Here is a 57,671-nt window from a genome sequence, read left to right as displayed (position 1 = left end):
TTGCAAAAATTTAGCGAAAAATTGCATGCTTTCAATCGTATCCGCTATTTAAAAAGCGATTTGGATTTATTGCACAAGCAAGCAAGCGCTTTAGGGATGGTTTTAGCCACGACTAGACCCTGCTTGAACGGGCGTTTTGAATTGCTGTATTACCACTTAGAGCGATCGGTTAGCATTTCTTATCATCGTTACGGGAATTTAGGCTCAAGGGTTTTAAGGCAACCCACTTGCCACAAATCATGCTGTGCTGAAAAATAAATATTGTATTAAATAAGGAGATCAAAATGGGACATGTTGTTTTAAGCACCCCTATTGTTACGATGTTTGTCGTTTATTCGCTATTAATGCTCTATATTGGTTTTTATTTTTACAAACAAAACGAAACGACTGAGGATTATTTCTTAGGCGATCGCTCCATGGGGCCTGTGATTAGCGCTTTGAGTGCGGGGGCGAGTGACATGAGCGGGTGGCTTTTAATGGGATTACCTGGAGCTTTATATGTGGGGGGGCTTATCAATTCACACATCGCCATAGGGCTGAGTTTAGGGGCATTGATTAACTGGGTTTTTGTGGCTAAACGCTTACGCGTTTATACGAGCGTGATCGCTAATTCCATCACCATTTCAGATTATTTTGAAACGCGCTTTAGCGATGACAAACACATCTTGCGCTTGATTTCGGCTTTTGTGATTTTAATCTTTTTTATTTTTTACATTTCTTCAGGGCTAGTGAGTGGGGCCAAACTCTTTGAAGCGACCTTTGGCATTCAATACAACTACGCTTTAAGCATTGGCACGCTGATCATTGTCTCTTACACCTTTTTAGGGGGGTATAAGGCGGTGTGCTGGACGGATCTGATTCAAGGGCTTTTGATGATGAGCGCTTTAATCGTGGTGCCGATCGTTATGATAATCCATCTTGGCGGGATTGGAGAGGGGATTAAAATCATTAGAGAAATCAAGCCTGAAAACCTTTCTTTCTTGCAAGGCTCTAGCGTAGTCGCCATTATTTCAAGCCTCGCTTGGGGCTTGGGCTATTTTGGGCAACCCCATATTTTAGTGCGCTTCATGTCTATCCGCTCCATTAAAGATGTGCCTAAAGCGACCACTATTGGGATTTCTTGGATGGTCATTTCTTTGATTGGGGCATGCGTTATGGGGCTTTTAGGCGTTGCGTATGTACATAAATTTGATTTGAGCTTAGAAGACCCTGAAAAGATTTTCATTGTGATGAGTCAATTGCTCTTTAACCCTTGGATCACAGGCATTTTATTGAGCGCGATTTTAGCGGCGGTGATGAGCACGGCCAGTTCGCAACTGCTTGTAAGCTCTTCTACCATTGCTGAAGATTTCTATGCGACGATTTTCAATAAAAACGCCCCCCAAAAATTAGTGATGGTTATTTCTAGGCTTTCGGTTTTAGGGGTGGCTTGCATCGCTTTTTTCATTTCAACGGATAAAAACGCTAGCATTCTCAGCATTGTGAGTTACGCATGGGCTGGCTTTGGCGCGAGTTTTGGCTCTGTGATTTTATTCTCGCTTTTTTGGTCAAGAATGACGCGCATTGGCACGATTGCTGGCATGCTCTCTGGGGCTAGCACGGTGATTTTATACGATAAATTTGGCAAAAGCTTTTTGGATATTTATGAAATCGTTCCGGGTTTTATTGTGGCGAGCATAGCCATTGTTGCGTTTAGTTTGTTTTCTAGCGTGCGAGCAGGCACTAAAGAGGCCTTTGAAACCATGCTTAAAGAAATTGAGAGCTTGAAGCGTTGAAGCGCTTCAAATGAGTTTGATCCAATCTTTAAAATCCCCCTTATGCTCTTTAATCAAACCTTAACCTATATTTCTTTATTTTCTGGGGCAGGAGTGGGGTGCTATGGGTTTTTAGGATATAGGAACTATGATAGATCAAAATTTGAATGGCGATTATAGGATCTATAATGAGATAATCAATTTTTAAAAAATGAAAGGTTATTGTTGCTTGTTTCTCGCTTTTTAAACGCCATTGATCCCTTTAATTTAGGGGTGTTGTTGAGCCGTTTTCAAATTAAAAATGGTTGTATTTATTTGAAAAAATAGTGAGCTTTAAAAACTTATTTTTTAATCAAAAACACTTCTTATCCTAAAATTGTTTTTAGAAATTTAAACAATATTTTTGTTACAATCCATGCAGTGAAACTATTTTCAAAAAGGTTAAATTGGTGAATTATTGGACAAAATTAAGCATAGAATACGCTAATCAACGCTCCTATTTAGATGACTTGTTTCAAGTATACCTACAATTCCAGAAGGTTTGAGAGAAATTGATTCAAAAATTTGGTCTAATATCGAATATCATTTTAAACAAAAAGACAATTTAGCCTTAATAACTGAGTTGCTTAATTTAGATTTATTTCCTATTAAAGATAGTTATATGGCCTATTTAAAACGGGATAAAAGCGCTTTAGAACGCAATCCAAGAACAATCAATCGCATTTGTGGCAGATTGTATGAAATAGGGCTTAATAAAATTTTTGAAAAATGCAGTGAGCCAAAAAAAACAAACCGCCAAATCGGTCCTATATTTAAAGATTGGCTCAATAATAAATCTTTAGGTGTTGAACCTGTAGATTTAAATGATTTTATAGCGAATGAAAACGACGCCATTTTAAAAGCAAGCGATAATGTCATGGCAGAATTTGCCAAATCTCATTTAAATTATCACCATCATAAAGGGCTAGACTTTGTGGCAAGATTTAACAAAAAATATATTATTGGCGAAGCTAAATTTTTAACTGATTTTGGAGGACACCAAAACGCTCAATTTAACGACACTATCAGCACAATTGAAACGCCCAACATCAAAGCGATTAAAGTAGCTATTTTAGATGGCGTATTATATATTGAAAGCAATAATAAAATGCGTAAATTGCTAGATACTACTTATAGAAACTATCATATTATGAGCGCGTTAGTGCTACGAGAATTTTTATACCAAATTTAAATAAGAGAAATGCAAAACTTATTGATACAAGCAGAAAATTCAATCGCTCTACTTTTTTTGTTAAATGACAAAAACCTAAAAGGAAAAATAGATTTGATATATATTGACCCTCCATTTGCTACAAACAATCATTTTACTATCACAAATGGTAGAGCAACCACAATTAGCAATTCTAAGAATGGCGATATTGCTTATAGCGACAAAGTAGTGGGTATGGATTTTATAGAATTTTTAAAGCAACGCCTAGTATTGCTTAAAGAATTGCTTTCAGAACAAGGCTCTATCTATGTGCATACAGATTATAAGATAGGACATTATGTTAAGGTAATGTTAGATGAAATATTTGGCATACAAAATTTTAGAAATGAAATCACACGTATAAAGTGCAATCCTAAAAATTTTAAAAGGATAGGCTATGGTAACATAAAAGATATGATTTTATTTTATTCTAAAGGAAAAAATCCCATTTTTAACGAGCCTAAGATTCCTTATACGCCACAAGATTTAGAAAAACGATTCCCTAAAATTGACAAGGATAAAAGGCGTTACACTACCGTTCCAATACATGCTCCAGGAGAAGTAGAAAGTGGCGAATGCTCTAAAGCATTTAAAGGTATGCTACCTCCAAAAGGGCGGCATTGGCGCACTGATATTGCCACACTTGAGCGTTGGGATAAAGAAGGTTTGATTGAGTATTCTAACAATAATAACCCTAGAAAAAAAATTTATGCCTTAGAACAAGCTGGCAAAAGAGTCCAAGACATCTGGGAATTTAAAGACCCACAATATCCAAGCTACCCCACAGAAAAAAACGCTCAATTATTAGATTTAATCATTAAAACCTCTTCTAATAAAGATAGCATTGTTTTAGATTGTTTTTGTGGTTCTGGAACAACCTTAAAATCTGCATTTTTATTGCAACGAAAATTTATAGGCATTGATAATTCCGGTTTAGCTATCAAAGCTTGCAAAAACAAGCTTGAAACAATAACAAAAGACTTGTTTGTTTCTCAAAATTTTTATGATTTCCTTGTTTTTTAAAATTGTATTGGGTCAAAGATAGCTCCAATAAAACTTGATACAAGTTTTCTTTTACGCTTAAACTCACGCTCTTTTTTAAATGGAGTCAAAAAACTCACCATGTTAATTGATATGATTGTATTCTTTTGCAAATCTATTTGTGAATGCTAAAGCCCTATGATGTGCTATAAGATTTAAATGACACTCTCATTAAGGTAGCTAAACTAATACAGCTCGCTAGCTCAAGCATTGTAACTATTTTGAAAAGTTCAATGCCATTAATTTTGTCCTAAAAATCCAATGATGCGTTCATTTAATATCGTAATCTTTTAACTTAAAAGCTCTTTGATGAGAGCTTGGATTAAGATTTTTAAACCATGCCTTGTTAGTAGCAGGATAAAACCTTTAAACAAAAACTAATGAGCGTTATTTTATAATCCTTTTAAAAAATGAAAGGTTATTGTTGCTTGTTTCTCGCTTTTTAAACGCCATTGATCCCTTTAATTTGGGGGTGTTGTTGAGCCGTTTTCAAATTAAAAATGGTTGTATTTATGGGGTGTGTTCTTATAAGGCTTCAAAATTTATCTCTGGATATGAAGAAAGCAAAGCGCAAGTTTTAAACGCTCTCAATATTTTAAGCAAGCATCAAATTTGGCAATCCAATCAAGAAAGCGTTACAAAAATCAAAGGAACTTTTGTTTTCATTTTAGAAAACGACTTGCATTTAGACGAAAACGCTTTTTACAAGAAACTTTTAAATCTGATTATAGACAACGACTTTTTTAACCGCTCCCATTTAGTAACTCCTAGCAATGACACCAACTCCCACCCTGAATTGCACCGCTCTATCACGCCCAGGGAAGCCGCTAGGATACAGAGTTTTAGCGATGATTATATCTTTTACGGCAATAAAACGAGCGTTTGTAAGCAAATCGGTAACGCCGTGCCTCCTCTTCTAGCCCTAGCCTTAGGCAAAGCGATCTTAAAAAGTGCAAGAAATGATACAAATCCATCACGCTGACGCCTTTGAAATCATCAAGGATTTTTACCAACAAAATTTAAAAGTGGATGCGATCATCACGGATCCTCCTTACAACATTTCGGTTAAAAACAATTTTTCCACCCTAAAGAGCGCTAAAAGACAGGGCATAGACTTTGGGGAATGGGATAAAAATTTCAAGATTTTAGAATGGATCGCACGCTACGCCCCCTTAGTCAATCCAAACGGCTGCATGGTGATTTTTTGCTCTTACAGGTTTATAAGCTATATCGCTGATTTTTTAGAAGAAAACGGCTTTGTGGTCAAAGACTTTATCCAATGGGTTAAAAATAATCCCATGCCAAGAAACATCCACCGGCGTTATGTCCAAGACACAGAATTTGCCCTATGGGCGGTTAAAAAGAAAGCCAAATGGGTGTTTAACAAACCTGAAAATGAAAAATATTTACGGCCCTTGATCTTAAAAAGCCCTGTGGTGAGCGGGATTGAAAGAGTGAAACACCCCACGCAAAAAAGCCTAGCCTTAATGGAAAAAATCATTTCCATCCACACAAACCCTAATGACACAGTGCTAGATCCTTTCATGGGGAGCGGCACCACCGGCTTAGCGTGCAAAAATTTAAAACGAAATTTTATCGGTATAGAATCAGAAAAAGAATATTTTCAAATCGCTAAAAAGCGTTTGAGCTAGCTTTTAAAAACGCTATTTGAATGAGATTGTGTTATAGTTGCTTAAAAGGATATTTTAATGAAAAGAATGTTAGCGGAGTTTGAAAAAATCCAAGCGATTTTAATGGCGTTCCCCCATGAGTTTGGCGACTGGGCGTATTGTATTGAAGAGGCCAGGGAGAGCTTTTTACACATCATTCAAACCATAGCCAAACACGCTAAAGTGTTGGTGTGCGTCCATACTAACGACACTATCGGTTATGAGACGCTTAAAAATTTACCCGGTGTAGAGATCGCAAGGATTGACACCAACGACACATGGGCTAGGGATTTTGGAGCGATCAGCGTTGAAAATCATGGCGTTTTAGAGTGCTTGGATTTTGGTTTTAATGGCTGGGGGTTAAAATACCCGTCCAATTTAGACAATTTAGTGAATTTCAAGCTCAAACATTTAGGGTTTTTAAAACACCCTTTAAAAACGATGCCCTATATTTTAGAGGGCGGGAGCATAGAAAGCGATGGGGCCGGGAGCATTTTGACCAACACCCAATGCCTGCTAGAAAAAAATCGTAACCCCCATTTGAATCAAAATGGAATAGAAACCATGCTTAAAAAGGAATTAGGGGCTAAACAAGTGCTGTGGTATTCTTATGGCTATTTAAAAGGCGATGATACCGATAGCCATACCGACACGCTCGCTCGTTTTTTAAATAAAGACACCATTGTTTATAGCGCATGCGAAGATGAAAACGATGAGCATTACACAGCCTTAAAAAAAATGCAAGAAGAATTAAAAACCTTTAAAAAACTAGATGGCACGCCCTATAAACTCATCCCCCTAGAAATCCCCAAAGCCATTTATGATGAAAACCAACAACGCTTGCCGGCGACTTATGTGAATTTTTTATTGTGCAATAACGCTTTAATCGTCCCCACTTACAACGACCCTAAAGACGCGCTCATTTTAGAAACCTTAAGACAACACACGCCCTTAGAAGTGATAGGGGTTGATTGTAATACTCTAATCAAACAGCATGGGAGTTTGCATTGTGTAACGATGCAGCTTTATTGAATCAAATCACGCTTTTTGGCGTGGTTCAAGGCGTGGGCATGCGCCCTTTTGTTTATACCCTGGCTCAAAAATTAGGGCTTGTAGGCTTTACGCGTAACACCCAAGCGGCTTTAGAGATTGTCTTACCCGCTCATAAAACAGAGTCTTTTTTAAACGCCCTAAAAAAGGGATTACCCCCTTTAGCGTTGGTGGAAAAAATCGTTATTAGCCCCTATGATAAGGCGCTTCATTTCAATGATTTTAGGATTTTAGAAAGCAAGAACCACCCCTTGAATTTACTCAGTCAAATCCCTAAAGATTTAGGCGTGTGCGAGGATTGCTTGCGCGAAATCAGAGATAAAAACTCCCCCTATTTTCATTACGCTTTCAATTCTTGCGCGAAGTGCGGGGCGAGATACAGCCTTTTAAACGCCCTGCCCTATGACAGAGAAAATTCCGCCTTAAAACCTTTCAAGCTCTGCAAATTTTGCGCATCCGTTTATAAAGACGCCACCAACAAACGATTCCACATTCAAGGCATCAGCTGCAAAAAGTGCGGTATCGCGCTCACTTATAAGCGATTCAAAAATGATGACGCTCTTTTAGAATGCGCTAAAGACATTCAAAAGGGTAAAATCATCGCTCTTAAAGGTTTGGGGGGCTTTGCTCTCTTGTGCGATGCGAGGAATTTTCAAACCATAGAAAGGTTACGGCTTTTAAAAAACCGCCCCTTAAAGCCTTTCGCGCTCATGTTTAAAGACTTAAACTCAGCCAAACAGCATGCGTTTTTAAATGAATTAGAATGCGAAAGCTTGAATTCTGTAAGTGCCCCCATTCTTTTAGCCCGTAAAAAACCTAATGTAAAATTAGCCCCCAATATCGCCAAAAACTCCCCCTTTTATGGCGTTATCTTGCCCTATACCCCTTTGCATGCTTTATTACTGGATTTATTGGATTTCCCTATTGTGTTCACGAGTGCGAATTTCAGCTCTCTCCCTTTAGCGAGCGATGAAAAAGAGATCGATTCGCTTCATTTTATTTTTGATTTTAAGCTCACGCACAACCGCGCTATCATCCACAGGATTGATGATAGTGTCGCACAGCGCGTGGATAATGCCATTCGCCCCATGCGTTTGGCTAGGGGGTTTGCCCCCCTTTACCTCACTTTGCCCAAACGCTCTAATTATCCACCCAAAAAGATTTTAGCGCTTGGAGCGGAGCAAAAAGGGCATTTTAGCTTATTAGATAGCGAAACTTCCGTTGTCTTGCTCTCGCCTTTTTGTGGGGATTTGAGCGTTTTAGAAAATGAAAAACACTTTAAAGAAACCCTGAATTTTTTCTTAAAAACCTATGATTTCAAGCCCACGCTCTTAGCTTGCGACAAGCATCAAAACTACACCACCACTCAAATGGCTTTTGATTTTAATACGCCCTTGTTGCAAGTCCAGCACCACCATGCCCACTTTTTAGCGAGCGTCTTAGACGCATCGTTGCAAGATCCGCGTTTAAATCACCCCTTTATAGGTATTGTTTGGGATGGGAGTGGGGCTTATGAAAATAAGATTTATGGGGCGGAGTGTTTTGTGGGGGATTTTGAACGCATTGAAGAAATCGCCAGGTTTGAAGAATTTTGGCTTTTAGGGGGGCAAAAAGCGATCAAAGAGCCTAGAAGATTGGTTTTAGAAATCGCTTTAAAGCACCAGCTCAACAAGCTTTTAAAACGCGTTCAAAAACATTTCAAAGAAGACGAATTAGGAATTTTTAAACAAATACATGACAAAAAAATTCAAAGCGTCGCCACCAATTCCATAGGGCGTTTGTTTGATATAGTGGCGTTTAGTTTGGATTTAGTGGGAACGATCAGTTTTGAAGCAGAGAGCGGGCAGGTTTTAGAAAATCTAGCCCTACAAAGCGATGAGAATGCCTTTTACCCTTTTGAAATCAAAAACAGCGTGGTGCGTTTGAAGGAATTTTATCAAGCGTTTGAAAAGGATTTGGGCGTTTTAGAACCTAAACGCATCGCTAAGAAATTTTTTAACAGCTTAGTAGAAATCATTACCGCTTTGATTGCACCTTTTAAAGGGCATGTCGTGGTGTGCAGTGGGGGCGTGTTTTGCAACCAATTGTTGTGCGAACAATTAGCCAAACGATTGAAAAAGCTTCAAAGGGAGTATTTTTTCCACAAGCATTTCCCCCCCAATGACAGCAGTATCCCTGTCGGTCAAGCTTTAATGGCGTATTTCAACCCTACAATCATCAAAAAAGGATAAAAATGGATAGCGTAACTCTAGCATGCGGGAACGGAGGGAAAGAAACAAACGCTTTGATTGAGCGAGTCTTCATGCCTTATTTAAAAGAATGGATTGTTGCGTTTGATGAAGACGCCCCTATATTTAAGGCTAGTGGGGAATATTGCGTAAGCACGGATAGTTTTGTCATCACGCCCTTAATCTTTAATGGGGGCGATATAGGCAAGCTTTGCGTTTGCGGGAGCGCGAATGACGTGAGCGTACAAGGGGGCGAACCTCTGTTTTTGAATATGGGTTTTATTTTAGAAGAAGGCTTAGAAATCCCTCTTTTAAAGCAAATTTTACAATCCATACAAAAAGAATTGTTTAAAGCCAACTTAAAACTCCTCTCCCTAGACACTAAAGTCGTGCCAAAAGGGAGCGTGGATAAGCTTTTTATCAACACAACCTGTATGGGTAAAATCATCAAGCCAGGGATTTCTTCGCGCCACTTACAACAAGGGCAAGCCATTATCCTAAGCGACACGATTGCCAATCATGGGGCAAGCCTGTTTGCGACGCGTAATGAAATCAAACTTAAAACCAATTTGCAAAGCGATTGCCAACTGCTCTATCCTTTATTGAAACCCCTATTTTTAAGCGATCTCAAAATTGATGCTTTAAGAGATGCGACTAGGGGCGGGTTAGCGAGCGTATTGAACGAATGGGCGAACAGCTCCAGAGTGAAAATCGTCATAGAAGAAGAAAAAATCCCCTTAAAAGAAGAAACTAAAGGGATTTGTGAGATTTTAGGGCTAGAACCCTACGCGCTGGCTAATGAGGGGGTGTTTGTGTTAGCGCTCAATCAAAAAGACGCCCCTAAAGCCTTAGAAATTTTAAAAAGTAATGAGAAAGCGAAAAACGCTTGCGTGATTGGCAAAGTGTTTGAAAACCCTTATCCTAGCGTGGTTTTAAAGAACGCATGGGGTTTTGAAAGGATCTTAGAGGTGCCAGAGGGCGAACTATTGCCCAGGATTTGTTAAAACTAACGCGCTTTTTAAAACCCTACCGCCTTTGCCCTCTAAAATTTTTAGAGATCGCCTAAGTCTAAGTCTACTATACTCAAGCTATTTGAGAGAAAACTTACAATAAGAGAGCGTTTTAATAGTGGGTGTTACAAAAAAAAGCGGGCTTGATATGAGCGGTCATTTTTGGGTTTGCTGTGTTTTTTGTGGGGTGTAGTGGTAGTGAAAAACCCCCAATAGACATAGAAGTAACTTTCAGTAGGTATGGTCACGGTCTTTATTGGATAAGCATCATTTCAAATGTTGATAGTATCACTATATTGAGCGCAAAAATCAATCGTGGGGATTGTGATAACGATGGATTTCCTTATTTCAAGATCAATAAAACGCTAAAATTTGGCGATAGCTATCAATTTTATATACTTCGTTGTCAGCATATAAAGGAAGTTAGTATAAAGACTGATAAAGGGACTTGGAATTTTGGAAAGTGAAAACCAACTGATAATCATCTCTAAAACAGACAGCATAGAAATCTAGGACATTCAATTTAATAGAGGGAATTGCCCGCTCATATAAAAGATAAATCTCATGCAAATTATAGCTACTGGTTGTAAAATACAAGTTTTGATTTAAAGCAAGCGGTGGTTAATCTCATAGAAAAAGCCCCTTACATTCCCCACCCCCTAGTTCTTTATGAAAAATCAGAGCAACACGCCTTGCTTTTTGAAAGCACTTGAGATTTAGAGCAAAGCGACCAAACCCCTTTTAATGGCTCAAGTTTGTTTGAAGCGAATTGATAAGCACAATATCGTAAAATCGCTAGCCCAACGCCTAATAGCGGAGCGTTTTTATAGCTCTATAAGAGCCTTGATTTTAGATCAAACCTCTAAAAGCTTCAAATAATACTCATAAGCTTCTTTAATGCCTTGCTCTAAAGGGATTTCCAATTCCCATTTTAAAGCCTTTTGTTTGGAAATATCCATAAGCTTTTGTTGCATGCCCACTGGTTTGGATAAGTCTTTCACAAACACGCCCTTATAATCTAAAACCTGAGCGACTTTTTCGTAATACTCTTCAATGCTGTAATCCACTCCAGAGCCGACATTCATCACGCTAGGTATTTGAGCGATATTCTCATAAGCGAGAGCGATGAATCTGGCTAGATCTTTAGCGTTTAAATACTCTCTTCTGGCCGTGCCATCGCCCCACATCGCAAAATTTTTTTCATTTTTTAATTTAGCGGTGTGCATCCTAGCAATAAGCCCTGGTATCATGTGCGCTATCTTTTCTTCAAACTTGTCAAACTCGCCATAAAGGTTGCAAGGCACTAAGGTTTTATAAAAAACGCCCTTTTCAGCGCTCACGTATTCGCAATACTTCATCACAGAAAGTTTGGCTAAAGCGTAGCCCTCATTCGTTGGTTCTAAAGAGCCGTTCAATAAATCGCTCTCTTTTAAGGGGTTAGGGGCGTATTTAGGATAAGCGCAAGAGCTCGCTAGATTAATGGCTTTTTTCACGCCCAAATCTAAAGCGCTAGAAAAGAGGTACAAGCCCATCAACAGGTTTTCAACCATGTAAGTTGAAAGATCGTTCATGTTCGCGACAATGCCCCCCACTCTCCCGGCGCAATGGATAATGCCTGTAGGCTTGTATTCTTTCAAATAGGCTTGAACATTGTCCTTATCCAACAAATACAATTCGCTCTTTTTAGGGGTGAGTAAGGTAACATCAGGCTTATTTTTTTTAAAATACAACGCCGTGTTCTGCCCCACCATGCCATAAGCGCCGGTGATTAAAATGATCTCATTCATAAAAATTCCTTAAAATATAGCCCCCATCTTGCAAGTAAAGGTTTTTCTGGCATTCTTTTAAATCGTATTCTAACATGTCCTTAACCAACTCTTTTAAATCGTATTCCCTAACCCAGCCTAGCTCTTTCTCAGCCTTAGTGGGATCGCCTAAGAGCAAATCCACTTCAGTAGGCCTAAAATAGCACTCGTCTATGCGCACCACGATTTTGCCTGTTTTTAAATGTCTTAAGTTTAATTGTAAAGCGTTCGCTCTTTTTTCATCAACGCTTTTAATCAAACCGATTTCTTTAATCCCTGTATTTTGAAATTCTAAACCAATGCCGATAAATTCAAAGCTCATTTTCACAAAATCGCGCACGCTCGTGGTCTTTCCTGTAGCGATCACATAATCTTGTGGGGTAGGCGCTTGGAGCATTAAATGCATCATTTTCACGTAATCTTTGGCATGCCCCCAATCTCTTTTAGCGTCTAAATTCCCTAAATACAAGCAATCCGTTAAGTTATACGCTATCGCGCTAGCGGCTCGTGTGATTTTACGGGTTACAAAAGTTTCGCCCCTTACCCTGCTCTCATGGTTAAAAAGGATGCCATTAACCGCAAACAAATTATAAGCCTCTCTGTAATTTTTGGTAATATAAAAAGCATACATTTTAGCGACCGCATAGGGGCTTCGTGGGTTAAAGGGGGTGTTTTCATTTTGTGGGGTTTCTAAGACTTCGCCATACAATTCGCTCGTGCTGGCTTGATAAAAGCGCGTTTTCTTTTCTAAGCCTAAAATCCGCATGGCCTCTAAAATCCTAAGCGTGCCAATACCATCAGCGTTAGCGGTGTATTCTGGGGTTTCAAAAGAGACTTTCACATGGCTTTGAGCGGCTAAATTATAAATCTCTGTAGGCTTAGTGGTAGCGATCAAATGGATGAGGTTAGAGCTATCGGTCATATCCCCATAGTGCAAGAAAAAACGCCTTTTGTGTTCGCTGTGCAAATCCTCATACAGATGATCGATCCTAGAAGTGTTGATGCTAGAAGAGCGCCTTTTTAACCCATGCACTTCATAACCCAAATTCAGCAAGTATTCGGCCAGATAGCTCCCGTCTTGCCCGGTAACCCCAGTGATTAAAGCGATTTTTTCTTTCATTATTTTTCCTTTATTGAATTTTCTTTATTAAATCTTTTCATTAGGTGTTTTGATTCTGTCTGTTAAAATCGTCATCAACCCTTACAATATCGTCTTCGCCGACATACTCGCCCACTTGGACCTCTATGATGATTAAAGGGATTTTGCCATAATTAGCCAGGCGGTGTAAGGTGTTTTTAGGGATATAAGTGGATTGGTTAGCTTGCAATTCAAACGATTGGTGATCCAACTCCACGCTCGCCATCCCGCTAATCACCACCCAGTGTTCGCTCCTGTGGAAATGCTTTTGTAAAGAAAGCCTAGCGTTTGGTTTGACTTCTAAAATCTTAACCTTGTAGCAACCGCTCTCATGCAAGACTTCATAACTCCCCCAAGGGCGATAGACTTTAGTGTGCGTTTGCAACAATTCCTGGTTATTTATTTCTATCTCGCTCACTAGGGCTTTTAAATCCTTAGCCTTATCTTTATGAGCGACTAAAAGAGCGTCTTTAGTGTCAATGATCGCTAAATCCTCAACCCCTAAAAGAGCGCTCACTTTATGAGAAAACACTAAATTATTCTCGCTCTCTTTGGCAAAAACAGGCGTTTGATTCAAGCTGACATTTTCTTTAGACTCGTGAGCCGCTTCTTCAAAAAGGGCGTTAAAATTCCCTAAATCGCTCCACTTGGCGTTCAATTCTACCATTTTGATTTTGTGGCTTTGTTGCATTAAGGCTATATCCACGCTCACGTCTTCTAAATCTTGCATGCTCTTTTCGCTCAAACGCGCGATCTTGTTTTCAAAAAAATGCGTGTTTTCTAAAGTTTCAAACGCTCTTTCACACCCCTTTAAAATAGTAGGGGCATGCTTTTTTAATTCGTCTAAAAAAACGCCCGCTTGGAAAACAAACATGCCGCTATTGAAATAAAACTCTCCGCTTTTTTGAAACTCTATCGCTTTTTCTAGGCTTGGCTTTTCAATGAATCGCTTGACATCTAGAGCGTTAGGGCTTTCAATATACCCAAACTCCGTGTTGGGCTTGTCAATACTCACGCCAAAAGTGACTAAAAAACCTTCTTGGGCTAAACCAATCGCTTTTTTTATCGCATTTTCATACGCTTGAAGGTCTTTAATCAAATGATCGCTTGGTGCAACGATGAGTAAATCTTCTTTATCGCTCATTAAAGCGCTCAAAGCGATGGCGTTAGCGGTGTTTTTACTCAAGCTCTCTAGTAAAAAACCCACGCTCTTGTTTTGGATTTCGTTTTTTATTTCTTCTAGGGCTAAAAAATAATGCTTTTCATTGCACACAATGAGCGTTTCATCTACTAAGGAAGCGTTTCTTTTAAAACTCAACTCAAACAAGCTTTTATGATCAAAAAGCTTTAAAAATTGCTTAGGGTATAGGCTACGGCTTAAAGGCCATAGGCGTTTGCCGCTCCCCCCACTCAATAAGACATTTTTAATTTTCATGGGCTTTCTTGCTAGGCTCTCTTTTGTTTTTTAGGGTTATTATAGCGTTTTTAATCTGGCATTTTTGAGTCACTTCAAAAACTCTGCGATGACTTCATTCTCTCTGGGTATAGGGAAGAATATATCAGTATTGGGCGAAATGAAAACCCTGCTTCCCTCTCTAATCACCACAATGGGGGCGATCTTGCTCTTGTCTCTTAAAATTTGATTGACGACTTGATTGATCCCCATGCCGCTTTGCCTCATCAATTGCAATAAAAGATAATCCCCAAAGAAATTAGTCACCTCTTCTTTATTGCCTCTATTGTTTAAAGCCGAAGTGATCCCAATCAATAAGCCGTTAGTGAGCGTAGAAAGCAGTAACGGCACGCCATAGCGTTGGAAATTCCTTTCAATCAATTCCCCCACTAATCCGTTATAGCCTTTAATGTCCGCCCCTTTAGCGTTAGTGAGCATGATATTAATGCCATGGGGAGTGATGATTCGACTCCATACAATATCCAAGCGGTATTCGCCCATTTTGTTATTGTTGCTGTAATAGCCTATGACTTTAGAGCCTTTAGGGATTAAGACGGCTTTGCCCATGCTCGCAAAAATATCGCTTTCCACTTGCGCAATCACTTTACCAGCGATCTGGCTAGAAATGGGCGTGATCAAAAAGGCGGGTATCATTTTGTCAGCTGTAATGGTGCGTAAAAGCTTGTTTTCATTAGTGGCGGTGTCTTTTTCTTTAAGGTTAGTGAAACCATCAATGCCATTAGGGTTATCCACAGGGAAAATCAGGTTTTCTTCGTAATTTTTAGGGCTTTGTTTGAAAGGGGTGATGCGAGAGGCTAGTAAATCTAATTGCTTTAAAGAAAAGTCTTTTTTAGGGGGGGTTGTGTTTATTTTTGGATCCATGGGAGGGCTAGTAAAAGTTTCTTCTTTGGAATAGTTCATTTCTTTGGAATTTAAGGCTTTTAAAGCGGCTTTGAGTTGTTCTTGTAAGGCTTTAATGGTGGCGTCTTTAGAGCTTTCCGTGTTAGTTGGCTGTGGGTTTTGAGTGAAGGTGTAGTCTTGTAAGGGGTATTTCACCTCATCATCATTCAAAAGGCTAGGTTGGTTATTTAAGGGGGCTTTTGGCTTTTGGTGGTAGATTAAAGAAATGGTTGTAATCGTTGCAAAACCCCCTATAAAAACAATCGCCCCTTTAAGCCACTTATTCACCTTTGCTCCTTTTGACAAAACGGATACACAAATAGTCCTTACCCAGCCTTAAAGTCCATTTAGCCGAAACGTCTTCAGCGATAATGTAATCGCCCACAATCCTTGTATTCACCGGATTATCATAGCCATCAACGACCTTATAAATCACCGGGAATTTAGAGAGCGCTAATCTTTTGTCAAATTTGAAATAAGTGAATTGTTTGTCGTTAAAGATTTCTTCAGGCATTAAGGAGAGTTTGGATTTTTTAGAACAAGCCCATAAACAATACCATTTCCTTTGAGAGCTTTTTAAAGCCTTATAGCCTTTTTGGATGTCTTTTTTAATAATTTTCATCGCATTAGTGTTATCGCCAATAATTATCACCTCTTCTTCTGGGGTTTTAGTTTCTTCTTTTTCTTCTTTTAGGGGCTTATTATTTTTTTGGGCATCTTTAGGGGCATTTTCAGCCATATTTTCTTGATTTTCTTTTTGGGGCTTGATAAAAGCGTTAGTGTAATAGTTTTTATCTTCTATAAAAACCTGTAAATTAGGGTGTTTGGAGCTGGTGAAAGTGGTAGAAAACACATAGAAAGAAAAAATCTTACCCTCGCTATCAATCACGCTGATATTGGAATCAACGCCGATTTGTAAAGGCTTGATGAGTAAAATGCGATCGTTGCTCTCTAAGATTTTCGCATCAAAGCCCACCTTATCCCCCAAAACAAAATCGCTAATGGGTTTTGAAAAAAACAATAAGGTCGCCATCGCATAACGCAAGCGGATTTTATAGGTTTGCCCTTGAAAATAATTAATATTCAAAGTGTTGGACATTTTGGAGCGGTTTTTGTCAAAAAAGCTCCCTTGAATGGCGTTTAAATCCTGCATGGGGTGGTTTAAATGCGCCGGGGCTGTTTCGTTCGCTTCTTCTAAAAAATCATCGGCTTTTAAAACGCTAAAAGCCAACAAAAACCCAATGAGAGCGTATAAAACCTTACGCATCAATCATTCCTACTAATCGGCGCGATTTCAGTGATGCTGTAGCGAGTGATTTTAAAGCCGGTAGGGTTTTTAGGCATGGAAGCGTAATCAAAATCCGGGGTGTCAAACAAATAACTCAGCACGATTTTATAACGCTTTTCATACACGAGCTTGTTCTCATTCAAAAGTTTAGCTGCAATGGACACGCTCGCAATGGGGTTATTGTCTTGCTGATAGATCGCAATATTGACGATATGGACTTCTCTTTCTAAATGGCTTTGCGCATAGATGCTGTTTTGGGCTTTAATCAAATCTTCAAAGCGTTGCCACACTTTAGAGCTGCTTTGCAAGCGCACCAGTTCATAGCGGGATTTATCGTCAATGCGATTAATACTCTCTCGGTTTAACACATACGCCCCAATGAGCGAACGAGCCAACGCTTCATTACTGGAAATGCTTTTATCCGCTCTTTGGATAATGGCGTAATGCTTGTCCTGGTTTAAAAAATCCACGAAATGGTGTTCGGTTTTTTGTAAGGGCAGAATGCTGATTAAAACGATCGCTAAGACAAGCGCGATAAAGCTCATCAAACCTAAAAGCCTGTAAGCGATTTTCAAGCGGTTCCTTTCTAGCCGAAACACGCTTTGCATGTCCAAATCGTTCACCGAAAAACCAGAAAGCTTGCTCTCTAAATGCTTTTCTTGGTGGCTTAAAAGCTCTTCTAAATAGATCAACTGCTCGCTATTGAAAGGCTTTTCTTTCATGCGAGATTTAACCTGTTTTCATACAAGGTGCAAGGGCTTTTCTTCATCTCATGCACCTTACTGGTGCAACCAAACAACACAAGTCCCATAATAACAAAAAAAATTCTCATTAAATTCCCATTTATTTAAATTTCATTTTTTGTATTTATTGTATCCTTTTTAACCTTTTTTTGCTTGAAATTTGGGATTTTTACATCTAATTGAGTGGTTTCTACCTTGAATGTGGGGGAATGCGTTTCCTTTTCTTTAGAAACGCTACCGCTTGTAGAAGGAGAAACGCTAGAAAGAGCGGGCGAGGTTGTGGTATATTGTAAAGATTGCAAAGCGCTTTGAGTGAGGTTAGCGCTCAAATTGGTGGCGAGTTTGTAAGTTTCTTTGAGGCTGTTTTGCACCCTAAACAAAGCGTTGATGAAAAAAGGCACGCCTATGATAAAAACGCAACACAAAAATAACGCCACCACCAATAAAAGGCTTAAGTCTTGTTTTTCTTGCATGCTAGCGTCCATTAACGCCTTAGTAACCGACACGTTCAAAAAACCCACTAACAACAAAAAAGGCTTGTAAAACCCAAGAGCGAAGCATTTTTTAAGGCATATAACCACAACGCTCCTCCAGGTTTTGAAAAATCCAAACGCTAAAAACAGCGCCCCTAAAGAGCACCACACATGCGCTTCCAAATACACTAAAATGATGATCGCAAACAGCACGCTCAAAAAAAGCACTTGCAAAATGCTTAAAAAAAGCCACACGGACATTTCGTTATGGCTCAAATCGCTGATGAAGCTAAGGGCATAAAAACCATGATTAAAAATAAAATCTAAAGAAAGCGCGTGGTTAGAAAAGTTACTCAAGCTTTGAGAAAGGCTTTGAGTGATCATGTTAGGCGCAACAAAAATAGCGTTTTGAAACAATTCATAAAAGCACGAAGGGTTTTTCAAAGCGTAGTTAAACAGCGCAAAAAACCCCACAAACCATAACGCTTCTAAAAGCACGCTAGCGCTGAAAAAATTCTGTTCTTTCAAACTCCTGTAAGCAAAAAGCATGAACGCCAAAGCGACCGCGCTATTAAACACCAATTGCGCATGCAAGGTGTAGAGGAAAAATTCAGCGAAACGCCCTAAAATCGCCGTGAGAGGCGTGATAAACCAAGAAAGAATGATTTCATAAGCGTCATGTTTCATCAATGTTTCAACGGACTTTAATGTAAAATTCAAAGCCTTTACGCCAGACTAATAATTCAATTTTAGGCGCGCTTAACGCTTCTCTTAAAGCCTTCGGGTTGAACGAAACACTTTTATGATTCACCCATAAAATCCTATCCCCAAGCTTTAAAAAATCCAAGCCTTTGGGTAAATGAGCACCTATTTTAGTGATGATAAAACGCTCGTCTAAAGCGATGCCATAGCGCTCTAAAAAAGTGTCTTTGAGCAAAAACCCCCCATAGCGTTTATTGACTTTGAGCGTTACTTCTTTGATTTTGTGGTTTCGTTTGATTTTCACTTTTGCAAGGCTTTGGTATTTAAGATTGCTCACCACCCATTCAAACTCCGCTAACGAGCGGATCTTGTAATCATTGATCGCTAGGATTTCATCGTTTTTTAAAAAAGGGTTTTTAGGGAAAAAGGGATCGAATTGCGCTACCACTAAACGCTTATGATGTTCTTCTAAACGCACCCCAATATCCCCATAATAAGGCTCTTGTTGGTTTAAAAAGCGCTTGATGAATTTCGTTTCTATAAAGCCGTTCCCCCCTACCCCTAGCCCTAGCATTTGATAGCAAATATTGCTGATAACGCCATTTTTTTGGGTTTTTTGTGAAATTTGAGCGTAGCGGTCATAGCCTTTTTGCCCCACTAATAATCGCGCTTCTGTGGCTTGATTAGTCCCTATACTGGCCATGGGTCTTATAAGGGCGTCTTTGTCCAAATCCCTTAATGTATAAACATACTCGCTTGGCGCGCTTTGCAACAAATACAGCCCTATAAAAGGATCGGATTTGATGACTTTAGCGTGTTTGGGGTAGGTTTTAGAGTAATACAAATACACGCCTTTAGGCAATTCCCTTAAAGCCACGCCCCCATTTTTAAGGCTCGCTTTTTTAAAAAAAACCTGACAATGCTTGAAATCATAAGCCCCTAAACCATTCAAAAAACCCAACAGAGCGATAAAAACGATAAGGGCTTTATAAAGCATCACAACTTGGCAAAATTCCCTAGCATGTTAAAGGCTAAATTCTTTCGGTTTTCTTCTACGGCTTTATACCCGTCATTCAAAGCGCTCATCAAATAGATTTGCATCGCTTCTTTATCTTCTAGCAGGCTGTCATCAATTTGCAAATCCACCAACTCCCCCAACCCATTAAAACTCACGCTCACCATTCCCCCACCGCTTTTGGAAGTGTGGATCGTGTCTTTATTCTTTTCTTCTAGTTGGGAAAACTCTTTTTTCATGCCGTCTAATAACCCGCTTAACCCGCCCAATTGACTAAAATCCATCTCTAACCCTTTTCTAAAATTTCGTTTTTTTCATCCACTAGCACGATGTTTGGCTTGTGCGTATTGATTTCATCTTCGTTCATGCTCGCATAAGCTAAGATGATCACCACATCGCCTATGGCCACTTTTCTGGCTGCTGCGCCATTGACGCAAATTTCGCCCCTTTTTTTCCCTAAAATCACATAGGTGCTGAAGCGTTCGCCGTTATTGACATCCACGATTTCCACTTTCATGCCCTCTCTGAGCTTAGCGAGCTTGGCTAAATCCTCATCTATGGTGATCGAGCCTACATAATTGAGATTAGCGTCTGTGATAGTAGCCCTATGGATTTTACTATAAAGCATTTCAAAAGTCATTTTCTTTCACCTTTTGCGCGCGCTTGATTTCTTTTAAAACCAATTGGTTTTTTTCCAATAAGCAAGCGATCTTACAAGGTTTTTTAAGCGATTGCAAGAGCAGTATATCGCTTAATTGGGTTTTGATTTCATGGTGAATGATTTTTTTAATTTCTCTCGCTCCTAAAGTCGTTTGGTAGCTTTTTTGCGCGATGCATTTCACAACTTCTTTATGGAATTTTAAGATCACGCCTTGCTCTAACGCTAGGGCTTTTAATTTGTCTAATTCCACAGAAACAATGCGTTCAAAATCCTCCAAACTGAGCGCGTTAAACGGCACGATCGCATCAATTCTGGATCGCAATTCAGGGGTTAAAAGCTCTTTAACGGCTTTATCATACTTGGCGTTTTTAGCGCTAAAAAACCCTAGCGTGTCCTTATCCTTACTCCCCACATTTGAAGTCATAATCAGTATCACATGCTTAAAACTCGCCTGATTGCCTAAATTATCGCTCAAAGTGGCGTTATCCATCACCTGCAACAACAAATCATACACATTAGGGTGGGCCTTTTCTATCTCATCTAAAAGCAGCAAACAATGCGGGTGCTTTTTAATCGCATTCACCAATAACCCCCCTTGCTCAAACCCCACATAACCGCTAGGACTCCCGATGAGCTTTGCCACGCTATGGGCTTCTTTGTATTCGCTCATGTCAAAGCGTTCAAAATGCAAATTCAAATTCAAGGCCAATTCTTTAGCCAATTCTGTTTTCCCCACCCCACTAGGCCCCACGAATAAAAAGCTCCCCACAGGCTTATTTTTAGAAGAAAGCCCGCAATACTGGATTTTGATCGCATTACTGACAAGATTAATCGCTTCGGTTTGGGCAAAAATCTTATTTTTTAGCGATTTTTCCAAATTCCTTAAAAGGGCTTTTTTATCGCTACTCAAGCGCATTTTAGGGATTTTAAGCTTTAGAGCGAGCGTTTCTTGCACGTCATCAACGCTGATTTTTTTGCCTTTTTTAGGGTTGATCTTTTTCCTTGATCCCACCTCATCTAATAATTCAATCGCCTTATCCGGCAAGAATTTATCATGCATGTAATAACTCGTCAAATCCACGCACGCCTTAAACACGCTTTCATTATAACGCACCTGGTGGTGTTCTTCATAAAGGGGGGCAATATTCTTTAAAATCAAGTAACACGCTTCCTTAGAAGGCTCTTCAACATTCACTATAGAAAAACGCCTGTTGAAAGCCTTGTCTTTTTCAAACACGCTGCGGTATTCTTCAAAAGTGGTCGCCCCCAAACATTTCAAGCTCCCATCCGTTAAAACCGGTTTTAACATATTCGCCGCATCCAAGCTCCCAGCGTTACTGCTCCCTGCGCCTAAAAGGGTGTGGATTTCATCAATGAATAAAATGATACGGCCGTTTTGTTGGATCTCTTTGAGCGTTTTTTTCAGGCGTTTTTCAAAATCCCCTCTGTATTTTGCCCCAGCCACCATTAAAGCCAAATCCAAAGAATAAACCTCATATTCTTGCAAAAATTCCGGTACTTCTTTTTGAGCGATTTTTAAAGCCAAAGCTTCAGCGATGGAAGTTTTTCCCACGCCCGCTTCGCCAATTAAAAGCGGGTTATTCTTTTTCCTGCGCCCTAAAATTTCTATGACTCTTAAAATCTCTTCTTCTCTGCCAATGACTGGATCTAAAGCGTTATTTTGGGCTAAAGCGCTCAAGTTTTTAGTGTATTTTTTTAGGGGAGTGCTTTTGGGCGCTTCTTCATTATTAATGTCATTATCATTAATATCATTAGGGTTATCAAAATCCAATAAAGCGGACTTGAAATACGAACGAGTGATGCCAAAACTATCCAAGAGTTTTGAAGCGTAACAATCATCGTATTCTAAAATAAAAATAAGCAATTCTTCCACGCCCACGCTATCCAAGTAACTCGCATACATTTTTTTAAACACTCTTGCTAATACGGGACTCCTGTCTGGTATTTTGGTTGGATCGTTTTTTAAAGGAATGTATTGTTGCAAGTAGTCTTTAAGGATTTGCTCCATTTTATGGTAGTTATCTTCTTCTAAAGTATTAAAAATCCTTATTCCAATCCCATGCTCTAAAATGGCTAACAGCACATGCTCTGTGGTGCAAAGGACATGGTTAAAATCTAGGGCTAAATCTAAAGCATGAGATAAAACTTCATTCAAATCTTTATTGAATTTGTCCATTATTTTACCTCTTGCACCATTAATCTTAAAGGGAATTTTAACGCTCTGGCTTTATCCCTCACGCATACCGCCTTATATATGGCGATTTCATAAGGATAAACGCCACAAACCCCATCGCCATCACGATGGATGCTTAGCATGAGCTCTTGAGCTTCTTCTAAAGGCTTGTCAAAAAAATCCCTTAAAGCAGAAACCATAAATTCCGCTGTCGTAATGGAGTCATTAAGCATGATCACTTGCGACATGGTGGGGGTGGGTATTTGATGCATTTTCATGCTACTTAGCGATCACAACAGGGATACTGGATTGCTCAACAAGGCTATTTTGGTGCGAAATGAACAAACGATACAACAAATTGGATTCGCTCGCCCCGATCAATAACAAATCATAATCCTTAGCCATATCCAAGACCACATCAATCAAATCACCGCTCTTTAAAACGCTCTCGCACTCTATATTTTCTTTTTTGAAAGCGTCTTCAAATTGCTTTAACAAAGCCTTAGCCTTTTCTTCTTCTAAGGCTTCTGTTTGGCCGTAATCCATCATCCCGCTTTCGCTATAAATAAACACTTCCATGCTCACATGCAACAAGGTGAAACGGACCTCTTTAAGCGAATGGGCTAATTTGACAGCGAATTTAATAGCGTTATAACATTCTTGCGTGTCGCTAATCCCAAATAAAATATTCATAAGAACCAACCTTAAATGAAGTTTTGATATTATACCAAATAAACCCTAATGACCCGCTGAAAGCTCAAAGATAAAGCGCTACAATCTCGCTTAAAGAAAAGGACACGATAATGTTATTGAATTACGATTTTTTAGAAATGGTTGATGATGAACCACAAAGGAACACTTCCTTGACAGCATCTATTGATAAGGCGTTAGCGGACAAGAAATTAGCTAGACAAAATAAACCTAGCGTTAGGGTGCTTGGTAAGGCAATGCCTTTAAGCAAGTTTTTAGATGCTGTTGGCGATGAAATCTCACGACTTAAAAGCGAACAAAACACGACTATTAAAGCTACTAGACTTGGAGGTATTGTCAATAAAATCAAAAGCGGACTACCTTTTGGGACTATCTCGGCGTTTAGACCTTTTAGACCTGCCTTTGAAAAAGACTTTACTGATGACCAACAAGTCTTGTTAAAAAAAGCTTATAGTAGTGGATTAAGACCTAATGAAAAAGACAAAATATCAAAGCTTTATTTAGTTCAAATGAAAGAGAATAAGACTAAATTTAGAAAGGCAACTGATGGCATTGACCCCACAAAATCTATTAAAGTTAAGGGATTTTTTAGACCTACAGGTAAAGTTATCCCCCAATATAAGATTTTAGTTAAAGGAATTTATGAGACATTGAGTAGGAAGTTAGGTAAAAATTATGTTGATGAGTTCATAAACAGCAATGCGACAATGAGAGACTTTATGTCTAGTGAGAAATTTGTTAAGACATACCGATACACTAGAAAAGAGAATATGGAAAGGACACAACAGCTAAAATCACTATTGGATAGTGAGAGAGATTTCATTGGTTATATTCAAGTATTAGGGTATTGGAAAGACAACCCTAAAGACAATATTTTACCTGATAAAGAAGTTAGCTTTTTCGTATTCCAAAACGAACCTAGTAACTCATTTGACTTGAAAGACCAATTATTAGATTTGGCAAAGTATTTCAATCAAGAGGCGATTTGTTATTGTCAAAACGCCGAGACTGGAAAAGTAGATTTAGTATTAGCGACAGAAAAGGATTTTGGTAAAGTGGATTGGACTTTTACAGGCATCACATTCTCTGCTCCTAATGAATTGCCACAATCTCTCACAAGATTACAAGACAAAGTCTATACTTTCTTTAAAAAAGAAGACAAAGACAATTATGGTGTGTATTTTAAAGACATCGTTAAGACACAAATAAAAGCGATAAGATTACCTAGAGGTTTTACAGAGGGGTTAGGAGTTATGGACTTTGTTAAATCTAGCGTTATAGCAAGACAGAATAGTTCTAGGACTAATGGTTATCAACAATCATTCTCTATTGATGAGATAGAGGATTGGGAACGAAAAGGTATTTTTGACAGAGAAAAACTAAAATGTATCACAAGCAAAAGCTTTAGACAGAGCTATAACCACAATATTAAAATCCGCAAGGTTGCCAACGCTATGCGACAAGGCAAAAAAGTGAGTAAGACACTTATAGCTAAAGTGCTTGCTAACACCATTGACATCGATGCGGGGTATTGCTTTATCTCAGATTTAGCGACACAACTTGATAGTATCAGTCCAAGACTATCCAAGAGTATCGTAACCGCCATAGAGCAAGCAGAGGGCATTAGACTACTCTATGCGTTAATTGACAATGTTTCGTATAACTCACTCCACAATACCTTGAATTTCATCTTTGATATTGATAACCCTATGAGCGACCAATCATTAAACGAATTAGTGGTAGAAGTCCCAAGAGAAGCGTTAAAGAATGTGAAGTTACCACAAATCAAAAATGTATTGACTTCTCAAATCTTTGATGGGGCTTATCAGTTTAAAAGTTAAACCATGCTTTTTATCAGCGCGACTAACACCAATGCTGGAAAAACCACATGCGCTAGGCTATTAGCAAAATATTGCAACGCTTGTGGCGTTAAAACGATTTTATTAAAACCCATTGAAACGGGCGTTAATGACGCCATTAACCACTCTAGCGATGCGCACCTATTCTTACAGGATAACCGCCTTTTAGATCGCTCTTTAACCTTAAAAGACGTTTCATTCTATCGCTACGCTAAAGCTTCAGCCCCCCTCATCGCCCAACAAGAAGAAGATCCAAACGACCCCATTGATACGGATAATTTAATCCAACGCCTTCACAATTTCACCAAAACTTACGATTTAGTCATCGTTGAAGGGGCTGGAGGGTTATGCGTGCCTATCACTTTAGAAGAAAACATGCTGGATTTTGCCCTAAAATTAAAAGCCAAAATGCTTTTGATTAGCCATGACAATTTGGGTTTAATCAATGATTGTTTGTTGAATGACTTTTTATTGAAATCCCACCAATTAGACTATAAAATCGCTATCAATTTGAGAGGAAACAACACCGCTTTTTACAGCGTGAGCTTGCCCTATATTGAGCTTTTTAATGCACGCTCCAATAACCCCATTGTGATTTTCCAACAAAGCCTAAAAGAATTAATGAGCTTTGCCCTTAAATAAAGCGCAAACAGAGCGCGCGCTGATAAAAAAGCCCACTAGTAGCAAGGCGTATAAAATCCAGCTAAAAACGGGTTTTGACATCTCAGCGCTCTCTTTTAAGGGTTTTAAAAAAATCACATTAGGGAACATGTTAAACAAATTGATCTGCCAGCCATAGTATTGCACTTCCACTTGCTGGTTGACTAAACTTTGAGCGAGAGCTGAAATATCAGCCGAATTAAACTTAAAATAAAAAGGAAAGCTAAAACGCGTGTCTTCATTGCGATAAACGGTCACGCTTTTTTTATCCTTAGGGTCGTAAGTTTGCACAAAATAGACATCCCTGGCAAGGGTTTTTACTTCCTTATTATTGGGCGTGTTTTCATTTTCATTCATTCTTTTGACTTCCACCCCACTAATGACAGCCACGCTATAATGGGGCATGCAATAACTCACTAAAAGCATGAGCGCTAAAAAGATCGCTGTTAAAATGAATAAAACCACATTACGCACAAATTTTATCAACTTCATTCCTTAATGATAGTATTAGCCTATAATCGCATTCAAACATCAGAGCCTAAAAAACGCTCTTTCACATGTTTTCAATCATCACGCTAGCGAATTCAGAGCATTTCACTTCTTTAGCCCCATCCATTAAACGAGCGAAATCATAAGTGACTTTCTTGCTCTTAATCGCTTTTTCCATCGCAGAAACGATCAAATCAGCCGCTTCCACCCAACCCATATGCCTTAACATCATTTCTGCGCTCAAAATAATAGACCCCGGATTGACTTTATCCAGCCCGGCGTATTTAGGAGCGGTACCATGGGTGGCTTCAAACATGCCCACCGTGTCATTGAGATTAGCCCCAGGAGCGATACCAATACCCCCCACCATCGCCGCTAACGCATCAGAGATATAATCCCCATTCAAATTCATGGTCGCAATGACACTGTATTCGCTAGGGCGCAATAAGATTTGTTGCAAAAACGCGTCAGCGATCATGTCTTTAATGATGATTTCTTTACCGGTTTTAGGGTTTTTCAAAGAACACCATGGGCCTTTATCAATGACTTGAGCGTTAAATTCTTTTTGAGCGAGCGCATAGCCCCATTTCATGAACGCCCCCTCAGTGTATTTCATGATGTTGCCTTTATGCACAAAAGTCACGCTTGGCTTGTCGTTATCAATCGCGTATTCAATCGCTTTTCTCACTAGCCTCTCTGTGCCTTCTTTACTGATGGGTTTTATCCCTACGCCACTGCTTTCAGGGAAGCGGATTTTTTTAACCTTTAGTTCATTTTGTAAAAAATGGATGAGTTTTTTCGCTTCCGCGCTGCCTTCTTGCCATTCAATGCCCGCATAAATGTCTTCAGAATTTTCTCTAAAAATCACCATATCCACTTTTTGTGGTTCTTTCACCGGGCTAGGACTCCCATACCACCGAACCGGTCTCAAGCACACATACAAATCCATTTTTTGGCGTAACGCCACATTCAAAGATCTAAACCCCTCACCAATAGGCGTGGTCAAAGGCCCTTTAACAGAGACTTTATAGTGGTTGATCGCTTCAATAGTGTCCGGTAAGAGCCATTGCTCTTCAGGGCTTAACTCTTTATGGTCTTTGAATTTTTGATAGCATTTTTCGCCCACAAACACTTCATACCATGCGATTTTTTTCTCGCCCTTATAAGCCTTTTGAACCGCGCTATCCACCACTTTAATCATCGCCGGGGTAATGTCTGATCCAATGCCATCGCCCTCAATGAAAGGGATAATGGGGTGGTTTGGCACATGCAATTTGCCGTCTTTAATCGTAATTTCTTCGCCCTCTTTAGGTTTTTGTAAAATTTTAGGGTTGTAAGCCATTGTCTATCCTTTTTCTAAAGTTTGAGTAACTATACTAGCGCAAAAATACTATATAACCCTTAAAAATCTTTTTTTGAATGCGTGTTTAAAAGTAGCGGTTGGAAATAACTTGAAATAAAACGAAATGTTTTTAAAAGAAATCATTTAATTTTTTGGCTTATAATTAGGAGTTGGATACTATCAAAACTTAAGGAAATCACAATGTCTGTTACTTTAATCAATAATGAAAATAATGAACGCTATGAATTTGAAACGATTGAATGCACTCGTGGGCCTAAAGCGGTGGATTTTTCCAAGCTTTTTGAAACGACCGGGTTTTTTTCCTACGATCCAGGATATTCTTCTACCGCTGGGTGCCAATCTAAAATCAGCTATATCAATGGCAAAAAAGGCGAATTGTATTACAGAGGGCATAGGATAGAAGATTTAGTCGCCAAATACAAATATGTGGATGTGTGCAGGCTATTACTCACAGGGGAATTACCCAAAAATCAAGATGAAAGCTTGGAATTTGAACTGGAATTACGCCACAGGAGTTTTGTGCATGAGAGCTTATTGAACATGTTTTCAGCTTTCCCTAGCAACGCCCACCCTATGGCGAAACTCTCTAGCGGAGTGTCTATTTTATCCACCCTTTATTCCACGCACCAAAACATGCACACTGAAGAAGATTACCAGACTATGGCCAGAAGGATTGTCGCTAAAATCCCCACGCTTGCGGCTATTTGCTATCGTAATGAAGTGGGAGCACCCATCATTTATCCGGATATCGCGCGCTCTTATGTGGAAAATATCCTTTTCATGCTGAGAGGTTACCCTTATAGCCGCTTAAAACACACCACTCAAGGCGAAGTGGAAATCACGCCCCTAGAAGTGGAAGCTTTTGATAAAATCCTAACTTTGCACGCCGATCATGGGCAAAACGCCTCTTCTACCACGGTAAGGAATGTCGCTAGCACCGGCGTACATCCTTATGCCGCCATTAGCGCGGGCATTAGCGCTTTATGGGGGCATTTGCATGGCGGAGCGAATGAAAAAGTGCTTTTACAATTAGAAGAAATCGGCGATGTGAAAAATGTGGATAAATATATCGCACGCGTGAAAGACAAAAACGACAATTTCAAACTCATGGGCTTTGGGCATAGGGTGTATAAAAGCTACGATCCGCGTGCCAAAATCTTAAAAGGCCTAAAAGACGAACTGCACCAAAAAGGCGTTAAAATGGACGAGAGGTTGAGCGAAATCGCTGCGAAAGTGGAAGAAATCGCCCTAAAAGATGAGTATTTCATTGAAAGGAATCTCTACCCCAATGTGGATTTTTACTCTGGCACCATTTTAAGGGCTTTAAAAATCCCAGTGCGTTTCTTCACGCCGGTGTTTGTCATTGGCAGAACCGTGGGCTGGTGCGCTCAACTATTAGAGCATGTCAAAAGCCCGCAAGCTAGGATCACACGCCCAAGACAAGTTTATGTAGGGGATTAATGTTAGGCTAGGCTTTGTTTTAACAGAGCGTTGATGATAGTTTTAAGAAACGCTCAAAGCCTTTTTAAAAGAGTGAGAAGCTCATTTAAAAGAGTGAGGATCTCGCATCAAGCTTTTTACTAACCGCATGCAAACGCCCCAAAACTCAAGGATAACCCCACTTTTTTAAAGAATCCTTGAGTGTTTTAGGTTTAGGGAACGCTCTTAGAAATTAGCGTTTTATTGAAACCACCGCTTTTTTTAAAAAAACCCTTGAGTTTTTGGGGGAAATGATTGCAAAACCTTTCTATCTCCTTAAGTCTATCTCCTTAAGAAAATCCTTTTTATAACAAAATTTACAACAAATCTAAAGAAAAAATCCTTTTTATAACAAATCTCAAGCAATCAAATCTCATTTTTTAGAAGAAATCCTTTTTACAAACAAATCTAAAACAACCAAAGTTAAAAAAACCCCCTTTTTTATAGCTACCCCCATTCAAACAATCTCATTTCTTTTAAAACCGCTTTATTACGAACAAATCTCAAGCAATCAAACCAAACAACCAAAGTTAAAAACCCTTTTTTTTATAGCTACCCCCATTCAAACAACCTCATTTCTTTTAAAATGACCTTTATTGGTTTAATATTTGTTTAGAAACTCCACAAAAACCTTTTTTTTTTTTTTTTGAAAGGGCAAAAACGCCCAATTAATATCAAAATACCATTAATTTATACTATATTAACGAAATATTGCGGTATGGTCTTACTTAAATACACACTTCCGCAAGATTTACGGACAAAATCAATCTTATTTTAATAAAGTAAAGGAGAAAACATGAAGAAAAAATTTCTGTCATTAACCTTAGGTTCGCTTTTAGTTTCCGCTTTAAGCGCTGAAGACAACGGCTTTTTTGTAAGCGCCGGCTATCAAATCGGCGAATCCGCTCAAATGGTGAAAAACACCAAAGGCATTCAAGATCTTTCAGACAGCTATGAAAGATTGAACAATCTTTTAACGAATTATAGCGTCCTAAACGCTCTCATCAGGCAGTCCGCCGACCCCAACGCTATCAATAACGCAAGGGGCAATTTGAACGCTAGTGCGAAGAATTTAATCAATGACAAAAAGAATTCCCCGGCGTATCAAGCCGTGCTTTTAGCCTTGAATGCGGCAGCGGGGTTGTGGCAAGTCATGAGCTATGCGATCAGCCCTTGTGGTCCCGGTAAAGACACAAGCAAAAATGGAGGCGTTCAAACTTTCCACAACACGCCATCAAATCAATGGGGAGGCACTACCATTACTTGTGGCACTACTGGTTATGAACCAGGACCATACAGCATTTTATCCACCGAAAATTACGCGAAAATCAATAAAGCTTATCAAATCATCCAAAAGGCTTTTGGGAGCAGCGGAAAAGATATTCCTGCCTTAAGCGACACCAACACAGAACTCAAATTCACAATCAATAAAAATAATGGAAACACGAATACGAATAATAATGGAGAAGAAATTATTACAAAAAATAACGCTCAAGTTCTTTTAGAACAGGCTAGCACCATTATAACTACCCTTAATAGCGCATGCCCATGGATCAATAATGGTGGTGCAGGTGGTGCGAGTAGTGGTAGTTTATGGGAAGGAATATATTTGAAAGGCGATGGGAGCGCGTGCGGGATTTTTAAAAATGAAATCAGCGCGATTCAAGACATGATCAAAAACGCTGCAATAGCCGTAGAGCAATCCAAGATCGTTGCTGCAAACGCGCAAAACCAGCGCAACCTAGACACCGGGAAGACATTCAACCCCTATAAAGACGCCAACTTCGCCCAAAGCATGTTCGCTAACGCTAAAGCGCAAGCGGAGATTTTAAACCGCGCCCAAGCAGTGGTGAAAGACTTTGAAAGAATCCCTGAAGCCTTTGTAAAAGACTCTTTAGGGGTGTGCCATGAAGTGCAAAATGGCCATCTCCGTGGCACGCCATCCGGCACGGTAACTGATAACACTTGGGGAGCCGGTTGCGCGTATGTGGGAGAGACCGTAACGAATTTAAAAGACAGCATCGCTCATTTTGGCGACCAAGCCGAGCGAATCCATAACGCGCGCAACCTCGCCTACACTTTAGCGAATTTCAGCAGTCAGTATCAAAAGCTAGGCGAACACTATGACAGCATCACAGCGGCGCTCTCTAGCTTGCCTGATGCGCAATCTTTACAAAATGTGGTGAGCAAAAAGACTAACCCTAATAGCCCGCAAGGCATACAGGATAACTACTATATTGACTCCAATATCCATTCTCAAGTGCAATCTAGGAGTCAGGAACTCGGCAGTAACCCTTTCAGGCGCGCCGGCTTAATCGCCGCTTCTACCACCAATAACGGCGCGATGAATGGGATCGGCTTTCAAGTGGGCTATAAGCAATTCTTTGGGAAAAACAAACGATGGGGCGCAAGGTATTACGGCTTTGTGGATTACAACCACACCTATAACAAATCCCAATTTTTCAACGCTTCTTCTGATGTTTGGACTTATGGCGTGGGGAGCGATTTGTTAGTGAATTTCATCAACGATAAAGCCACTAAACACAATAAGATTTCTTTTGGCGCGTTTGGCGGTATCGCCTTAGCCGGGACTTCATGGCTTAATTCTCAGTATGTGAATTTGGCGAATGTGAACAATTACTATAAGGCCAAAATCAACACGGCGAATTTCCAATTCTTATTCAATCTGGGCTTAAGGACCAATCTCGCCAGAAATAAGAGGAGAGGCGCTGATCATAGCGCGCAACATGGCATGGAATTAGGCGTGAAGATCCCCACGATCAACACGAATTACTATTCTTTGCTAGGCACTACCTTGCAATACAGAAGGCTTTATAGCGTGTATCTCAACTATGTGTTCGCTTACTAAAAGCTTAAAAACCCCCTTTTTAAGGGATTTCTTTTTTGAACCCTCTCTTTTTTAGGGGGTTTAATCTTTTTTCGCTGACTTCTCACTCGCTTTTTAATCTTTCCATAAAGCTTTTATTTTTCTAAACTTTTTTAATTTTTTCCACCAAACAAAGTTTTTTGACTTCAAGCGTTAATCACAAAAAACACTCAAAGGCGTTTTTTACAATCTAAATAAAAATTAGCGTTATTCAAGCGATCATTTTTATAACCCAATGAAAACGCCCCAAAAGTCAAGGGCAAACCCGCTTTACATAAGGAAACCCCTAAGTTTTTTAGGCTTAGGGAACGCTCTTAGAAATTAGCGTTTCATTGAAACCACCACTTTAAGCCCAAAAAAAGTGAACTCAAAGTATAATTCTTTCCAAGAGCGTTTGCCACTTTTACGCTTCATGGCATGCTCCTTATTTGGATTTGCCCCATATCCTAACTATGGGGCGTGATGAAACCCTACAACAAACGCGCTTTAAAACTCTTAAACGCAACCACCCTAAAAAACGCTTTCCACCCTTAAAATAAACCATAAAATCCCCATACCTACGATATAATCCTAAGATTGATTGATTTTAAGGGGCGTGTTTGACATCATTATTCCATCTGAAGTTTTTAAAGCCCCTAAGTTGTCTGCAAGCCGGTTTGCTCTATAGCCTTATTTTTGGCGTTTTATACCATTTCCCCTTATTCGCTTACGTTTATAAAGAAAGCAACCAGGTTAGTTTTATAGCCATGATGGTTATCGTGCTTTTTTGCGTTAATGGCGCTCTCTTTTTGGCGTTAGGCTTGATCTCTGCTTCTTTGATGCGTTGGAGTGCGATAGTTTTTAGTTGGCTCAATTCTGTCGCTTTCTATTTCATTAGCGCTTATAAGGTGTTTTTAAATAAGAGCATGATGGGCAATGTCTTAAACACCAACACGCATGAAGTTTTAGGCTTTTTGAGCGTTAAATTATTCGTTTTTATCGTTGTTTTTGGGGTGTTGCCTGGCTATGTCATCTATAAAATCCCCCTTAAAAATTCTTCTAAAAAAGCGCCATTCTTAGCGATCTTGACGTTAGTGTTTATCTTTATCGCTAGCGCTTTTATGAACGCTAAAAATTGGCTGTGGTTTGACAAGCATGCGAAATTCATAGGGGGCTTAATCCTGCCCTTCGCTTATAGCGTGAACGCTTTTAGAGTGAGCGCTCTTAAATTTTTCGCCCCCACTATCAAGCCGCTCCCTCTCTTTTCACCCAACCATTCCCATTCGTTTGTGGTGCTAGTCATTGGCGAAAGCGCCAGGAAGCGCAATTACGCCCTTTATGGCTATCACAAACCCACCACCCCAAGATTAAGCAAACGCTTAGAAAATCACGAACTCACCCTTTTTAACGCCACTTCTTGCGCCACTTACACGACAGCGAGTTTGGAATGCATTTTAGATTCTTCTTTTAAAAACAGCTTGGGCGTTTATGAAAACTTGCCCACTTACTTGACTAAAGCGGGTATCAAAGTCTTTTGGTATAGCGCGAATGACGGCGAAAAGAACGTTAAGGTTACCAGCTATCGTAAAAACTACGAATTGATTCAAAAATGCCCCAATTGCGAAGCGATCGCCCCTTATGATGAATCCTTACTCTATAATTTACCCAACCTTTTAAAAGAACACTCTAATGAAAACGTCTTGCTCATCTTACACCTTGCCGGCTCGCATGGCCCCAACTATGACAACAAAGTGCCTTTAAATTTTAGGGCGTTTAAGCCTTATTGCTCAAGCGCTGATCTGTCTTCTTGCTCCAAAGAAAGCCTGATTAACGCCTATGACAACACCATTTTTTACAACGACTATCTGTTAGACAAAATCATTAGCATGCTTGAAAACGCCAAGCAGCCCGCCTTAATGATTTATTTAAGCGATCATGGCGAAAGTTTGGGCGAAGGAGCGTATTATTTGCATGGCATTCCTAAAAGCATCGCCCCTAAAGAGCAATACGAGATCCCCTTTATTCTTTATGCCAACGATCTTTTTAAAGAGGAGCATTCCATTATCCAAACCCAAACCCCCATTAATCAAAATGTGATTTTCCATAGCGTTTTAGGGGTGTTTGAAGATTTTAAAACCCCAAGCGTTGTTTATCGCCCTTCTTTAGATCTGCTTAAACACAAAAAAGAGTAAAATAACACTCATGAAAAAATTCTTATTTAAACAAAAATTTTGCGAAAGCCTGCCCAAAAGCTTTTCTAAAACTTTGTTAGCGCTCAGTTTGGGCTTGATTTTATTGGGTGTTTTTATCCCTTTCCCTAAAGTCCCTAAACACCAAAGCGTGCCTTTGGCGCTTCATTTCACCGAGCATTATGCGCGCTTTATCCCTACGATTTTATCTGTGGCGATTCCCTTGATTCAAAGAGATGCGATAGGGCTTTTTCAAGTCGCTAACGCTTCTATCGCTACAACCATTCTCACGCACACCACTAAAAGAGCCTTAAACCATGTAACGATCAATGATCAGCGTTTGGGCGAGCGCCCTTATGGGGGTAATTTCAACATGCCAAGCGGGCATTCGTCTATGGTGGGTTTGGCGGTGGCGTTTTTAATGCGCCGTTATTCTTTTAAAAAATACTTGTGGCTCTTGCCTTTAATCCCTTTAACCATGCTCGCTCGCATTTATTTAGACATGCACACCATCGGCGCGGTGTTGGCCGGGCTTGGCACTGGAATGTTGTGCGTGGGTCTTTTTACAAGCCCCAAAAAACCTTAATTAAAAACCTTAATTAAAAACCTTAATTAAAAACCTTAATTAAAAACCTTAATTAAAAACCTTAATTAAAAACCTTAATTAAAAACCTTAATTAAAGCTTTAATTCCTGTTTTTATAATCTTCATAAGAAAAGCTTTTGAGGATCTTAAAGCCTTGCGAATCTATTTTAGCCAGGCTTGGGAGTGGCACGCCATTAAACGAGTTGTTTTTGACGATCGTATAATGGAGCATGTCTTGAAACACGATTTTATCGCCCCTTTTTAAAGGCGTTTCAAAGCTAAAACTCCCCATAAAATCCCCCGCTAAACAAGTGGGGCCGCCTAAAAAGTAAGAAAACGCCCCTTGATTTTCGCCCTTTTCAACTTCAATAATTTCTTCATCGTTTTCTACAGAAATTTTAAGGATACTAGGGCGATAAGGCATTTCTAGGCAATCGGGCATGTGAGCGCTGAAAGAAGCGTCTAAGATCGCAATTTCTTGATCGTTTTGAACGATATCTATCACGCTTGCGATTAAAAACCCGCATTGCCACCCTATGGCTTCCCCAGGCTCTAAAATCACTTCTATATTGTGGTAGCGTTCTTTAAAATCCTTAATCGTTTGGATGAGCAAATTCACATCATAATCGCTCCTGGTGATATGATGCCCCCCACCAAAATTCACCCACGCCATATTTTCTAAATAAGGCTTGAAATGCCTTTCTACATGCTCTAAAGTCCGGCACAAAGCGTCAGCGTTTTGCTCGCAATGCGTATGGAAATGCAACCCGCTCACCCCCTCTAAGCCATGCTCTTTGACTCCTTTTTCAAATTCGCTAGGCGTAATCCCTAACCGGCTTGTTTTAGAGCATGGGTTATAAATCGCTGGGGTTACTTCGCTATAAAGGGGGTTAATCCTCAAACCCATTTTAATGGGGCTTAAGCCCAAGTTTTCTAATTGCTTGTTTTTGTCTAAAATCCTGTCTTTATAGGTGGCGTATTGGTGAAAAGAGTTGAAAATAATACTTGTCGCTAGGGGTAAAATCGCGCTCATTTCAGCCTCTTTAAAGGCCGGGCTATAAACGCAAATTTCCTTATGGCTCTCTCGCCCCCCAAATTCTTCAAAAGCGAGCTTAGCCTCATAAAGACCGCTCGCGCAACACCCGTTCAATTTTTGCCTCAAAATCCCAAACTCACGCCAAAACGCATACCCTTTTAAAGCGAGCAAAACCTTTGCCCCGCTTTGCTGGCGTACAATTTCTAAAATCTTGGCGTTTTTTTCTAAGCGTTCGCTCTCTAGCGCATAGCAAGGAGTGGGGATAGCGCTGTATTTTTTCATGCTAATTCCAAAAATTGCTTAACCACCCGCTGGATGTCTTTGGGGTTAGACTTGGAGATGAAATCATCGGCCTTCAAACTCCTGGCCATGTCTTCATTGGAGCTGCCACTCATAGAAGAATTGACCACAATGGGGATTTTTGAAGTCAAAGGATTGTTTTTAACCTGCTTGATCACTTCAAAACCGCTCGCTTCTGGCATTTCTAAATCGGTGATGATAAGACCAATATTACTCACATCGGTTGTTGGGTTGAACAAATGCTCTAATAAGGTTTTACCATTGATAAAGTCAATGTGCTTGACGCCCAGCTTGTCTAAAATCATTTGCATGGTTTTTAAAACGCTTGGGGAGTCATCAGCGAGCAAAACGCATTGGTTAGAATGGATTTTAGAAAGCGTCTCTAAATCGTTGTGTTTTTCATCTTCAATCCAAGGGAACACGTCTATAAGCATTTTTTCAATATCCACCACTTGCACCAAGCGCCCGTCAAAATAGCGCGTGCGGCTCACGAGCTTGTTATTGCCTGCAGATCCCCCTAGCCCAGCGCTTTGCTCCATTTCAGTCCATTTCTTGCTCAAAATCCTATCCGCTTCATAGATCCTAACCCCTATGGTCCAGCGAGAGAACTCACAAATCATGACAATATCGTCTTCACCTTTTTCTTTTTCTACCCTGTAAGGGCGTAAATCCTTGTTTTTGTTCTGGCTGTCATAATAAAACCATTTTTTCATATCAATCAAAGGAATGGTGAGTTCTCTTATAATGATTAGCCCCTCAACGAGCGAATTGTTTTCGTGGCTAATAATAGTGAGATTGCCATGGTATTTCACCACTTCACGGATCTTAAAAACATTGACCGCATACAAATCCTTGTTTTTACCCAGCCTAAAGCACAACAACTGCAACTCGTTATTTTTATGCAAACTCGTAACTTGATCAATGCCCGCTAAACTATCAGCCATGACTTCCCCTTAATTTAGGTTTTCGTATCGTTTTATAATTATATCGTGTTTGTGTTTAATGCCAACGATACTTAAAAACTAAAAATTCCTTTGGGGGGTTTTGGAATCATTTTAAATGACTCAAAACAAACCCGTTTTTAAAGCTGCGCACATATAAAATATTATGGCGGTTAGAGCAAAAGACTTGTGGGGCTGTTACAAACCCAGAAAGCAATTCCCTAGCGTCAATGATTTTAGGGCTTTCAAGCGATCTTTTACAAGGCTTTAAGGAAAACGAAAAAGCGTCAATGGAATCGGCTCGAACTTCATAACTTTCAAAGGCTTTATTTTTGATGCGCATGAGGTAGATTTTATGGGCAAAAATGCTCGTGTTTCTGGTGTCTGCAAAGGTGCTAACACCTGAATACAACGAAGTTACTAACCCTCCAACAAACCCCAAATAATAGTTCGCCACCGCTTGCATGCCCACTTTAAAAGTGGCCGATAAAATAGCCCTAGTAATAATGTAGGGCAATTGCTTCCTGAATTCGCTAGCGACCACCGCATCTATTGAGGCTAAAGTGTCAAAGGGCGTTACTTTTTCTCCGTCTTTGAGGGTGAAATTTTGATAAAACGCTTCCCCTTTTTCTAGCTTGGGCAAGGCCACGCTCACGTTATAAACCGAATCAATCATAAAAATAGGCACATCAATTTTAAATTCGCTTTTTTGCGGCTCTTTACCATCTTCAATGATGATCCAAGTGAAATGGCTCCTGTTAGGGTTTTTGAAAAAAACCAAGTCTTGAGCTACGAAAGGGCTTTGACTGATCCCATAGGCTTCATTAAGATAGCCTAATCCCTTATTCTTATCCCCATTTAAAGCGTAAAACAACCCTGAAAGATACGAAACCGCCGGGTTAAGCAAGCCTTGATAAGCTTCGTATTTGTCTAAATTAGAATAGGTGTTGTTTAAAATCTCGCTCACTTCTGCCCTAGAGCGTTCCATATTAATATTGTGCTTTTTGCTAGAATCGATTTCTTTAATGGCTTTTTGCACTTCCTCATAATAAAATTCTTTAGCCCTGCGTTGGCGTTCGTTCGCGCGGTTGAATTGCACCCTAGCTTTCGCGCTATCGTTCAAAAGCATGTAGTCTATCGCTTTGTAATAATTGATTAAAACGCCCTCATAAATATTCCCCCCATAAGCGCGCACGTTATCATTAATCATGGTAGCGCCCACATAACTAGCCCCTCTTGTGAAAGCGCTTTGGGTTTTATCAAAGCGTTGCTCGGCTTGATCCAATACCCCTAAAGAAGTCTTATAATCCCTTGCGTATAAAGCGCTCAAGCCGTTTTGCAAGTCCCATAAAAGAGCGTTCTTTTTTTTCTTCGTGAATTGTTTGGAATATTCATAAGCTTTTTTAGGGCTTTCTTCATAATAGAGCGTGTTAAAATGTTCTAAGTCCATACGATAGCCTATACAACCTGTTAATGATATTCCTAAAATTACCGACATCAACAGAACGAATATTTTCAATCTAACCCTTTTAATTTTTTTGCTTGTTTGCTTGACTAATTTGAGCGTATCATAACATTTTTAATGAAAACATAAGCTTTTTATGGTTAAAATGATCCCTAAGCTCTTATTTGGACCTATGCAATAGGACTTTAGGGTAACGCTTCAGGGTAGGAATACAGCAGAGTCCCCTAATTTCTTGTGTGCCTTAGCCATCTGAATAGGAGTGCTTCAAAATGATATTGACTTTTTTAAACTAACTCTTCAAAAGTTTCTCACGCCACTCTGTAGGGTAGTCTTTTTGTAACGCTTTCACTTTATTCACATGACTAGAATCTGAATTAAAGATCTTCAAATAACGCCCCAAGCCCTCCAAACTCACATCAATCATGTTAGAACTCCCGTTACCCAGATTTTTGACTAAAACCTGCCTGGCATACAAAGGGGTGTTTTCTAAAAATGAAATTTCAGTCTCGCTCAAAGGCACATTGAAGTTGTGTTTCAATTCCCTAGCGTTTTTTTGCGGATACAAAATGAGAGTCCCCATGTTGCTTAAAAAACTATGGGCGTTTTTGACTCCACTTAATTGGTAAATATCTTGCAAAGCCAACACCACCACGCCATTAGCTTTCCTGGCTTGCGTGATTAAAGCGTTGATTTTAGTGTTCAACAAATCGTTTTCCACATAGGATTTAAATTCGTCTAAAAAAACCAAAAAGCCGCTGTCGTTTTTCCTGGACTCTTCTAAGATCTTATAAAACAAATAATAGGCTAAAAGCCCTAAATCTTTAGGGTTTTGAGTGATAGCATCTAGGTTTATCACATTTAAAAAAGCACTGGAGTTGAACGCATCATTCAAAGCGTTAAAAAGGGGGTTATTCAAATACGGCTCCAAGCTCAAGCCCAATTGGTTAGATGAGGTTCTTTTAAGCGTTTCTTTAAAGTCTAGCAAACTAAAGGCTTTAGGGTATAAGGTCTCATAAAGGCTCTTAATCGCGCCAGAAATCGCATTCATGTCTTCTAAGGCTTCTTTATCCCTTGAAGGGGCGAGATCAAACATGCTCAAAAAGAAGGATTGCAAAAATTCTAAATTCTGTAAATTAGGCTCTAAACAAAAGGGGTTGATACTAAAAGATTGGCCGTCATGGTAATGCCCTTTAAAAAATTCGGTGAAAGAATACAGCCCTTGCATCCTATCAAAAGCTAAAAGGCGCATGTTCTGGTATTTCAAAGCGCTCATCATTAAAAAGCTAATCAGCGTGCTTTTACCGCTTCCGGTTGCCCCTATAACTAAAGTATGCCCATTCACTCTGGCGATTTCTTTAGCGTTATTATGGCTCACTTCTTGGTTGTGGAAATTGAATAAAAAAGGGGAATAATCCAAATTTTTAAACACGCTCAAAGGGCTATTCCCCCATGAATTAGCCTTAAAACCTAAATTTTGCCTTTCAAACACCATCAAACACGCTAGGGCTTTAGAGGTCAAAAAACGCAAGCGGTGGTTTAAATAAATGCGTTCAGGGAAAAAGGAAAAATACCCCCCTTTCAAGCCAAAAGTTTCTATAACGCCCACTAAGTTTTCTTTAAATAAAAGCCCTAAAACTAAGCTCGTTTGAGCGTCTAAATCCTCTAAACTGGGGGCTTTGATAAGAACATTTAGGGCGAATTTTTGCATGGATAAGCGTTTGGTTTTGACTAATTCCTGGTATTCTAGCAGCTCGTTTTTAACGAGATTGGACATGCTAAACTTGGCTCTCTCTTTTAAAAAACTCAGCGTTTTATGCGCGCTCATAGGCTCTATGGAAAAGATAATATCTAAAGGCGTTTCTTGGTATAAAAGCGCTCCCACCGCTATAGAAGTGATCCTTTCGCTCTCATAAGCCTTAACGCCAATCAAGCGGTTGTAGGTTTTTTGGTTAAAGCTTTCTTGAATGAAATAATCTTTTTCAAAAGTGATAGAACTAGCGATATAGCTATCGCTCAAATACCCCCCTACTAGGGGGGGCTTTAAGGGGAGATCAAACCCATTAATATATTCTGCATAAAAATTCAAAACCTCTTTAGAGCTTAAGAGTTTGGGGGCATAGTTTTTGAGCTGGATTTCTAGGCTTTTTAAAGTTTCTTGCAAAAAATGCGCTTTATAAGAGAGAATATCCTTAAAATTTTCCCTATTAGCGTGCATGAAAGATTTTTTCTTATGCTCTAAAACCCCATGCAAAGAGTGAGTGCTTTCTAAAACCAAAAAATACTGATTCTCATACACTTCTTTATTTTCAAACTGATTCAAGATCGCTTGCAAGTATTGAGAGTCAGATTGAATGTTTTGTTGATAATCAATTTTACGCCTTTTAACCACCAAGCGCGCCACGACTTTTTCTAAAGAATCCAACGCCATCTGACGCTCGGTGAAAAGATCTTGCAATTGCTCTGTGCTTAAATGGGTGTAACTCACCCCCTCTAAACGGAGAATGCCCACTAAGTTTTCGTTTTTAGTGAGTAAAAAATGCTCATCATACAAGCCTAAAATGTTGTTTTCTTCACTCATTGAATAGCTTTTAGGCAAAGCCCCTAAAAAATAATTTGAAACTTTTTGCTTGATAGCGCCTAAAAACTTTTCTAACATCCTACGCTCTATAACATTTGGTTTTAGTCTTTATTTTGCTTTTAGCGATAATAATATCTGCAATGTCTTCATCAAAAAATTCCAGCGCGCTAAAGAGCGCTAAAAACCCTAAATACAATAAAAAAGCGCTCAATAAATCAATCCAAGGGAGCAAGATAAAAGGCGCAAAAACAGAAATCAAATAAGATTTAGCGTTCAGCCATAAAAATTTTTCTTTAACCGAAATTTCACGCAAATTCTTCACGCTCGCTGATAGGATAATCATTAAAAAATTCCCATAAACCAATTCGCTAAACTCGGGGCCTTAAAGAACAAGAAGATCCCAAACACCACGCCAAGGATCGTGAATAAGATCTCTTTCCACCGGTCCAAATTCCTCCACACATAAATGGCGATCCCTATGAAAATCACCATTAAAATCCCCTTAGCGATGGGGCTTTTGAGCTGGGCTTCTAGGGCGTTAAAAAACCCCTCTAATCCTTCAGCGAACAAACTTGAAACGCACATGCCTACTAAAAAAATGATTTTCAAAAAATGAGCGGACATCACAACCCTTTTGTTTAATTTTAATTAACTTTCTAAGGCTTTATTATCTCAAAAAAACCATAAAAATCCTCTAAAAGGGGGTCAAAAGGGGTGGTTTTATCTTTAAAAGGGGTAAAAAAGCAAAGCTAAAGAGAAAAAGCCTTACTACTCTACGATTTGATAGACATAAGAAAGATTAGCGTGTTCTTTGGTTTGTAGGGCGTCCTCTTCTAAGAGGTTTTGAATCTTTTCAAAGCTGTATTGTAAATGGTTGTAAGCGATAATCACCACCTCATCGCCTTTTTGTAAGAAATGCTCTTGCGCAAAAGGCATATAAGGGGTAGCCCCGATCGCAAAAACCATTTTAGTAGGGAAGTTATGGCGTTCTAAAAAAGGTCTTAAAGCCTCTAAAGAATCGCCATCTTGTTGGTGGTTTAGTCGGTCTTTGATCCAATCTAAGAGTTTTTGATAAAAAAACTCGTATTTGAGCAATTTGCTGTTTTCCCCATAAACGTGCCAAACATTATTGTATTTCAAAAAAGACGCGATAGAAAAATTATTACACACCCCCCCATAAACAAACCTATCAATAGGCAATTTCTGCCCTATACCTTTAGAAGCTGGTGAAAAATTCTTTTTTTGGGAGAGCTTTGCGGCTTCTAAATTACGCACAGAAGCGTCATTAAACGCCATGAAAAAATTAGGCACAAGCTTGGTTACCAAATGTTTTTCATCGTATTTGACATCGCATTCTAAAGCGATTTCTGGCTCTGCTTGCACCTTCAAATTCAAATCATTGGGCAAAATAATCTTATGGTTATTAATGCAACAACGCCCCAAATAGCAATTCTCATAGGGGATATAAAAAGGGAATAGTCCCTTAGGAGCGTCCTTTTCTTCGCTTTTCATGTTAATAAAACTATGACTCTCTCCTGCTTGCTCCAAATGCCCTGCAAAATTCCCCACCACACCAAAACCTAAAAACTCTTGCATACAGACCTCCTAGCAAATCGCTTAACGCTGATCAGAACTTTTTCCATTATAGCATAAAAAGAAAACCCCTAAAAACTCTCAAGAACCCCCTTTTAAGCGAATAAATACTCTCTAGCGCTCTCTTTATCCAAAGGGTAAAGCTCGTGCTTTTCGTTCCCTATTTGAATGAGATAAGCTTGATTTTTTAAAGTCTTAGCATAGCCTAGAGCGATACGGCCGGCTAATTCTTTATCTTCTTTGCTGGCGTTTTTATCCACCAAACTCAAAGGGCCCTTACAGCCTAGTAATTCAATCTTATCCATTAAGGGGTGTTGAATATCCAATTTATGGTTTTCTTCTTCATTCCTTGCCACCACCAAACGAGCGTTATGGGGTAAGACAAAATAACGCCCAACTTTAACGATCACGCTGTCTTCAAACACCATTTCTCTGTATTCTTTCAAATTCTTAATCTTATTGCTCACTTGAATGTCCGTAAGCAAGCACCCCCCACCCGGCTTTTCATAATATTTCAAGCCGTAATCTTTGATCATTTGCAATTGCCTAGTGCGCCCCCTACCGCTCACATCTAAAAGCTTTTCCCTATCAACCCAACCCTTTTTTTCCATAAAAGTAGGCTCTAAGAGTTTAGCGCTCATGGGCCTTAAGAGCAATTCGTCTAAAAATTGAGGCTTTTCACCGCTTGCTTGCGTTCGGTCTAAAATAAGATCAAAACGAGCCTCTTCGCCCACTTCTCTGACTAATTTCCTCACCTGATTGAGCGCTTCTTTCCTTTGGGATTTAGGGCGTTGCCCTAGCACTTCCCCGCTCAAAACAAAATCCGCGTTCAATTCAAGCATTTTATAAAAAGCGTTCCTAAACATGTTGGCATGGCAATCAATGCAAGGGTTGAAATATTTCCCATAGCCGTATTTGGGCTTGAACAACACATCGTTAAAAAACTGCTCTCTAATATCGCACACTAGGAGCTTAGCCCCGATTTGCGCGGTGGCGTTTTCAAAATACTCTCTTTTATCTTTATTCCCCCCAAACCCTATATTAAAGTGCAAAGCGGTTACTTCAATGCCTTGATCAATGAGTAATTTCATGGACAACAAACTATCCAACCCCCCACTAAATAAGGCTAAAGCTTTTATTTGTTTCATATGGCGACTAATTCTCCTTGTTTTAATTTCATAATGGCCTGGCGAATCTTTTTCAAACAGATCATTTTTTCGCTAAAAGGGAGCGAACTTTTAGGGATTTCCTTGAGTTGGCGCTCAAAATAGCGCAAAATCAACAAACGCAATTCCTTTTCAAAACCCCCTTTTTTTAGGGGTAAATTCGCATCTAATAATAACGCAACTAATTTAGGGTCGTCTAATTTTTCTTGACACAAAGCATCAAATTCTTGTTTTTTATGCAAGAATACCCCACTATGGATATAACCCACCGCTAAATCCAACAAGCTCCTGTCTTCTAAAAGGTAGCGGATCACCAATTTTTCTAAAAATTCCAAACTGGGCGCGCTAGAAACATGTGCGAACTTTTGAGGGCGATTAGGCTTTTCTGTTTTGGGGTAAAAAGGCTGAAAAGAAACTGGCTCTCTAATCCCTAAAACATGCAAAGGAGCTTGCAAAAGCGTAGCGATTAAGGGCTTGTATTCATTTTGTAAAAGCAAGGAAAAGTTTTTCAAAAACCCTAACATTTCTTTAAGGGCCTTATCTTTTTCTAAAGGATCGTCTAAAAGATAAGAACCCGCCATGTGCCTTAAAACAAATTCAATGAAAGCTATGGGGCGCGATAGCCAATTTTTTAAGGTTTCAATCTGATGATTAGCGATCATATCCGCTGGGTCTAGGTTGTTTTCAAACAAAATCACCCCCCCTTTCCTTTGCTCTTTAGCCAACATCAAGCTCGCTTTATAAGCCGCATTCCGCCCTGCCTTATCCCCATCATAGCTTAAGAGGATTTCTGGATCGCCTTTTTTAAGCAAGGGCAAATGCGATGGCGTTAAAGCTGTCCCAAGCGTGGCTATGGCGTTTTTAAAACCCGCTTGGTGCAATAAAATCACATCCAAATACCCTTCTGTTACAATGACTTGCTTTTGTTTATAGATGTGTTCTTTAGCCAAATGATAGCCATAGAGCAAGCTGGATTTATCAAAAAGCTTATTTTGGGGCGAATTGATATACTTGGCCGCTTTTTCTTTTAAGGTGCGCCCTCCAAAACCCACCACTTGAGCGCTAGGGCTATAAATAGGGAATATGATGCGATCCAAAAAGCGCAAATAGGTTTTCTGATCGTTATCGTTTTTGCCTAGCACGCCCAATTCAATCAATTTGTCCTTATTCAAGCCTTTATTTTCAATGCCGTAATCAATTCTATTCGTGCATAAGCCTAATTTAAACGCTTTGATGCTCTCTATGCTAAGCCCTCTTTTTTGCAAATAATTCAAAAAAAACGGGGCGTTAAAAAGCTCTTCTTGATACAACGAACTCACCATTTCTAAAAGGTGGTAATCTTCTTTATGATCGTAATAAGCGCTTTTGTCATATTCTAAAGTTATATTGAATCGGTGGGCTAATTTCTCAAGCGCTTCCACAAACGAAAGCTTTTCAAACGCCATCACAAATTTAATGCTATCCCCGCTCGCCCCACACCCAAAGCAATGGTAAAACCCCTTAATTTGATTGACGCTAAAACTCGCGCTCCTTTCTTCATGAAAAGGGCAACAAGCCATGTAATTCGAACCTGATTTCCTCAAATCCACATAAGAGCTAATGACTTCTACAATGTCTATCGTTTGCAAAAGGCGATCAATGGAACTTTTAAGAATCATTTTTCATGCTTTCTCCAATGGGCTTTTTTGGTTTGACTTTCTCAAAAGGGATTATACTCAATAAATAAAATCTTCAAAAAGGTTTGTTAATAGCACCCCTTTTTCTAATCCTTATATTTTTAAACTAATGAAACTTGATACAAATAGACTTAATAATCCTTATAATTATAATCTTATGTTTGGTTTTATGGCTTGACTTATCCCTAAAAATGCGCTATAGTTGTGTCGCTTAATAACAATAAGCGCTAAATTTCTATTTTATTTATCAAAACTTAGGAGAACTGAAATGAAGTTTCAACCATTAGGAGAAAGGGTCTTAGTAGAAAGACTTGAAGAAGAGAACAAAACCAGTTCAGGCATCATCATCCCTGATAACGCTAAAGAAAAGCCTTTAATGGGCGTAGTCAAAGCCGTTAGCCATAAAATCAGTGAGGGTTGCAAATGCGTTAAAGAGGGCGATGTGATCGCTTTTGGCAAATACAAAGGTGCAGAAATCGTTTTAGACGGCACTGAATACATGGTGCTAGAACTAGAAGACATTCTGGGCATCGTGGGTGCGGGATCTTGCTGTCATACAGGCAATCATGACCATAAACATGCTAAAGAGCATGAAGCTTGCTGTCATGATCACAAAAAACACTAAAAAACATTATTATTAAGGATACACAATGGCAAAAGAAATTAAATTTTCAGATAGCGCGAGAAACCTTCTATTTGAAGGCGTGAGACAACTCCATGACGCTGTTAAAGTTACCATGGGGCCAAGAGGCAGGAACGTGTTGATCCAAAAAAGCTATGGCGCTCCAAGCATCACCAAAGATGGCGTGAGCGTGGCTAAAGAGATTGAATTAAGTTGCCCGGTGGCTAACATGGGCGCTCAACTCGTTAAAGAAGTAGCGAGCAAAACCGCTGATGCTGCCGGCGATGGCACGACCACCGCGACCGTGCTGGCTTATAGCATTTTTAAAGAAGGGTTGAGGAATATCACGGCTGGGGCTAACCCTATTGAAGTGAAACGAGGCATGGATAAAGCCGCTGAAGCGATTATTAATGAGCTTAAAAAAGCGAGCAAAAAAGTGGGCGGTAAAGAAGAAATCACCCAAGTGGCGACCATTTCTGCCAACTCGGATCACAATATCGGGAAACTCATCGCTGACGCTATGGAAAAAGTGGGTAAAGACGGCGTGATCACCGTTGAAGAAGCTAAGGGCATTGAAGACGAATTAGATGTTGTAGAAGGCATGCAATTTGATAGAGGCTATCTCTCCCCTTATTTTGTAACGAACGCTGAGAAAATGACCGCTCAATTGGATAACGCTTACATCCTTTTAACGGATAAAAAAATCTCTAGCATGAAAGACATTCTCCCGCTACTAGAAAAAACCATGAAAGAGGGCAAACCGCTTTTAATCATCGCTGAAGACATTGAGGGCGAAGCTTTAACGACTCTAGTGGTGAATAAATTAAGAGGCGTGTTGAATATCGCAGCGGTCAAAGCTCCAGGCTTTGGGGACAGGAGAAAAGAAATGCTAAAAGACATCGCTATTTTAACCGGCGGTCAAGTCATTAGCGAAGAATTAGGCTTGAGTTTAGAAAACGCTGAAGTGGAGTTTTTAGGCAAAGCCGGAAGGATTGTGATTGACAAAGACAACACCACGATCGTGGATGGCAAAGGCCATAGCGATGACGTTAAAGACAGAGTCGCGCAAATCAAAACCCAAATCGCAAGCACGACAAGCGATTATGACAAAGAAAAATTGCAAGAAAGGTTGGCTAAACTCTCTGGCGGTGTGGCTGTGATCAAAGTGGGTGCTGCGAGTGAAGTGGAAATGAAAGAGAAAAAAGACCGGGTGGATGACGCGTTGAGCGCGACTAAAGCGGCGGTTGAAGAAGGCATTGTGATTGGCGGCGGTGCGGCTCTTATTCGCGCGGCTCAAAAAGTGCATTTGAATTTACACGATGATGAAAAAGTGGGCTATGAAATCATCATGCGCGCCATTAAAGCCCCATTAGCTCAAATCGCTATCAATGCCGGTTATGATGGCGGTGTGGTCGTGAATGAAGTGCAAAAACACGAAGGGCATTTTGGTTTTAACGCTAGCAATGGCAAGTATGTGGACATGTTTAAAGAAGGCATTATTGACCCCCTAAAAGTAGAAAGGATCGCTTTACAGAATGCGGTTTCGGTTTCAAGCCTGCTTTTAACCACAGAAGCCACCGTGCATGAAATCAAAGAAGAAAAAGCGGCCCCAGCAATGCCTGATATGGGTGGCATGGGCGGAATGGGAGGCATGGGTGGCATGATGTAAACCCCCTTGCTTTTTAATACCATTTTTCATAACAGCCCTCTTCTTGGGGGGCTTTTATCTCACAAAACCGCTCGTTTTGAAAAACGCGCAACAAAAAATCCCCATTAAAATCAAGCTTTTATCGTTAGTGTTCCATTAAAATAAAACCTAAAAAACCCTTTCCAATACCACCCAAACAAACGCGCAAAAAATGCAAAATTCTAAAATTTTCTCTAAATGACAAAAAAAAAAAAAACGATTTCATGCTACAATGTTCCAAATACATTCTTAATGTATAAAATTCCAATCACTCAATTTACTTTCAAGGAGAAAACATGAAAAAAACCCTTTTACTCTCTCTCTCTCGCTTCATCGCTTTTAAACGCTGAAGACAACGGATTTTTTATCAGCGCGGGCTATCAGATCGGCGAAGCCGCTCAAATGGTGAAAAACACCGGCGAATTGAAAAAGCTCTCAGACACTTATGAGAATTTGAGCAACCTTTTAAGCAATTTCAACAACCTCAATCAGGCGGTAACGAACGCGAGCAGCCCTTCAGAAATCAATGCTGCGATCGATAATTTAAGAGCAAACACGCAAGGGTTGACCGGCGAAAAAGACAATTCCCCCGCCTATCAAGCCGTCTCTTTGGCGCTGAATGCGGCGGTGGGCTTGTGGAACGTGATAGGCTATGCGATAATGTGCGGGAATGGCAATGGCACAGGGAGTGGGCCTGGCAGCGTTATTTTCAATAACCAACCAGGAAGTGGGACAACGAGCATCACTTGCAACCGGTATGAAGCGACTGGTCCTGGTAGATCCATGTCTATCCAAGAATTTGAAAAACTCAATAAAGCCTATCAAGCTATCCAACAGGCTTTAAAGAGTGGGAATGGGTTTCCTGTCTTGGACGGGAAAGGCACAGAAGTGAAAGTAGAATACACCTACGAATGCAAACAAAATAATGGTAGTAGTAGTAGTATTAATGGTGGTGTGAATCAATTCTGTCAAAAAAATGGTAGCAGTAATGGTGTAACTAGCAATGGTAGCAACAACAAAGAAACGCAAAGCTTTACCTTCACCAATACCGCTCAAAACCTTTTGGAACAAGCCAGCACGATCATGAATGTCCTTAACACCCAATGCCCCTTGGTGCGATCCACGCATAATGAAAACACTCCGGGTAATGGTAGCCCATGGAATATCAATCAAAGCGGGAATGCGTGCCAAATCTTTAGCGCTGAATTTAGCGCCGTTACTAGCATGATCAAAAACGCCCAAGAAATCGTCGCGCAAGCTCAAAGCCTTAACGCTAAAGAGCAAAGCAATCAAAACGCGCCGCAAGATTTCAATCCTTATACCTCTTCGGATAGGGCTTTCGCTCAAAACATGCTCAACCACGCCCAAGCGCAAGCCAAGATGCTTGAACTAGCCGATCAAATCAAAACCAATCTCAACGCTATCCCTACACATTTCGTTACAGATTACTTGGCAGCTTGCAGAAATGGGGGTGGGACATTACCTGATCAAGGGGTTACTAACAACACTTAGGGGGCTGGTTGCGCGTATGTGGAAGAGACCATAACGGCTTTAAACAACAGCCTTGCGCATTTTGGCACTCAAGCCGAGCAAATCAAGCAATCTGAGTTGCTGGCGCGCACGATACTTGATTTTAGAGGCAGCCTTAGCACTTTAAACAACACTTATAACAGCATCACCACGACCGCTTCAAACACGCCCAATTCCCCATTCCTTAAAAATTTGATAAGCCAATCCACTAACCCTAATAACCCCGGGGGCTTACAGGCCGTTTATCAAGTCAACCAAAGCGCTTATTCGCAATTATTAAGCGCCACGCAAGAATTAGGGCATAACCCTTTCAGACGCGTTGGATTAATCAGCTCTCAAACCAACAACGGCGCGATGAATGGGATCGGTGTGCAAGTGGGCTACAAACAATTTTTTGGTGAAAAGAGAAGGTGGGGATTAAGGTATTACGGCTTTTTTGATTACAACCATGCTTATATCAAATCCAGCTTTTTCAATTCCGCCTCTGATGTGTTCACTTATGGGGTAGGAACAGATGTCCTCTATAACTTTATCAACGATAAAGCCACCAAAAACAATAAGATTTCTTTTGGGGTGTTTGGGGGGATTGCGTTAGCCGGCACTTCATGGCTTAATTCCCAGTATGTGAATTTAGCGACCTTCAATAATTTCTATAGCGCTAAAATGAATGTGGCGAATTTCCAATTCTTATTCAACTTGGGCTTGAGAATGAATCTGGCTAAAAACAAAAAGAAAGCGAGCGATCATGCGGCTCAGCATGGCGTGGAATTAGGCGTGAAAATCCCCACGATCAACACGAATTACTATTCTTTGCTAGGCACTCAACTAGAATACCGCAGGCTTTATAGCGTGTATTTGAATTACGTGTTTGCGTATTAAAAACTCGCGTTAAATTCTCTTTTTTTGTGGAACTCTCTTTTTGAACCCTCTTTCTTTTTTGGGGGGTTTTGTTTTGAAGCCTTTCTTTTTTAAAGTCTTTCTTTTAAACTCTCTTTTTTTTGGGGTTTTTGTTTTTGAATTCTTTGTCTTAAACTCTCTTTTTTGAACTCTCTTTTTAGAGGAGAACCCTTTTTTTTGAACCCTTTCTTTTTTGAACTCCCTTTTTTTGAACTCCCTTTTTTTGGGGGGTTTGATGGAAAATCCTTTTTAGCGTTTTTTATATTAGTTAGTGGAAAACTTGATACTAATTCAAGTGATAGCTTTTAAAAAAGCGCTTCTTTTTTGGGGGTTTAGTGGGGTTAAAAAGGGGAGAATGGTTTCAAAATACCCCCTACTTCCTTAAGGGAATGCGTTTTTAAATACTTTAAACAAACTCAATGAAATGATTTTTACAACAAAATGAGATCTAAAACGATAAAACAAAAACCCATTTTTTAAAAATGAAATTTTTAAACAAAAAAAGCACTAAATCCTAATAAGATTTATTAGCGCTTGGGAAAAACAAAGCCTTTTTAAAACCCCAAAACTAACACTAACCAACATTAAAACGCATGGAATCTGTTGTGATCCTTGTAGCATTAAACGCAACCAAGTTTTAAGCGTAATAGTTGTTACCCATGCCGTTTTGAGAGCGTGTCGTTTCTATAAAAACCGCAATATTTTTCAGTTATTCTTGACAAGCGTTAAAAAAAATTGTATCATTATCTTTTTGTGAGACCCGTTAGCTCAGCTGGTAGAGCAATTCCCTTTTAAGGAATGGGCCGTTGGTTCAAATCCAACACGGGTCACCATTTGAGCGTAGTGGCTCCTTCATCTAGTGGTTAGGATACCACCCTTTCACGGTGGTTACAGGGGTTCAAATCCCCTAGGAGTCACCACTCTTTTAAATTTAGTTGGATTTTATCTCAATATTGTGGTCGCTTAGCTCAGTTGGTAGAGCGCTACCCTTACAAGGTAGATGTCATAAGTTCGAGTCTTATAGCGACCACCATTTTTGACTTAGCTTCAAGCATGCGTTTTTAGGCTATGGGGTTTTGATAGGGAGCGGTAGTTCAGCTGGTTAGAATATCTGCCTGTCACGCAGGGGGTCGCGGGTTCGAGTCCCGTCCGCTCCGCCACCAAACGCTTTTAAAATCATTTCCTACGCTTTTTCATATAATAGTTAATCGTTAAAAATGACCCTTTCATCTAGTGGCCAAGGATACCACCCTTTCACGGTGGAAACGGAAGTTCAAATCTTTCAAGGGTCGCCACAAAGATTCCAAACTACACCCACAAATTGTCTAAAAGCCTGGTTTTACCCACACGAGCCGCCACTAAAACCAGCGTGTTAGCCGGCTCTATGGTTTTTAAAGGCTCTAGCTTGTGGTTACAGCATTCCAAATAATCCACTTCTAAATTTTTTAAAATTTCAAGCCCTAGTTTTTTCAGTTTTTCGCACGCTTTTTCGCCCTTATCTATGGCCTGCTGGATATTTTCTAAAGCTTTTGGAATGGCTAGGGCTTGTCTTCTTTCTGTTGCATTCAAATACACATTCCTAGAGCTTAAAGCCAGATTATCATCATCTCGCACAATCTCGCATGGCGCTATTTCAATGTCTAAAAGCAAATCTTGGACTAAATGCTGGATGATTAAAAGCTGTTGGGCGTCCTTTTTACCAAAATACGCTCTAGTGGGGTTAGTAAGATGGAACAATTTTAGCACGACCTGAACCACCCCATCAAAATGCCCCTGACGCATGGCTCCCTCTAAAGAATGGGATAAAAATGCAGGGGCATGGAGTTTTAGGCGTTGCTCTGCTTCATAGGGATACATTTCGCCAATTTTAGGCAAAAACACCGCATTAACGCCTAATTTTTCACACAAAGCCAAATCCTTTTCTAAAGGGCGCGGGTAAGCGCTAAAATCCTCGTTAGCCCCAAATTGCGTGGGATTGACAAAAACGCTTACAATCGTGTGGGAATTTTCTTTCAAACTCCTTTCTATCAAGCTTTGATGCCCTCTGTGTAAAGCCCCCATAGTCGGCACAAACCCCACGCTTTCTTTCAAACTTTTACGATATTCTCTTAAAGCAGCAATCGTTTCTAACGCCCGCATTAACAATCCTTTAAAAGCTCTAAAACCACTTCTCTAGGCTCTTTAGCCTGATAAATGGGGCGGCCCACCACGATAAAATCGCTTAAATTTTGTTTGGCTTCTTTAGCGTTCGCCACCCTTTCTTGATCTTCTTTATCGCTTTTATTGAGCCTTATGCCAGGGGTTAAAGTCAAAAAGTCCTTACCTAAAGCCTCTTTAATCGCTAAACTTTCAAACACCGAACACACCACCCCATCAATCCCGCTCTCTTTGCCCATAGCGCTCAATTTTATCGCTTGAGTTTTTAAAGGGGCGTTATACACGCTCAAAAATTCCTCTTCGCTAAAGCTGGTTAAAGCGCTCACACCCATAATCAAGGGGCGTTTTTTAAGAGCGTTTAAGCGTTGCATTAAGATTTCTAGTGCGATTTTGCCGCTGCTTAAATGCACGGTGAGCATGTCAATTTCTAATTTCGCGCATTCTAGAGCGGCATTTGCCATAGTATAAGGGATATCATAGAGCTTTAAATCCAAAAAGATCTTAAAATTCCCATCAATCTTTCTGATTTCATCTAAAAAAGTCGCCCCGTCTCTTATAAAAGATCTAAGCCCCACTTTAGCCCATAAATCTAAGCCCTTTAATTCTTGTAATAAAGAAAGGTTGTCCTCTTTTTTTTCTAAATCCAATGCGACACACAATTGCATGAAAGCCCTTTAAAGTGTAAAATAACGCCATTATAACAAAAAGAAATGGAAGAATTTTAGCTATGATAAGCGTTTTAAAATGAAAACCAAGTTTAAGAAAATGAGATTTAAGGGTTAAAGAGTGGAAGCGTTTTTAGGAGCGTTAGAGTTTCAAGAGAATGAATATGAAGAGTTTAAAGAGCTTTATGAGAGCTTAAAGACTAAGCAAAAGCCCCACACTTTGTTCATTTCTTGCGTGGATTCACGAGTCGTGCCTAATCTAATCACTGGCACCAAGCCGGGCGAATTGTATGTGATCCGCAACATGGGCAATGTGATCCCCCCTAAAACAAGCTATAAAGAATCCCTTTCTACCATTGCGAGCGTTGAATACGCTATTGCGCATGCGGGGATTCAAAACTTAATCATTTGCGGGCATAGCGATTGTGGGGCTTGCGGGAGCATTCATTTGATCAATGATGAAACCACCAAAGCTAAAACCCCTTACATTGCAAATTGGATACAATTTTTAGAGCCTATTAAAGAAGAATTAAAAGATCACCCGCAATTCAGCAACCATTTCGCCAAGCGTTCATGGCTTACGGAGCGTTTGAACGTGCGCTTGCAACTCAACAACCTCTTAAGCTATGATTTCATTCAAGAAAGAGTGATGAATAACGAATTAAAAATTTTTGGTTGGCACTATATCATAGAAACAGGCAGGATTTATAATTATAATTTTGAAAGCCATTTTTTTGAGCCGATTGAAGAAACCATCAAACAAAGGATAAGTCATGAAAACTTCTAACACAAAAACCCCTAAACCCGTTTTAATCGCTGGCCCATGCGTCATTGAGAGCTTAGAAAATCTAAGAAATATCGCTATTAAATTACAACCCCTAGCCAACAACGAGCGATTGGATTTTTATTTCAAAGCGAGTTTTGATAAGGCGAACCGCACGAGTTTGGAGAGCTATAGAGGGCCTGGTTTAGAAAAAGGCTTAGAAATGTTACAAACCATCAAAGAGGAATTTGGTTATCAAATCTTAACCGATGTGCATGAGAGCTATCAAGCAAGCGTGGCAGCCAAAGTAGCGGATATTTTACAAATCCCGGCGTTTTTGTGCCGCCAAACGGATCTGATTGTAGCAGTGAGCCAAACTAACGCTATTGTCAATATCAAAAAAGGGCAATTCATGAACCCAAAAGACATGCAATATTCTGTCTTAAAAGCCCTTAAAATTAGGGATAAAAGCATTCAAAGCCCCACTTATGAAACGGCGTTAAAAAATGGCGTGTGGTTGTGTGAAAGGGGGAGCAGCTTTGGGTATGGGAATTTAGTGGTGGATATGCGTTCTTTAAAAATCATGCGAGAATTTGCCCCTGTGATTTTTGACGCCACTCATAGCGTGCAAATGCCAGGGGGAGCGAACGGGAAAAGTTCAGGGGATAGCTCTTTTGCCCCTATTTTAGCGAGAGCTGCGGCTGCGGTGGGGATTGATGGGTTGTTCGCTGAAACGCATACTGATCCTAAAAACGCCCTAAGCGATGGGGCGAACATGCTCAAACCTGATGAGCTAGAATATTTAGTAACCGACATGTTAAAAATCCAAAATTTATTTTAAAGGAATTTCATGCGAATCATAGAAGGGAAATTGCAATTACAAGGGAATGAAAGAGTCGCTATTTTAACATCGCGCTTCAATCATATCATCACAGACAGATTACAAGAAGGGGCGATGGATTGCTTTAAAAGGCATGGGGGCGATGAGGATCTTTTAGACGTCGTGCTGGTGCCTGGGGCTTATGAATTGCCTTTCATTTTAGAGAGGTTGTTAGGGAGTGGAAAATACGATGGCGTGTGCGTTTTAGGAGCCATTATTAGAGGGGGGACTCCGCATTTTGACTACGTGAGCGCAGAAGCGACTAAGGGCATTGCCAGCGCGATGCTAAAATACAGCATGCCGGTAAGCTTTGGCGTGCTTACCACAGACAATATTGAACAAGCGATTGAAAGAGCGGGCAGTAAAGCCGGCAATAAGGGCTTTGAAGCGATGAACACTCTCATTGAATTATTGAGCTTGTGCCAAACTCTCAAGGGTTAAAATGGCGACACGGACTCAAGCCAGGGGGGCTGTGGTTGAATTGTTGTATGCGTTTGAGAGCGGTAATGAAGAAATTAAAAAAATCGCTTCCAGCATGTTAGAAGAAAAAAAGATTAAAAACAACCAGCTTGCTTTCGCTTTAAGCCTTTTTAATGGCGTGTTAGAAAGAATCAATGAAATTGACGCCCTCATTGAACCGCATTTGAAAGACTGGGATTTCAAGCGATTAGGGAGCATGGAAAAGGCGATTTTACGCTTAGGGGCGTATGAAATTGGCTTCACGCCCACACAAAACCCTATCATCATCAATGAATGCATAGAGCTTGGCAAACTCTACGCTGAGCCTAACACCCCTAAATTTTTAAACGCTATCTTGGATTCTTTGAGCAAAAAGCTCGCTCAAAAACCCTTGAATTGAGGGCGTTTTATGCCTAAATTAAAAAATGATGTTAAATCACTAATCACTAATCACTAAAAAGGGGGTTGGTGGGATTTGAGCGGTAGTAGAAGTAAAATTAAAAGGAGTCAATTGTGATTTATACGCTAGCTGTATTTCTTCCATGGGTAGCCTTTGGGTAGCCTTTTCCTTGAGAGGTGGGATTTTTTCAACTATATTCAGCTTTATTCTTTGGGTTGTTCTTGGTCATAATATTTTCGCTATTGTTTTTTTTAGGAAATAGAGTTTTCAGTATTTATTTGCTTTTAGAGCCATTTTTTGTGGGTAGTATTGACTACTTGGTGTTGTTTGGTCATGCATGAAGATCAGAGACAAAAAGACATGGAACAACTTATCAATGGGATTATTAGGATTATTAAAGCAAATTCCGGTAAATCTTTACACCAAGAAACACAACAAGCAAATAAAACCGATAAAGCATGGGATTTGGCTAGTGTTTTTCTCATTGGTCTAGTTGCTTTAGCTGTTTTTCACATGATCAAGCGATAACCCAAACAATAACCCAAAAAGCGGTGTTGAAAAACTTAAAAATCCCAGCCATAAGAATTACAAAAAAATGATAACAACCGCTCCAAACCGCTTAACCCCTAATAACCTTAAGTATAAAATGGCAAAAGTAAAGGTTAGAAAAAATGGGGATAAAAATCCCCCCTTTAGCGTTTGAGAAAATTGACGCTTTAAAGCAATCTATAGAGTTAAGAGCATTGGGCTTTTGAGCTTAAGCCTTTTTAGAATATTAAGTGTAATTTTAGACAAATGATATTAAAATCAGTAATCACTTTAGAAGAACAGCGATGGAGCGCGAAAAGTCGTTTGTTTTTAATAAGTGATAAAACAATATAAAGGAATAATATGGCATACAAATATGATAGAGACTTGGAATTTTTAAAGCAATTGGAATCTAGTGATTTATTGGATTTGTTTGAGGTACTTGTTTTTGGTAAAGACGGTGAAAAAAGACACAATGAAAAACTCACAAGCTCCCTAGAATACAAAAGGCATGGCGATGATTACGCTAAATACGCAGAAAGAATCGCTGAAGAGTTGCAATACTATGGGAGCAATAGTTTTGCGAGCTTCATTAAGGGCGAAGGAGTCTTATACAAAGAGATTCTATGCGATGTGTGCGATAAATTAAAGGTCAATTACAACAAGAAAACTGAAACGACTTTAATTGAACAAAACATGCTTTCTAAAATCTTAGAAAGAAGCCTAGAAGAAATGGATGATGAAGAAGTGAAAGAAATGTGCGATGAATTGTCCATAAAAAACACTGACAATTTAAACAGACAAGCTTTAAGCGCAGCGACTTTAACGCTGTTTAAAATGGGGGGCTTTAAATCTTATCAATTAGCAGTCATTGTTGCGAATGCGGTCGCAAAAACCATTCTAGGGCGTGGTTTATCGCTTGCGGGCGATCAAGTGCTTACAAGAACTCTGAGCTTTTTAACAGGCCCTGTTGGCTGGATCATTACAGGCGTATGGACAGCGATTGATATTGCAGGGCCGGCTTATAGGGTAACCATACCAGCATGCATTGTGGTCGCCACTTTACGCCTAAAAACGCAACAAGCCAATGAAGATAAGAAGTCATTGCAAATAGAATCCGTTTAAGCTTTTTTTTAGAAAAAAAGGTATAGAATGGAGACCTAGATGCAAAAATGCATCTGGTTTTTATTTTAATTTAAAAGGGAGACAAAATGAGTAACAGTTGCAGTAATCAAAACCACAATCAAAAAGGTGACGCTAAAAATCAAAACAACGGAAGTTGTCAAAAAAATAGCCAAAACCAAGCCAATCAATGCAACGCTAACCACGAACATAAAAACGATAAAAAGTAAGGGTTAGAGAGAGTTAAAGGAGGGGGTTTCCTTGTGTCAAAAATCAAAATAGCGGTTCGTTAAATTAGCCTTACCCAAAGAAAAAATTAAATAAATTTCTGCTTCCAAATTCAGATTTGTTTTACACTATTAACATTCGCTTTATTGATATAACGAGTGAAATCGCTAACGCTAGAATTAGGCATTCCTATCCAAAGTGATGAGCGTATCAAAATATTTTAATCATTATAGTTGCCATCATTCTCTGGTTGTAAAATCAATAAAGCTCATTAGCGTCTGTAGCGCTATCTTTATATGCAGTTAGCGGGTGTGTTTAAGCCTTTTAGGGCGTTAAACATGATTTTAAAAAATGATGCTATAATCACTAATCACTAATCACTAATCACTAATCACTAATCACT

Annotated in this window: 51 protein-coding genes, 5 tRNA genes, 1 other RNA gene and 6 pseudogenes (1 of these 63 running past the window's edge); 36 read left to right on the top strand and 27 right to left on the bottom strand. The window is 39.7% G+C overall.

The window, feature by feature from the left end; genetic code table 11:
• The 13 genes and pseudogenes from CS889_RS00320 to CS889_RS08275 form a co-directional block, all read left to right on the top strand.
• Positions 1 to 258: the final stretch of a bifunctional proline dehydrogenase/L-glutamate gamma-semialdehyde dehydrogenase gene (locus tag CS889_RS00320; RefSeq protein WP_089086488.1), read on the top strand. The gene continues 3,300 nt to the left of window position 1, outside the view; 258 of the gene's 3,558 nt are visible here — the last part of the coding sequence; the start codon falls outside the window, past its left edge; its stop codon occupies positions 256 to 258.
• A gap of 26 nt (positions 259 to 284) precedes the next feature.
• Positions 285 to 1,775: a sodium/proline symporter PutP gene (gene putP / locus CS889_RS00315; RefSeq protein WP_089086487.1), complete on the top strand. Its 1,491-nt coding sequence runs from the start codon at positions 285 to 287 to the stop codon at positions 1,773 to 1,775.
• A 42-nt stretch (positions 1,776 to 1,817) separates the two neighbouring features.
• Positions 1,818 to 1,889: pseudogene (locus CS889_RS08625) on the top strand (DNA cytosine methyltransferase); the annotation flags it as partial.
• Positions 1,890 to 1,979: 90 nt separating this feature from the next.
• Positions 1,980 to 2,069: pseudogene (locus CS889_RS00305) on the top strand (DNA cytosine methyltransferase); the annotation flags it as partial.
• Positions 2,070 to 2,203: 134 nt separating this feature from the next.
• Positions 2,204 to 2,985 (top strand): annotated as a pseudogene (locus CS889_RS00295) (restriction endonuclease).
• 9 nt (positions 2,986 to 2,994) lie between these two features.
• Positions 2,995 to 4,026, top strand: coding sequence for a site-specific DNA-methyltransferase (locus tag CS889_RS00290; RefSeq protein ID WP_089086485.1), 1,032 nt, complete (start codon positions 2,995 to 2,997; stop codon positions 4,024 to 4,026).
• A 442-nt stretch (positions 4,027 to 4,468) separates the two neighbouring features.
• Positions 4,469 to 5,026 (top strand): DNA cytosine methyltransferase, encoded by a 558-nt coding sequence (locus CS889_RS00280; protein ID WP_231899355.1) that lies wholly within the window; start codon positions 4,469 to 4,471, stop codon positions 5,024 to 5,026.
• On the top strand, positions 5,004 to 5,696 hold the full coding sequence (locus CS889_RS00275) for a DNA-methyltransferase (protein WP_089086483.1): 693 nt from the start codon (positions 5,004 to 5,006) through the stop codon (positions 5,694 to 5,696). The genes CS889_RS00280 and CS889_RS00275 overlap by 23 nt, the downstream gene beginning before the upstream one ends.
• A gap of 57 nt (positions 5,697 to 5,753) precedes the next feature.
• A complete protein-coding gene (locus tag CS889_RS00270) occupies positions 5,754 to 6,746 on the top strand; it encodes an agmatine deiminase family protein (RefSeq protein WP_089086482.1) in 993 nt (330 codons plus the stop codon).
• The gene (gene hypF / locus CS889_RS00265) at positions 6,743 to 8,995 is read left to right on the top strand and encodes a carbamoyltransferase HypF (RefSeq protein ID WP_089086481.1); all 2,253 of its coding nucleotides are present in this window, start codon (positions 6,743 to 6,745) and stop codon (positions 8,993 to 8,995) included. The genes CS889_RS00270 and hypF overlap by 4 nt, the downstream gene beginning before the upstream one ends.
• A gap of 2 nt (positions 8,996 to 8,997) precedes the next feature.
• Positions 8,998 to 9,996 (top strand): hydrogenase expression/formation protein HypE, encoded by a 999-nt coding sequence (gene hypE / locus CS889_RS00260; protein ID WP_089086480.1) that lies wholly within the window; start codon positions 8,998 to 9,000, stop codon positions 9,994 to 9,996.
• A gap of 179 nt (positions 9,997 to 10,175) precedes the next feature.
• Positions 10,176 to 10,469, top strand: coding sequence for a hypothetical protein (locus tag CS889_RS08385; RefSeq protein ID WP_099167445.1), 294 nt, complete (start codon positions 10,176 to 10,178; stop codon positions 10,467 to 10,469).
• 150 nt (positions 10,470 to 10,619) lie between these two features.
• Positions 10,620 to 10,829 (top strand): annotated as a pseudogene (locus tag CS889_RS08275) (anthranilate synthase component I); the annotation flags it as partial.
• Between the two features lie 27 nt (positions 10,830 to 10,856).
• Here the strand turns inward: CS889_RS08275 and CS889_RS00250 are convergent.
• The 14 genes from CS889_RS00250 to CS889_RS00185 all read right to left on the bottom strand — a co-directional run bounded on the left by CS889_RS00250 (position 10,857) and on the right by CS889_RS00185 (position 23,067).
• The gene (locus tag CS889_RS00250) at positions 10,857 to 11,789 is read right to left on the bottom strand and encodes a GDP-L-fucose synthase family protein (protein ID WP_001002481.1); all 933 of its coding nucleotides are present in this window, start codon (positions 11,787 to 11,789) and stop codon (positions 10,857 to 10,859) included.
• A complete protein-coding gene (gene gmd / locus CS889_RS00245; protein ID WP_089086479.1) occupies positions 11,782 to 12,927 on the bottom strand; it encodes a GDP-mannose 4,6-dehydratase in 1,146 nt (381 codons plus the stop codon). The genes CS889_RS00250 and gmd overlap by 8 nt, the downstream gene beginning before the upstream one ends.
• 40 nt (positions 12,928 to 12,967) lie before the next feature.
• A complete protein-coding gene (locus tag CS889_RS00240) occupies positions 12,968 to 14,380 on the bottom strand; it encodes a mannose-1-phosphate guanylyltransferase/mannose-6-phosphate isomerase (RefSeq protein ID WP_089086478.1) in 1,413 nt (470 codons plus the stop codon).
• Between the two features lie 69 nt (positions 14,381 to 14,449).
• A complete protein-coding gene (locus CS889_RS00235) occupies positions 14,450 to 15,586 on the bottom strand; it encodes a DNA type IV secretion system protein ComB10 (RefSeq protein WP_089086477.1) in 1,137 nt (378 codons plus the stop codon).
• Entirely contained in the window at positions 15,579 to 16,565 is a 987-nt protein-coding gene (locus tag CS889_RS00230; RefSeq protein ID WP_089086476.1) for a TrbG/VirB9 family P-type conjugative transfer protein, read from the bottom strand. The genes CS889_RS00235 and CS889_RS00230 overlap by 8 nt, the downstream gene beginning before the upstream one ends.
• Positions 16,565 to 17,308 carry a VirB8 family type IV secretion system protein gene (locus CS889_RS00225; RefSeq protein ID WP_000660557.1) on the bottom strand — a complete coding sequence of 248 codons (744 nt, stop codon included), beginning with the start codon at positions 17,306 to 17,308 and terminating at the stop codon, positions 16,565 to 16,567. The genes CS889_RS00230 and CS889_RS00225 overlap by 1 nt, the downstream gene beginning before the upstream one ends.
• Positions 17,305 to 17,418, bottom strand: coding sequence for a hypothetical protein (locus CS889_RS00220; protein ID WP_001217877.1), 114 nt, complete (start codon positions 17,416 to 17,418; stop codon positions 17,305 to 17,307). Before CS889_RS00220 ends, CS889_RS00225 begins: the two co-directional genes overlap by 4 nt.
• Before the next feature lie 15 nt (positions 17,419 to 17,433).
• Positions 17,434 to 18,489 carry a type IV secretion system protein gene (locus CS889_RS00215; RefSeq protein ID WP_089086475.1) on the bottom strand — a complete coding sequence of 352 codons (1,056 nt, stop codon included), beginning with the start codon at positions 18,487 to 18,489 and terminating at the stop codon, positions 17,434 to 17,436.
• A 7-nt stretch (positions 18,490 to 18,496) separates the two neighbouring features.
• Positions 18,497 to 19,501, bottom strand: a complete 1,005-nt coding sequence (locus tag CS889_RS00210; RefSeq protein WP_089086474.1) for a PDZ domain-containing protein — start codon at positions 19,499 to 19,501, stop codon at positions 18,497 to 18,499.
• On the bottom strand, positions 19,501 to 19,803 hold the full coding sequence (locus tag CS889_RS00205) for a YbaB/EbfC family nucleoid-associated protein (protein ID WP_000347926.1): 303 nt from the start codon (positions 19,801 to 19,803) through the stop codon (positions 19,501 to 19,503). The genes CS889_RS00210 and CS889_RS00205 overlap by 1 nt, the downstream gene beginning before the upstream one ends.
• Before the next feature lie 2 nt (positions 19,804 to 19,805).
• Positions 19,806 to 20,159 (bottom strand): aspartate 1-decarboxylase, encoded by a 354-nt coding sequence (gene panD, locus CS889_RS00200; protein WP_000142286.1) that lies wholly within the window; start codon positions 20,157 to 20,159, stop codon positions 19,806 to 19,808.
• A complete protein-coding gene (locus CS889_RS00195; RefSeq protein ID WP_089086473.1) occupies positions 20,149 to 22,377 on the bottom strand; it encodes an AAA family ATPase in 2,229 nt (742 codons plus the stop codon). Before CS889_RS00195 ends, panD begins: the two co-directional genes overlap by 11 nt.
• Positions 22,377 to 22,652 carry an ATP-dependent Clp protease adaptor ClpS gene (locus CS889_RS00190; RefSeq protein WP_000781792.1) on the bottom strand — a complete coding sequence of 92 codons (276 nt, stop codon included), beginning with the start codon at positions 22,650 to 22,652 and terminating at the stop codon, positions 22,377 to 22,379. The genes CS889_RS00195 and CS889_RS00190 overlap by 1 nt, the downstream gene beginning before the upstream one ends.
• A gap of 1 nt (position 22,653) precedes the next feature.
• Positions 22,654 to 23,067, bottom strand: coding sequence for a universal stress protein (locus CS889_RS00185; RefSeq protein WP_001023005.1), 414 nt, complete (start codon positions 23,065 to 23,067; stop codon positions 22,654 to 22,656).
• Positions 23,068 to 23,177: 110 nt separating this feature from the next.
• On the opposite strand from CS889_RS00185, the gene CS889_RS00180 reads away from it, so the two are divergent.
• Both CS889_RS00180 and bioD read left to right on the top strand, forming a co-directional pair.
• Positions 23,178 to 24,926, top strand: coding sequence for a hypothetical protein (locus tag CS889_RS00180; protein ID WP_089086472.1), 1,749 nt, complete (start codon positions 23,178 to 23,180; stop codon positions 24,924 to 24,926).
• A 3-nt stretch (positions 24,927 to 24,929) separates the two neighbouring features.
• Positions 24,930 to 25,586 carry a dethiobiotin synthase gene (bioD, locus tag CS889_RS00175; protein WP_099167442.1) on the top strand — a complete coding sequence of 219 codons (657 nt, stop codon included), beginning with the start codon at positions 24,930 to 24,932 and terminating at the stop codon, positions 25,584 to 25,586.
• Here bioD and CS889_RS00170 read toward each other — a convergent pair.
• Both CS889_RS00170 and icd read right to left on the bottom strand, forming a co-directional pair.
• Positions 25,563 to 26,090 carry a DUF1523 family protein gene (locus CS889_RS00170; RefSeq protein ID WP_172825143.1) on the bottom strand — a complete coding sequence of 176 codons (528 nt, stop codon included), beginning with the start codon at positions 26,088 to 26,090 and terminating at the stop codon, positions 25,563 to 25,565. The genes bioD and CS889_RS00170 overlap by 24 nt on opposite strands.
• A gap of 67 nt (positions 26,091 to 26,157) precedes the next feature.
• The gene (icd, locus tag CS889_RS00165; RefSeq protein ID WP_089086470.1) at positions 26,158 to 27,435 is read right to left on the bottom strand and encodes an isocitrate dehydrogenase (NADP(+)); all 1,278 of its coding nucleotides are present in this window, start codon (positions 27,433 to 27,435) and stop codon (positions 26,158 to 26,160) included.
• 201 nt (positions 27,436 to 27,636) lie between these two features.
• On the opposite strand from icd, the gene CS889_RS00160 reads away from it, so the two are divergent.
• The 4 genes from CS889_RS00160 to lpxE all read left to right on the top strand — a co-directional run bounded on the left by CS889_RS00160 (position 27,637) and on the right by lpxE (position 34,576).
• Positions 27,637 to 28,917 (top strand): citrate synthase, encoded by a 1,281-nt coding sequence (locus CS889_RS00160; protein ID WP_000117399.1) that lies wholly within the window; start codon positions 27,637 to 27,639, stop codon positions 28,915 to 28,917.
• 814 nt (positions 28,918 to 29,731) lie between these two features.
• A complete protein-coding gene (sabA, locus tag CS889_RS00155) occupies positions 29,732 to 31,804 on the top strand; it encodes a Hop family adhesin SabA/HopD (RefSeq protein ID WP_089086469.1) in 2,073 nt (690 codons plus the stop codon).
• 617 nt (positions 31,805 to 32,421) lie between these two features.
• On the top strand, positions 32,422 to 33,993 hold the full coding sequence (gene eptA, locus CS889_RS00150; protein WP_089086468.1) for a phosphoethanolamine--lipid A transferase EptA: 1,572 nt from the start codon (positions 32,422 to 32,424) through the stop codon (positions 33,991 to 33,993).
• Positions 33,994 to 34,042: 49 nt separating this feature from the next.
• Positions 34,043 to 34,576, top strand: a complete 534-nt coding sequence (lpxE, locus tag CS889_RS00145) for a lipid A 1-phosphatase LpxE (RefSeq protein ID WP_231628461.1) — start codon at positions 34,043 to 34,045, stop codon at positions 34,574 to 34,576.
• 99 nt (positions 34,577 to 34,675) lie between these two features.
• Here lpxE and nspC read toward each other — a convergent pair whose 3' ends face one another.
• The 3 genes from nspC to CS889_RS00130 all read right to left on the bottom strand — a co-directional run bounded on the left by nspC (position 34,676) and on the right by CS889_RS00130 (position 38,302).
• Positions 34,676 to 35,893 carry a carboxynorspermidine decarboxylase gene (gene nspC, locus CS889_RS00140; RefSeq protein ID WP_000760798.1) on the bottom strand — a complete coding sequence of 406 codons (1,218 nt, stop codon included), beginning with the start codon at positions 35,891 to 35,893 and terminating at the stop codon, positions 34,676 to 34,678.
• On the bottom strand, positions 35,890 to 36,855 hold the full coding sequence (gene cheV1 / locus CS889_RS00135) for a chemotaxis protein CheV1 (protein ID WP_000785482.1): 966 nt from the start codon (positions 36,853 to 36,855) through the stop codon (positions 35,890 to 35,892). The genes nspC and cheV1 overlap by 4 nt, the downstream gene beginning before the upstream one ends.
• 106 nt (positions 36,856 to 36,961) lie before the next feature.
• Positions 36,962 to 38,302 (bottom strand): COG3014 family protein, encoded by a 1,341-nt coding sequence (locus CS889_RS00130; protein ID WP_001876830.1) that lies wholly within the window; start codon positions 38,300 to 38,302, stop codon positions 36,962 to 36,964.
• Positions 38,303 to 38,478: 176 nt separating this feature from the next.
• Between CS889_RS00130 and ffs the strand changes: the two genes are divergently transcribed.
• An RNA gene (gene ffs, locus CS889_RS00125) (signal recognition particle sRNA small type) lies at positions 38,479 to 38,576 on the top strand.
• A 30-nt stretch (positions 38,577 to 38,606) separates the two neighbouring features.
• Here ffs and CS889_RS00120 read toward each other — a convergent pair.
• From CS889_RS00120 to dnaG, 6 genes are all read right to left on the bottom strand, one after another.
• Positions 38,607 to 40,973 carry a VirB4 family type IV secretion/conjugal transfer ATPase gene (locus CS889_RS00120; protein WP_089086466.1) on the bottom strand — a complete coding sequence of 789 codons (2,367 nt, stop codon included), beginning with the start codon at positions 40,971 to 40,973 and terminating at the stop codon, positions 38,607 to 38,609.
• 1 nt (position 40,974) lies between these two features.
• Positions 40,975 to 41,238, bottom strand: a complete 264-nt coding sequence (locus tag CS889_RS00115) for a hypothetical protein (RefSeq protein ID WP_000584948.1) — start codon at positions 41,236 to 41,238, stop codon at positions 40,975 to 40,977.
• Complete coding sequence (locus CS889_RS00110; protein WP_001272686.1) at positions 41,238 to 41,519, bottom strand: TrbC/VirB2 family protein; 282 nt, start codon at positions 41,517 to 41,519, stop codon at positions 41,238 to 41,240. Before CS889_RS00110 ends, CS889_RS00115 begins: the two co-directional genes overlap by 1 nt.
• Before the next feature lie 144 nt (positions 41,520 to 41,663).
• The gene (locus tag CS889_RS00105) at positions 41,664 to 42,491 is read right to left on the bottom strand and encodes a DUF5718 family protein (protein ID WP_001154942.1); all 828 of its coding nucleotides are present in this window, start codon (positions 42,489 to 42,491) and stop codon (positions 41,664 to 41,666) included.
• A 92-nt stretch (positions 42,492 to 42,583) separates the two neighbouring features.
• Complete coding sequence (locus CS889_RS00100) at positions 42,584 to 43,636, bottom strand: MnmA/TRMU family protein (protein ID WP_089086465.1); 1,053 nt, start codon at positions 43,634 to 43,636, stop codon at positions 42,584 to 42,586.
• On the bottom strand, positions 43,633 to 45,312 hold the full coding sequence (dnaG, locus tag CS889_RS00095) for a DNA primase (protein WP_089086464.1): 1,680 nt from the start codon (positions 45,310 to 45,312) through the stop codon (positions 43,633 to 43,635). Before dnaG ends, CS889_RS00100 begins: the two co-directional genes overlap by 4 nt.
• Positions 45,313 to 45,598: 286 nt before the next feature.
• Between dnaG and groES the strand changes: the two genes are divergently transcribed.
• The 8 genes and pseudogenes from groES (at position 45,599) to CS889_RS00050 (ending at position 51,361) form a co-directional block, all read left to right on the top strand.
• Positions 45,599 to 45,955 carry a co-chaperone GroES gene (gene groES / locus CS889_RS00085; RefSeq protein WP_000671927.1) on the top strand — a complete coding sequence of 119 codons (357 nt, stop codon included), beginning with the start codon at positions 45,599 to 45,601 and terminating at the stop codon, positions 45,953 to 45,955.
• Between the two features lie 25 nt (positions 45,956 to 45,980).
• Positions 45,981 to 47,621 (top strand): chaperonin GroEL, encoded by a 1,641-nt coding sequence (gene groL, locus CS889_RS00080; RefSeq protein ID WP_001040281.1) that lies wholly within the window; start codon positions 45,981 to 45,983, stop codon positions 47,619 to 47,621.
• A 314-nt stretch (positions 47,622 to 47,935) separates the two neighbouring features.
• Positions 47,936 to 50,048, top strand: a pseudogene (gene sabA / locus CS889_RS00075) (Hop family adhesin SabA/HopD).
• 775 nt (positions 50,049 to 50,823) lie between these two features.
• Positions 50,824 to 50,899 (top strand) — tRNA-Lys (locus CS889_RS00070).
• Positions 50,900 to 50,911: 12 nt separating this feature from the next.
• Positions 50,912 to 50,986 (top strand) — tRNA-Glu (locus tag CS889_RS00065).
• Between the two features lie 37 nt (positions 50,987 to 51,023).
• Positions 51,024 to 51,099 (top strand) — tRNA-Val (locus tag CS889_RS00060).
• 50 nt (positions 51,100 to 51,149) lie between these two features.
• Positions 51,150 to 51,226 (top strand) — tRNA-Asp (locus CS889_RS00055).
• Positions 51,227 to 51,285: 59 nt separating this feature from the next.
• Positions 51,286 to 51,361 (top strand) — tRNA-Glu (locus CS889_RS00050).
• A 13-nt stretch (positions 51,362 to 51,374) separates the two neighbouring features.
• On the opposite strand, the gene panC is transcribed toward CS889_RS00050, so the two are convergent.
• Both panC and pyrF read right to left on the bottom strand, forming a co-directional pair.
• Positions 51,375 to 52,205: a pantoate--beta-alanine ligase gene (panC, locus tag CS889_RS00045; protein ID WP_089086463.1), complete on the bottom strand. Its 831-nt coding sequence runs from the start codon at positions 52,203 to 52,205 to the stop codon at positions 51,375 to 51,377.
• Positions 52,205 to 52,888, bottom strand: coding sequence for an orotidine-5'-phosphate decarboxylase (gene pyrF, locus CS889_RS00040; RefSeq protein WP_089086462.1), 684 nt, complete (start codon positions 52,886 to 52,888; stop codon positions 52,205 to 52,207). The genes panC and pyrF overlap by 1 nt, the downstream gene beginning before the upstream one ends.
• Before the next feature lie 121 nt (positions 52,889 to 53,009).
• Between pyrF and CS889_RS00035 the strand changes: the two genes are divergently transcribed.
• From CS889_RS00035 to CS889_RS08270, 8 genes and pseudogenes are all read left to right on the top strand, one after another.
• Complete coding sequence (locus CS889_RS00035; RefSeq protein ID WP_089086461.1) at positions 53,010 to 53,675, top strand: carbonic anhydrase; 666 nt, start codon at positions 53,010 to 53,012, stop codon at positions 53,673 to 53,675.
• Positions 53,662 to 54,492, top strand: coding sequence for a 3-deoxy-8-phosphooctulonate synthase (kdsA, locus tag CS889_RS00030; protein ID WP_089086460.1), 831 nt, complete (start codon positions 53,662 to 53,664; stop codon positions 54,490 to 54,492). Before CS889_RS00035 ends, kdsA begins: the two co-directional genes overlap by 14 nt.
• A 9-nt stretch (positions 54,493 to 54,501) precedes the next feature.
• On the top strand, positions 54,502 to 54,972 hold the full coding sequence (gene ribH, locus CS889_RS00025; RefSeq protein WP_089086459.1) for a 6,7-dimethyl-8-ribityllumazine synthase: 471 nt from the start codon (positions 54,502 to 54,504) through the stop codon (positions 54,970 to 54,972).
• 1 nt (position 54,973) lies between these two features.
• Positions 54,974 to 55,390, top strand: coding sequence for a transcription antitermination factor NusB (gene nusB / locus CS889_RS00020; RefSeq protein ID WP_000235749.1), 417 nt, complete (start codon positions 54,974 to 54,976; stop codon positions 55,388 to 55,390).
• 68 nt (positions 55,391 to 55,458) lie between these two features.
• Positions 55,459 to 55,731: pseudogene (locus CS889_RS08715) on the top strand (flagellar biosynthesis protein FlgG).
• Positions 55,724 to 55,918 (top strand): hypothetical protein, encoded by a 195-nt coding sequence (locus tag CS889_RS00010; protein ID WP_089086458.1) that lies wholly within the window; start codon positions 55,724 to 55,726, stop codon positions 55,916 to 55,918. Before CS889_RS08715 ends, CS889_RS00010 begins: the two are co-directional and overlap by 8 nt.
• 363 nt (positions 55,919 to 56,281) lie before the next feature.
• Complete coding sequence (locus CS889_RS00005; protein ID WP_000323709.1) at positions 56,282 to 57,043, top strand: YaaW family protein; 762 nt, start codon at positions 56,282 to 56,284, stop codon at positions 57,041 to 57,043.
• An 86-nt stretch (positions 57,044 to 57,129) separates the two neighbouring features.
• Positions 57,130 to 57,270 carry a hypothetical protein gene (locus CS889_RS08270; RefSeq protein WP_000071337.1) on the top strand — a complete coding sequence of 47 codons (141 nt, stop codon included), beginning with the start codon at positions 57,130 to 57,132 and terminating at the stop codon, positions 57,268 to 57,270.
• Positions 57,271 to 57,671: the final 401 nt, after the last annotated feature.

The organism is Helicobacter pylori (assembly GCF_900120335.1).
GTDB classification, from domain to species: domain Bacteria; phylum Campylobacterota; class Campylobacteria; order Campylobacterales; family Helicobacteraceae; genus Helicobacter; species Helicobacter pylori_BU.
Note: the sequence above shows the minus strand (reverse complement) of the source record. Positions and strands in the feature narration are given on the sequence as shown.

What these genes read in the sequence shown, in the direction of transcription:
- putP (WP_089086487.1), top strand. Translation starts at nt 285, where the DNA reads ATGGGACATGTTGTTTTAAGCACCCCTATTGTTACGATGTTTGTCGTT.
- CS889_RS00290 (WP_089086485.1), top strand. Translation starts at nt 2,995, where the DNA reads ATGCAAAACTTATTGATACAAGCAGAAAATTCAATCGCTCTACTTTTT.
- CS889_RS00275 (WP_089086483.1), top strand. Translation starts at nt 5,004, where the DNA reads ATGATACAAATCCATCACGCTGACGCCTTTGAAATCATCAAGGATTTT.
- CS889_RS00270 (WP_089086482.1), top strand. Translation starts at nt 5,754, where the DNA reads ATGAAAAGAATGTTAGCGGAGTTTGAAAAAATCCAAGCGATTTTAATG.
- hypE (WP_089086480.1), top strand. Translation starts at nt 8,998, where the DNA reads ATGGATAGCGTAACTCTAGCATGCGGGAACGGAGGGAAAGAAACAAAC.
- CS889_RS00250 (WP_001002481.1), bottom strand. Translation starts at nt 11,789, where the DNA reads ATGAATGAGATCATTTTAATCACCGGCGCTTATGGCATGGTGGGGCAG.
- gmd (WP_089086479.1), bottom strand. Translation starts at nt 12,927, where the DNA reads ATGAAAGAAAAAATCGCTTTAATCACTGGGGTTACCGGGCAAGACGGG.
- CS889_RS00240 (WP_089086478.1), bottom strand. Translation starts at nt 14,380, where the DNA reads ATGAAAATTAAAAATGTCTTATTGAGTGGGGGGAGCGGCAAACGCCTA.
- CS889_RS00230 (WP_089086476.1), bottom strand. Translation starts at nt 16,565, where the DNA reads ATGCGTAAGGTTTTATACGCTCTCATTGGGTTTTTGTTGGCTTTTAGC.
- CS889_RS00225 (WP_000660557.1), bottom strand. Translation starts at nt 17,308, where the DNA reads ATGAAAGAAAAGCCTTTCAATAGCGAGCAGTTGATCTATTTAGAAGAG.
- CS889_RS00220 (WP_001217877.1), bottom strand. Translation starts at nt 17,418, where the DNA reads ATGAGAATTTTTTTTGTTATTATGGGACTTGTGTTGTTTGGTTGCACC.
- CS889_RS00215 (WP_089086475.1), bottom strand. Translation starts at nt 18,489, where the DNA reads ATGAAACATGACGCTTATGAAATCATTCTTTCTTGGTTTATCACGCCT.
- CS889_RS00210 (WP_089086474.1), bottom strand. Translation starts at nt 19,501, where the DNA reads ATGCTTTATAAAGCCCTTATCGTTTTTATCGCTCTGTTGGGTTTTTTG.
- CS889_RS00205 (WP_000347926.1), bottom strand. Translation starts at nt 19,803, where the DNA reads ATGGATTTTAGTCAATTGGGCGGGTTAAGCGGGTTATTAGACGGCATG.
- panD (WP_000142286.1), bottom strand. Translation starts at nt 20,159, where the DNA reads ATGACTTTTGAAATGCTTTATAGTAAAATCCATAGGGCTACTATCACA.
- CS889_RS00195 (WP_089086473.1), bottom strand. Translation starts at nt 22,377, where the DNA reads ATGGACAAATTCAATAAAGATTTGAATGAAGTTTTATCTCATGCTTTA.
- CS889_RS00190 (WP_000781792.1), bottom strand. Translation starts at nt 22,652, where the DNA reads ATGAAAATGCATCAAATACCCACCCCCACCATGTCGCAAGTGATCATG.
- CS889_RS00185 (WP_001023005.1), bottom strand. Translation starts at nt 23,067, where the DNA reads ATGAATATTTTATTTGGGATTAGCGACACGCAAGAATGTTATAACGCT.
- CS889_RS00180 (WP_089086472.1), top strand. Translation starts at nt 23,178, where the DNA reads ATGTTATTGAATTACGATTTTTTAGAAATGGTTGATGATGAACCACAA.
- bioD (WP_099167442.1), top strand. Translation starts at nt 24,930, where the DNA reads ATGCTTTTTATCAGCGCGACTAACACCAATGCTGGAAAAACCACATGC.
- icd (WP_089086470.1), bottom strand. Translation starts at nt 27,435, where the DNA reads ATGGCTTACAACCCTAAAATTTTACAAAAACCTAAAGAGGGCGAAGAA.
- CS889_RS00160 (WP_000117399.1), top strand. Translation starts at nt 27,637, where the DNA reads ATGTCTGTTACTTTAATCAATAATGAAAATAATGAACGCTATGAATTT.
- sabA (WP_089086469.1), top strand. Translation starts at nt 29,732, where the DNA reads ATGAAGAAAAAATTTCTGTCATTAACCTTAGGTTCGCTTTTAGTTTCC.
- nspC (WP_000760798.1), bottom strand. Translation starts at nt 35,893, where the DNA reads ATGAAAAAATACAGCGCTATCCCCACTCCTTGCTATGCGCTAGAGAGC.
- cheV1 (WP_000785482.1), bottom strand. Translation starts at nt 36,855, where the DNA reads ATGGCTGATAGTTTAGCGGGCATTGATCAAGTTACGAGTTTGCATAAA.
- CS889_RS00130 (WP_001876830.1), bottom strand. Translation starts at nt 38,302, where the DNA reads ATGGACTTAGAACATTTTAACACGCTCTATTATGAAGAAAGCCCTAAA.
- CS889_RS00120 (WP_089086466.1), bottom strand. Translation starts at nt 40,973, where the DNA reads ATGTTAGAAAAGTTTTTAGGCGCTATCAAGCAAAAAGTTTCAAATTAT.
- CS889_RS00115 (WP_000584948.1), bottom strand. Translation starts at nt 41,238, where the DNA reads ATGATTATCCTATCAGCGAGCGTGAAGAATTTGCGTGAAATTTCGGTT.
- CS889_RS00110 (WP_001272686.1), bottom strand. Translation starts at nt 41,519, where the DNA reads ATGTCCGCTCATTTTTTGAAAATCATTTTTTTAGTAGGCATGTGCGTT.
- CS889_RS00105 (WP_001154942.1), bottom strand. Translation starts at nt 42,491, where the DNA reads ATGCAAGAGTTTTTAGGTTTTGGTGTGGTGGGGAATTTTGCAGGGCAT.
- CS889_RS00100 (WP_089086465.1), bottom strand. Translation starts at nt 43,636, where the DNA reads ATGAAACAAATAAAAGCTTTAGCCTTATTTAGTGGGGGGTTGGATAGT.
- dnaG (WP_089086464.1), bottom strand. Translation starts at nt 45,312, where the DNA reads ATGATTCTTAAAAGTTCCATTGATCGCCTTTTGCAAACGATAGACATT.
- groES (WP_000671927.1), top strand. Translation starts at nt 45,599, where the DNA reads ATGAAGTTTCAACCATTAGGAGAAAGGGTCTTAGTAGAAAGACTTGAA.
- groL (WP_001040281.1), top strand. Translation starts at nt 45,981, where the DNA reads ATGGCAAAAGAAATTAAATTTTCAGATAGCGCGAGAAACCTTCTATTT.
- panC (WP_089086463.1), bottom strand. Translation starts at nt 52,205, where the DNA reads ATGCGGGCGTTAGAAACGATTGCTGCTTTAAGAGAATATCGTAAAAGT.
- pyrF (WP_089086462.1), bottom strand. Translation starts at nt 52,888, where the DNA reads ATGCAATTGTGTGTCGCATTGGATTTAGAAAAAAAAGAGGACAACCTT.
- kdsA (WP_089086460.1), top strand. Translation starts at nt 53,662, where the DNA reads ATGAAAACTTCTAACACAAAAACCCCTAAACCCGTTTTAATCGCTGGC.
- ribH (WP_089086459.1), top strand. Translation starts at nt 54,502, where the DNA reads ATGCGAATCATAGAAGGGAAATTGCAATTACAAGGGAATGAAAGAGTC.
- nusB (WP_000235749.1), top strand. Translation starts at nt 54,974, where the DNA reads ATGGCGACACGGACTCAAGCCAGGGGGGCTGTGGTTGAATTGTTGTAT.
- CS889_RS00010 (WP_089086458.1), top strand. Translation starts at nt 55,724, where the DNA reads ATGCATGAAGATCAGAGACAAAAAGACATGGAACAACTTATCAATGGG.
- CS889_RS00005 (WP_000323709.1), top strand. Translation starts at nt 56,282, where the DNA reads ATGGCATACAAATATGATAGAGACTTGGAATTTTTAAAGCAATTGGAA.
- CS889_RS08270 (WP_000071337.1), top strand. Translation starts at nt 57,130, where the DNA reads ATGAGTAACAGTTGCAGTAATCAAAACCACAATCAAAAAGGTGACGCT.